Genomic DNA, 44611 nt, shown 5'->3' with positions numbered 1-44611 from the left:
TGGCACGCTGTTGAGTTCTCAAGGAACGGACGCTTCCTTCGAGCCGCCTTCCAGCGGGCCCTCCGGGCGCTTCGTTCTTTCGTGTTTCCAGCTTATCAGACGTTTTCCGCTCCGTTTCCGGCGCTTCCTTCGCCCAACTCCCTGGTGTCTTCTGCGGCTTGACGCCCCGTCCGACGTTCCAAACTCTAACCGATCCCCGCTCCGAAAAGCGAATCCGGCCGCAATCCAATAAAACGCGCACACCACATAAGCACCGGGCCGCAACGCGAGCATGCGAAAGCGACCCGGTCCGAACCGAGAAGTGTGTTTCAAAGGATTGGCCACCCCGGGACCGTCCGCGCCGATGCGTGTCCGGTACTCCCTGTCGAGCGACTGGGAGACTCTATCCCTACTTCCGCGTCTGATCCAAACGCCCCGGCAGGTCAGCCCTTGGCCGCGGCCCGCCGGGCACGGATCGCCGCCTGCCGTTCGTCGAACCGGGCCGCCTGGGCGGCCAGACCGTCGAGCATCAGTCCCAGCTCCGTCTGGGCCTTCAGCCCGTCCGGCCCCAGTCCGCCGGCCTCCATCACCTTGAGATTGCGCAGGACGGGCAGCAGCACGTCATCGAGGTGGACGCGGAGGTTGTACACACCGTCGACGGCGATCCGGGCGGCGGCGCGCTCGAAGCCGGGCATGCCGTGGCCGGGCATGCGGAAGTTCCTCACCACCTCGTTGACGGCCTGCATCGCCTGGTCGGGGGCGAGTTCGAACGCGGCTCGGAGCAGGTTCCGGTAGAAGATCATGTGCAGGTTCTCGTCGTTGGCGACCTGTGCCAGCATCCGGTCACAGACCGGGTCGCCCGAGGCGTGCCCGGTGTTGCGGTGCGAGATGCGGGTGGCCAGCTCCTGGAAGGCGACGTACGCGACCGTGTGGAGCGGCGAGTGCCGGTTGTCGGAGACGAAGCCGTTCTGCATGTGGGTCATACGGGCGCGCTCCAGCTCCACCGGATCGACGGCCCGGGAGGCGATGAGGTAGTCGCGCAGCACCATCGAGTGCCGGGCCTCCTCACTCGTCCACTGGTGCACCCAGGTCCCCCAGGCCCCGTCCCGGCCGAACAGGGTCGCGATCTCATGGTGGTAGCTCGGCAGGTTGTCCTCCGTCAGCAGGTTCACCACCAGCGAGACCCGGCCGACCTCGGTCAACGGCGACTGCTCGACCGCCCACGCCTCACCACCGAGCGGCCCGTCGAAGTCCCGCCCCCGGCTCCAGGGCACGTACTCGTGCGGCATCCACTCCTTGAAGACCCGCAGATGGCGGTTGAGCTCCCGCTCGACCACCTCCTCCAGGGCCTGCAGAAGTCGGGCGTCGGTCCACCGGGTGTGGGAGGCGGTGCTGCTCACGGTTCAACTCTCGATCGACGAACAAACCTACGGTTCCGTAGGTAACGCCACCGTAGGTTCGCCACCTGACCGCTGTCTGGGGCCCTTCGACCCCATTCGTCACAGCCAGGGCCCGTTCTTGCCGAGCCTGGACCCGACCGATCACACGCCGGCGAGAACCCCGCGTCGGCCGTACACCGATCACGGAGGAGGCGTCGCGTCCCCGGCGGCCATCCACTACGTGGCGTCGGCCTCGGGGTCGTCGTCCCGATCGGTCGTGAGTGCGGTCGGCAGCGGAAGCCCGTACTTGTCGCACAGGAACCGGGTCTGGCAGTACCGCTGGGCGTCGGTGGCCACGCGGCCGAGGACCGCGGCATTCACGCCGGCGCCGATGAGGACACCCACGATCGGCACGACCTTGGCGACGTCCTGCACCGACGCCTTGGAGCCGGCCGGCCCGAGTTGCTTCATCAACTTCTCGATCGCGGCGAGAAGTTGATGATCCTGACGCAGCTTGGCCGACCACCTCACCCGTCCCTTGACCGCGTTCGCCGCCCTGGCGGTGTCGCGGAGCGGCTCGACCTTGGTCGCCTGCGCCGCGAAGGACCGGCGTACCAGGCGTTGGATGAACATCTGCTCGGCGGGGTCCTTGGCGTCGTAACCGTAGGAGTACGCGATGCGCGTGGCTATCGACGCGCTCATGACCTGGACGACGAGGATGTCCGCCGTCATCGCGACGGGTATGCCGGCGACGGGGACCATCGCCAGCAGGCCCATGGCGCCACCCTCGAAGGCGCCGGCGGTCCGCCAGGTGAGGGTGTTGAAGGTCAGCAGCCGGTCGCAGACCTTGAGGTCCTGCTGCCGCAGGTCGGTGAAGCTCTCGATCTCGAAACCCCGCTTGCGGGCGAGCTTCTCGACGCTCCTCGGGTCGTTGAGCTCCAGGGCCCAGTCGTTGACCAGCTCGAGCATCGCTGTCGCGGCCCCGAGCGCCGGCCGCACGGCCCTTTCGGCGACCGCGCCGCCCGCACGACGTATCGGTTCCCTGACCGCCTCCGGCACAGCGCCCGCCACTCGATGCGCGGCGTTTCCCGCGACCTCACCGGTCCGACCGAGCGCCGCGCTCGCCCAGTTCGGCAGGCCGCGGCGGTTGTTGCGGCGCTGCCAGTGCTCGTTGAGTGCGTCCCACACCTGCCCCTCGTACGCGCTCATCGCGGTTGCACCGCCGACGAGCGGGTCAGCGTAAGTGCTCACTCAGGTTCTCCAGTTCGGCTGCCATCGATGGGTCACGATGTTCTACCAGCCGGCATGGGAACCCGAACAGGCCGTCCACGAACACCCGGGGAACCTCGGGCGGCGTGAACGGGCTGTCCTTGCCGCAAAGCCCCGATCGGCAGCCACGGGCCGATCAGGTCAACGATCCGGCCGAGGAGTCGACGTGCCCTGCCGCCGCGTCCGCTCCGCGAACGGCTCCGGCGCGGGCGCGCAGGCGGCGGAGCATCCGGGCGTCCTGGAAGCCGGCGGCGCGGGCGGCGGCCTCCGTGGTGGCGCCGTGCGCGATGAGGTGCTCGGCCCGCTCGACGCGCAGTTCCTGCTGGTAGCGCAGCGGGGTGAGCCCGGTGGCCTCGGTGAAGTGGCGGGTGAGGGTGCGTTCGCTGACGCCCGACGCGCCGGCGAGGTCGGCGAGGCTGAGCCGGTCGGTGAAGCGGGCGTCGATCAGGTCCTGCACCCGGTGGACGGCGTCGACCAGGTGGGCGCGGTGCCGGAGCATCGCGCTGACCTGCCGCTCGTCGCCGTTGCGCCGCGCGTAGACGACCATCTCCCGCGCGATCCGGGCGGCCGCCGCCGGCCCGTGCCGGACGGCGACCAGGTGCAGGCTCAGGTCGATGCCGCTCGCGATGCCGGCCGAGGTCACCACCCGGTCGTCCACCACGTACAGCACGTCGCGCACCACGACCGACCTCGGGTGGCGGCGGGCCAGTTCGTCCTGCAGGTCGTGGTGCGTGGTGCAGCGGCGCCCGTCCAGCAGCCCCGCCCGGCCGAGCGCGTCCGCACCCGCGCAGACGCTGGCGACCGTACCGCCGGCCGCGTGGTGGGCGGCCAGCCGCTCCAGCGTCGCCGGGGAGAGGTCCCCGTGCGCCCGCAGCGTCGACGCCCGCCAGCCGGGGACGACGACCAGGTCCTCCGGTGTGAGCCGCGGCCACTCGACGGAAGCCCGCAGCGTGAGCCCCTGCGCCGTGGGGACGTCCTCCTGCTCGGCCACGTAGCCGACCGCGTAGCCGAGCCCGTGGTCGGCCCCCGTCGAGAAGACCTGGGCGGGCCCGGCGAGGTCCAGCAGGTGCAACTGCGGGACCAGCAGGAAGACGACACGGGTCACGATCCGGTCAGCTCCTTCACGGTGGTGACGGTGGCGAAGCGGCCCGCCAGAGCGTACTCGGTGCGGGCGATGACCTCCTCCGTGGACAGCGTGCGGGGATCGGCGAGGATCTCGTCGAGGCTGCGCCCGGGCGGCGCGTCACGGTGCTCGATCGGATGGGTGGCGGTCGCGTCGACCACGAACGTGACCTCGTAGCCGAGGTCGGCCGCCACCCGGGTGGTGGTCTCGCAGCACTGCTCGGTGCGGATGCCGCTGACCACCAGTTCGCGGATCCCCTGCTGGGTGAGCAACTGCTGCAGGTTGGTGGTGGTGAACGCGTTGTGCGAGGTCTTGGTGACGACGGGCTCGCCCTCCACCGGCTCCAGCCCCTCCATCAGGCGGACGTGACCGAGAGCGGGGTCGAACACCGTCCCGGTGCCGGGCTCGGCGTGCAGGACCCAGACGACGAGGTCGCCCTTGGCCCGGGCGTGCTCGACGAGCCGGGCGACCTGCCCGACGATCCCGGGGTTGGAGACGGCCGCCCAGTTCTCGCGGCGGCGGAAGGATTCCTGGACGTCGATGACGAGGAGTGCGTTGGTCATGCCCCGATCCTCACCGCTCCGGGGTGCCCGGGCGTAGACCCCATCGGGCCCGGATGCGGAACGATCCGGTCACAGCGGTGTCGCCGCACTCGGCTGTACCGCCCGCCGCGCCCGGTGGGCGGCGGTCAGGTCGCGGTACCAGGTGCGGGAGGCTCGGGGGGTGCGGCGCCGGATGGCGAAGCCGACGTGGACGGGGCCGAAACGTGGTGGTAGCCCTCGGCCCTTCGGGGGGCTGCCCGGCTATTCGTGACAGTGGTCTGCCAGGTCGTCCAGGAGAAGGTCCGCAACCACCTCCTCGACCACTGCTGTCCGCAGTCCGGCCATCGCCTCGACGAGTGCCGCGTCCCACGGTGCGGGCGTGAGGCGCCCCGGCGCGGGGCCCGAAGGGAACGTTGTCGCAGCGGCCCTGTAGTCGTCGGCTCCCATCCGCCAGGGAACGGCTCCGGTCTTGGCGAGGACGTGGGCCGCTATGCGGATGCCCTCCCCGTCGAAGTCACCGTGGTAGTGCAGGGATGCTCCGTCGTCGGCGAGTCGGCGCAGCAGGTGGATCACGGCGGTGTTGGGCCACCCGGACGTGCAGACGAGTGGCGGGCAGCGGCGGCCGAATCGCCGCAGTGTCAGGGCGAGCACGCTGGGGTTCTCGGTGATGTGCACCGGCCCCGCGGGTCCGGTGAAGTCACCGGGCGTGCGGAGCTGGGCGAGCGTGAGGCTGACGGGGTGGCCGGCGTCGGCGCAGATCCGGGAGATCTCGGCCACTGGGCCCTCTCCCCCGGGGCGGAGGCCGACGGCGAGCACGCCGGCGGACAGCTCGTCGTCGGCCACGCCGGCTCGGCTCCAGAGCCCGCGTCGCCCCTCGGCGCTGTCCGGCATGTCGGTGCCGTACAGCACCGCCAGCGCCCGCAGGACCAGGGAGGACAGCCGCGTCCCGTCGTCGAGGGCGTGGGAGTCACCGTCGAGGTGGCGGGCCGCGAGAACCGGCAGCGGATCACCACCGGCCGGGAGCGCCGCGAGGACGGTCAGAGCGGCGCTCAGCAGGCCCCGGGTCCGCTCGGGCGAGCCGTCCACGAGACCGCCGGCCCGCAGGTGGCCGACCCAATCCAGCAGGACGGGCTGGGCGGTGACGACGCCGTGGCCGGCCAGCCACTCCCACACGGCGTCCCGTTCGCCGGCCTTGCGTCCGCGCTCGGCGGCCCGGTCGTGGAGCGGACCGAGGATCACGGCCACGACGTCCCGGACCGGCCGGCCGCAGGCGTCCAGCACGGCACCGTCGAGAGCGGCCAACGGGATCGTCGGTTCCGTACCGGGGAGCCGGTCGAGTCCGAGGAGGTCCGCCACTGCCTCCCGGCCCGCGTCGTCGAGCGGTCCGGACCGCACCCGGCTGACAGGACGGCCGGTCGAGAGGCGGTCGTGGACGGCCGACCAGAGGGGGCGCAGTTCGGGGCGGTCGAGCGGATGGCGGTCCGTCATACCGGTTCCTCCGTGTCGGCGTCATCGGGCAGGAGCTCGGTGCCCGTCCAGGTGAAGCGGGCACTGGTGACGGCGTCGTCGCCGTCGCCTCCGGTGATCAACTGGTGGACGGCGATGCCGGAGAGCTCCCGGTAGGTGCACCACTCGTGGTCGGAGGTGAGCACCAGGTCGAGGTCGAGTGCCGCGAGGAGACCGAAGACCTGCCCGCGGTTGACGGTGTCGACGCCGACGAAGACCTCGTCGAGCAGGATCAGCCGCGGAGCCTCCGGCACCGCCTCGTAGTGGGCGGCCACTGCGGCGAACAGCGGCAGGTGGAGGGCGATGGCCTTCTCACCGCCCGAGAGGGCTCCGTGGAGCTTCTTGGTGAGCAGTTGCCACCCGGAGCCGTTGGCACGGTCCAGCTTGACGACGAACTGGTGCCAGGCCGTGTAGTCGAGGACCTCGGCGAGCTGCTCCTCCCACGTCGCCGCCGTGTTGCGGGTCTTGGCCTCCTCGATGCGGCCCCGGAAGAAGGCGTGCAGGGCTTCGCGGTCGGCTTCGGTGATCCGCGCCGGGTCCTTGAGCAGCAGTTCACGGGCCGCCCGGGTGCCTGCGGGCAGGTCGGGGTGGATCTGCCACACCAGTTGGACGGCCACCCGTGAGGCGGTGCGGACCCGTTCGAGGTGGCCGTTCATCCGCTCGACGAGTTCGCCGGCCTGCCGGATCCGGGAGGCGAGGTGGCGACGGGTGTCGCCGGTGAGGGTCCGGTCGAAGAGGCTGCGTTCGGCGGCGGTGATGTCGTCCTGGCTGCGGTCACGGTCGCCGGTGAGGATGGCGAGGAGGCCGCTCGCGCCGACCCGGATGCCGTCGACGGTGGCGGTGAGGACGTGGATGTCCTCCTCGGCTTCGAGTTCGAGATCGGCACGGTTGCTGAGGCTCTGGCGGGCTCGGTGCACGGCCTCGGAGAGCCGGTTCAGCGAGTCGCCGAGGTTCCTGGTGCCGTGCGGCAGGTCGGGCCACGCGGCGGCGGTCGAGCGTGCCGCCTCAAGGGTGGCGCGGGTGCCGTCCACGGCGGTGAGGACGACCCCGAGGCCCGCGTCCTCGGGGAACCCCAGGACGCACAGGCGCCGGAAGCCGTGGGCGGCCTCGTTCCGGACCAGCACGGCCTCATCGCGCCGGCCCGCGTCCTGGGCCGTGGTGGCGCCCAGCGCGCCGATCCGGCCTTCGAGGGCGAGGAGCGACCGGTCACCGGTGGCGATCTCATGGCGGGTCCGGTCGAGCAGCTTTCGGACGTCGCTGATCCGGGCGGCCACTTGGCGGTAGTCCTCGCCGACGGTGCTCTCGACCGCCCGGAGCGCGGATCGGAGCCCGCGGGCGGCGGCCTCGGCGTCCTCGGCCTCGCCCAGACTCTCGGCTGCCGCACCCCGGGACGCCTCGGCGTGGCCGCGGGCGGTGTCCCAGGCCTGCTGGGCGGCCGTCCAGGCCAGGTGCACGTCGAGCCAGACGTCCGCCTGCTCGCGCAGCGCGTCGACCGCCGTGGCGGTCGCGTCCAGGGCGGCGCGTTCGGTCGGCAGGGCGTGCTCGGCCGAGGCGACGGCGAGTACGCGCAGCGCGTCCGCGACCGCCTCCTCCTGCTTCGCCAACCGTTCGACGGCCTCGCGCACGGCGTCCTCGCGGGCTCCCACCTCGGACTCGGAGCGTTCCCGGACCCGTTTGGCCTGCTCCACCTCCCGGTGGTGCGGCCGGGAGCGGAGGTCGGCACCGAGGCGCGTCCGGCGGTCGGCGAGGGCGCGCAGCCTCGTCTCGAAGCCGGTGACGCCGGCCTCGGCCCCGGCCAGTTCGGCGGTGAGTTCCGCGATCCGTCGCTGCCTGGCGCGCTCCCTGGCCGCGGCGCCGATGTGGCTGGACTCCTCCTTGGTCCAGGAGCCGACCACCGTCGCCAGCCGCCAGCTTCCGTCGGCCGCCACGGCGGCCGGGTGGTCCGCCGGGAGCGTGGGGCCGTAGGCGATGCCGGCCAGCAGCCTCTGCACCCGGCCGAACGGCACCGGGCCGTCGGGTTCCGGAGCGAGGACGTCGAGCAGCGAGGGGCCTGGTGCGGGAAGGGCCGCTGCCGGGTCGGCCAGGGTGTCGTGCCCGGCGACGACGAGGCCTCCGTCGGGGGTCATCCAGGCGTCGAGCAGGCCGGCCGCTTCCAGGGCCGCTTCGATCCCTGCCTGGTCGGCAGGCGGCACGTCCGGCCGGAACACGAGCAGTCGCCACAGTGGCGCACCGGGCAGGACCGACCGGTCGGCCGTGCGGGTGCGCGGCGGCACCGGCGGGAGGTCCGCCGCGGCAGCGGTGCGCTCCAGTTCCCCGACGACCAGGTCACGTTGGGCGCGGGCGCCGTCCCGGCCGGCCCGGGCGGTCGTCTCGTCCGCGGTGATGGAGCTCTCCACGGCCCGGGCGGCGGCTTCGACCAGCGCGAGGACGTCGGTCTCGACGGCGGCGCGGGAGGCGACTTCCTCGACGTCGTCGATCAGGAGCTCGGTGCAGGCGGCCGTTGCCCATCGGCGCAGCCGGTCGGCGTGGGCGTCGACGGCCGTCTCGTAGGCGTGCGCGTTCGCCTCTCGCTTCGCAGTCGCGTCGGCCAGCCGTTCGCGCGCCGTGTCGAGGTGCTGCTCCGCCGCCGTCCGGTCGGCGAGGGAACGCTCATGACGCTCGACCGCGGTGCGGACCTCCGCGATCTGGCCGTGCCGCGAGACGACCGCGCCGCGCAGCAGGCGGCGTGCCGTGCGCCCTTGCTCCTGCGCGTCCCCGGACGGCCCCGGTGCGGCGCCGAGCAGCTCCTGCACCTCGGTGTAGACGGATTCCATGGCTGCTCGCCGCGCCGCGCCGCGCGTCTCCTCCCGGGCCGCGCGGGTGTGTTCGGCCCGTTGCTCCGAGCGCAGCCGTGCGTCGTCGGCACGCCCGGCGTCCTCGTCGGCCGCCTGAACCTTCCGGTCGGCGGCGGCGCGGGCACGGGCGGCGGTCCCGACGGCCTGGTCGGTCCTGCGACGGAGCTGGTCGAGCTCCTGCCCCTGCCGGTAGGCCTCGGAGTCGAGCAGTCCCTCGATGGTGCCCTCGATCTCCTGTCGCCGGTGGTCGAGCTCCTCCCGCGCCCCTCTGTCCTCATCGCGCCGGCGCAGGGCTTCGGCGTGCTCCTTCTCGCTCTCCCTGGCGATGCGGGTGAGGTTGTCCATCTCGGTTGTCGCGGAGATGAGCGCCGCCGCCCCGGCGCGCAGGATGCGCCGGGCGTAGCCGCGTTGCTGGACCGCGACGGCGGTGGCTGCGGCCACCTCGTCGTCCAGGGACTTCAGGTGTTCGCGCTGCCGGTCGAGGCGTTCGAAGCCCTCGGCCAGTTCGGTGATCTCGCCCTGGCCGAGCGGGGGCAGGGCCCGGGAGAGCAGGGAGGACAGCAGCGACGGGTCCAGTCGCTCGGAGAGTTTGGGAGTGCGGAGCTGGAGCAGGGCGGTGATCAGGGCGTCGTAGCGTTGCTCGCTCAGCCCTGGGAAAAGCGTGCTCCGGACGGTGTTGCGGTAGTCGGTCGGTGATCCGTGCAGCTCACCCCGGCCTTGCAGGGCTTCGGCCAGGGCGGCGCGGGTGAGCGGCTGGCCCGCGTCGTTGACCAGGGAGGGACCGCCGGGGCGGTCGATCCGCGCGTCGGTGGTGAAGTAGTCGACGGTGACACCCGTGGTGTGCACGCTGGCCTGGAGCCTGGCGCCGCAGGTGAACCGGGCGGGATCGCCGTCGCCGCGGACGAACTCCAGCCACACGTACCCGACGCGGGTCTTGCCCGAGGTGCCCTCGCCCATCAGGTTCCAGTGCATGGTGCGCTCGGAGCCGCCGAAGGTGGACAGCCGGTTGGGGCGCAGGCTGGCGTCGAACAGGAACGGCAGGAGCACCTCCAGTGCCTTGGACTTGCCGGTGCCGTTCTGTCCCCGCAGGAGGAGCCGGCCCTCGTGGAAGGTGAAGGTCTCGTCGTAGTAGCGCCAGACGTTGAGGATTCCCGCCCGGGAGGGCCGCCACCGTGTTGCCCCGGCCGGCGTTCGGAACGTGGCGGGCTGCGGAAGTCGTGTCGCCGTCATCGGAGGTCTTTCCTGGTCAGGTCGCGCGGCCGGCGGCCACGCTGCTGCGGTACCGGAACGCGGCCGGCCGGGGTACCGTGCGGTCGCCGGTCCGGCGGGCGAGGCCGAAGTCGCCGAGGACGCGGACGGCATCGGCCGTGAGGCGCTGGGCGCCGTCCTCCGACTGGTAGCTCTTCGCCCACTGCGGGAAGCGCCGCAGGAGTTCGGCCGCCTCGACGGCGAGCTGCTCCGGTGTGAGCCCGCCCGGAGCGGCGGTCAGCGGTTCCAGCAGGAGCAGGGCGGCGACCCGGGCCGTCGCGGAGTCGTCGGGGAAGCGGCTGTCGGTGGCGATCCCGTCCGGGTCGACGAGCAGCAGGCCGTCGGCCCGTTCCTCCAGCACGAAACCTCCCTGCTCGGCGGCGCGCCGGACGATCTGGCGGCCGGTCGGCGAGGTGAGGTAGGCCAGTTCGTCGGCGCCGAGCTCGTCGTGGTGGAGGACGGGATCGTCGAGGAGCCGCCGAAGCACCGAGTGCCGCAGCCGGAGGTTGCGCTGCGCGTCGGAGGCGTCCGCGCCGCCGTACCGGCTCTCGCGCACGGCGCCCCGCAGGAGTTCCTCGAAGCGCAGCGGCACGTCCTCCGCCGGGACGGCCAGCCGGGACGGTCCGACGGGCGCCGCGAGGAGGCGCATCAGCACCGTGGCGTCCACCCGGTAGAGCACCTTGGCCTTCGCGGAGTCGACGAAGCTCTCCGTGGCGCCGTCCACGGTGAGGAGCGCGCCGTAGGCCTCCAGCAGTTTGAGGACGTCGACGAAGGCCATCCGCTCGGGCCTGCTCGCCGTGTCGAAGGGCGGCAGTGCCTCGTCGGTGGCAGAGGCCCGGACGACGCGGTCGGCGAGCAGGCCGACCGTCGTCACCGGGACCGGAAGCAGTTCGGCCGCGACGACGCACAGCAGGGTGTAGCGGCGGCGGTCGAACGGAGCCCTGCCGGACCGCAGCCGGCGGGCCGGGCGCGAGGCGTCGGGGACGGTCCGGACCTTGAGCAGGCGCGCGTAGCCCAGGCGGGGCTCCACCACCAGCTGCCAGCCGCAGTGGTAGTCGAACCACTTCGTCAGCGGGCCCTGCCGGCGGCGGATCAGCTCGAAGGCCGGCGGGTCGGCGCGCTCGGTGATCAGCGGTCGGCCGAGGAGCAGTCTGATGCCCCGGGCGACGTCCTGCCGCTCGGCCAGGACCAACTGGTTGGCGAGGGTGCTCACGGTGCCTCCTGCCCGGCGGATTCCCGTGCACGGCCCGGGCTCCGGATGTCCACCAGGTAGTCCGGCCCTTCCAGCCGGCCCCGGGGCGTCCGGAGGACGGCCCGTCCGGCACCGGGATCGGGCAGGGGCCGGAGGACGACCTCGACCCGGCCGTCCGAGGTGACCGCCCTCCGTGCTCCGCTGCCGTCCGGTCGCACCGCCAGCGCCCTGCCGAGGAGGTCGAGCAGACGCTCGAAGACGGTGTGGTCCAGCGCGCCGAAGTCGGAGAGCCGCACGGGACCGTCGGTACCCAGGACGTCCCAGGCCGCTTCGAGTTCGGCGCGTTCCTTGCGGGCCCGCTCGGCCCGGGCGGCCTTGATGCCGCCGACATCGCGCACCCTGCCGGTGCGGGTGAACCGCTCGGTGCGGCCGCTGGTGCGCAGCAGGGCCGACACCTCCACCGGCGGGGCCTCGGCCCAGCTGCCCGATGAGGGAACCAACTCCGGGTCGGGGTGGGCGAGATGGGCGTGACGGGCCGATCCCAGGCCGAAGGCGGCCGACCAGAGCCGGTGCAGGTCGTCCTCCGCCGGTGCGGCGGCGAACCAGCGGGCCAGCTCCCGGAAGTCCTGAACGGCGCTGGAGGAGCGGCGCCGCGACTCGGTGATCCGGTCGAGGACCTGCAGGAGCGTCACGATCGCGCGGCGCGCCACATCGTGCAGTTGCTCCACCCGGGGTCGGGCCCCGTCCACCGGCCGGAACCAGGCCTGCAGCCCCTCCCAGCGCGCCCGGCGCCGCTCCAGCCAGGCCGGCGCGGGATCGCCGCCGGCGAGCGGCGGCAGCTCGGCACCCCGCAGCGCCCGCTCGTGCAGCAGGTTCAACCCTTGCCCCTCGACCCGCTCCACGGCGGAGGCGACCGTCTGTCCCCGCTGGTCGAGGTTGACGAGGAACTCCTGGAGGTAGGCCACCGTCGCGGCCTTCACCTCCCGGAACGTCGCCAGGTCCGCGCCCTCGGCGCGCAGCAGGCGCTGCAGCTCGCCGTTGAACGCCTTGGTGTTCGCCAGCAGCGCCTCCAGGTGCCCCTCCAGCTCCTGCAGCGTGCTGAAGACCCGCCGGTCCGAGGACGCGGGGTCCCCCAGCAGGACGTAGAGCTCGTCGAGCCGGTCCGTGATCGCCTCCAGCACGGCCGTCTGGAGCGCCCCGGTCGACGCCAGCACGGCGAGGGCGTGCTCGACCCCGGCCAACGCCGCCTCACCACGGCGGGTCAGCGAGTACTGGAGGTTGCGGCGCTCGTACTCCTCGGCGGTGCGGTAGTTCTCCGCGTGGTTCTGGACCACGTCCAGCAGCTGCCACTCCCGGAGCTTGCGCAGCGCCTCCTGCAGGTCGTCGTCGTGGATCGCGTCGAGCCACCCGACCGTCCTCAGCCGGGCGCGGACCTCGTCCAGCCCGAGAGCGGTCTCCAGCCGCTCGTTGGCCGCACCGAAGGCCTGCAGGATCGCACCGTAGAGTTCGGCCTTCTCCCCCGTCGTGAACCGGAACATCTCCGGTGGCACCCTGCGCAACGACTCCCCTCCGTCCGTCGGGCACCACACTACGCGGCCGGACCGGCAGAGCCGACCGGACCGCCCCTGGTCACCGTGCCCGGCAGACAGTCGACCACCACCGGGCGGAACGCCCCGAGGCCTTGACGGGCAGGGTGTGCACGGCTGGTGCGCGCCGCACCGGCGGAACGCCCCGGCATCAACCGTGGACACCTGCCGGCTTCGTGCCCCACCCCCGGCCGGGGGTGGGGCACGAACAACCAACGGGGTGCGGTCGCGGCTATCCGAGGCCGCGGGCATCCTGCTTCAGTGCGGTGTCCACGGTCAGCGCGGTCGCCACGACGAGGCTGAGCAGCGGGTCGGCGAGCGGGCGGTGGATCTGGAGCACGTAGTTGTCGGCCGTGGTGAACATCGTCTTCGCCAGGCCTTCCCAGGTCTTGGTGATCCGGGCGATCTCGGCGTCCGTCTCGTCGACGATGGAGAAGTTCCAGGCCCGCCAGTTCTCGGCCTTGACGGCGCCGACCTTCCGCCCGCCGACCTCCATCGCAAAGTTGATCTTCCCAATGGCGTTCTGCTGAACGATCTGGCCGACTTCCTGGCCGTTCGGAAGCTGCACGACCACCCGCGACTTGATGAACTTCGCCGGGCGGGTCAGCAGCAGCACCGGGCTGCCGTGCGCGTCACGGATCTCCAGCTTGTGGGTCAGATACTGGTCGAGGGAGGTGAGCAGTCGTACCGCCTTGCGCAGACCGCTCTGGCCGACCTGGACCACCGAGCCCAGCGTGGCGCCCTGCTGGTCGAAGACGGCGTACTCGTTGGTCAGCTCGATCAGCTTGGCCTTCTGGTTCACCACAAGGACCGGCTCGGAGAACAGGGTGCCGCCGCCACCGGAGACCGGGCCGACACCCGCCTGCTGCTGTACCTGGCGCTGCACCTTGGCGTCGCCGACCGGAGCGACCGGCTGCCCGGGGAAGCCGGGAGTGTTCGTGTTCTGGGACATGGCGGGCAGGCTAGGCTCATTCCTCCCCGGATAGCCAGATCGTTCGACCGCCGCGGTTTCGTCCGCGGACCACCGGCTCTTCCCGTGACCTGCAGGTTCTGCGACTGCGAGCGCCGGTTGTCCGCCACCCGACGGCATCGGTATGACCGACGTCACACCCGGGACGCCGACTCCGGGCCCGATCGGGACACCTCAACCACCGTGCGCGTCAAGCCCGGTGAGTGGTGATCAGGTCGCGGTACCAGGCACTGGAGGCCCTGGGGGGTGCGGCGCTGGGTGGCGAAGTCGACGTGGACGAGGCCGAAGCGCCGGCGGCAGCCTCGACCCGTCGAACGCCTGCCATCCTGCGCAGGCCGGCACATCGTCAGCCCAGGGAGAATATCCGGACAGGGGTGACCGACAGTCAGGTGCGCCTGCTCACACGGGTTGTGTCCATCCGACGGACTTCGTCGACGAGGCGGCCGCTGACCACGGGCCCGGGGTGCCCGCCTCGTCTATTGCAGGATGTTGATCGCGCGGGCGATCACCAGGGCAGCAAGGATGAGGGAGGCCGCTGCCTCCACCATCATCAGCAGCTTCGCCCATCGTCTGACGGCGGAGACATCGGCCGGGCTGAACGCCGTGGCGGTCCAGAAGGCCAATGACAGGTAGTCAGCGAACGTCGGCACCCAGTCGGCCGTCGTGTAGGCCGAGTGCTGCATCTCGGGGAACACGAAGCTCGGGCTCGGCTGGAGCGGGTGGGCGCGGGCAGCCGCACCGCCTCGGTCGAGGTCCCAGTACCACAGCGCGAAGGCGATCACGTTCGTGGCCCAGGTCACTCCCCCGGTCGCCAGTAGACCGGTGGCGTTGTCGGCGAACAGCTTGTTGTCGGTCAGGATGTCCACCACCAGGTGGACACCCGCATAGAGGTTGGCCGCGGTGATGAAGCCGATCACGACATCGGTGACCGCTCTGAGCCACCGCTTCTGCCGATCGATCCGCCCCGGGTCACCAAGGATCAGTGCCCCCAGCAGGGTGAGCATGACCACGGGAACCATCCACGCGGGGTCCAGCCGGTACGGGGCGGGCAGCGCCACGTGGAGCATCGCGGCCGTGGCGATCGCCAGTGCCACCGGCCACCAGCGCTCGCCCCGCGCGGCGGCCTGATCGAGTGTCGCCGACGGTGAACCGGCCGGCCCAGGGCTTGATCCCATGCCTCATTGTGCCGACGCCCGCCGCGTGGACCTCGGACGGCACACCAACCCGGACGGGTGGACCAGGTGATCTTCATGGTCCTGCGGCCCTCCGCAGGCCGCTGAGCCATCTGCCGGACAAGCCGCTCGATCACCCGTCAAGACCCTGGCCACCAGTGCCCCGCCTCCCGGGGCTGGACCGTCGCGTTCCACCACGGACCCCGAAGGCCAACTACTTTACGCGGCAATTCCGGTGCGCCGCGATCAGGTCGCGGTACCAGACGTACGAGGCCCTGGGGGTGCGCTGCTGCGTCTCGAAGTCGACGTGGACGAGGCCGAAGCGCTGGTGGTAGCCCTCGGCCCATTCGAAGTTGTCGAGGAGGGTCCAGGTGTAGTAGCCGCGGATGTCGATGCCTTCGGCGGCGGCTTGGGCGAGGGCGTCCAGGTGGGTGGCGAGGTAGGTGATGCGGGGGTGGTCGGGGGCGGTTTCCTCGGTGACGGAGCAGCCGTTCTCGGTGATGGTGATGGGTGGGAGCGAGGTGCCGTACAACTGGCGGAGATCGAGGAGGAGTTGGCGGAGGCCGTCGGGGACGACGGGCCAGCCGAAGGCGGTGTGGGCCGGGGCTTCGGGGATGTCGAGGAGGGTGAAGGGGAGGGTGGGGTCGGTGGGGGCGCCGATGCGGGTGGGGTTGTAGTAGTTGACGCCGAGGCCTGCGAGGGGGGTGGCGGTGATGAGGTCGAGGTCGCCGGGGTGGACGGCGCCGAAGATGTCGTCGGGGACGCCGAGGGCGGAGAGGTCGGGGTAGCGGCCGAGGAGGAGGGGGTCGGTGAAGAGGCGGTTGTGGAGGGCGTCGTAGGCCTGGGCGCCGGCTGCGTCGGCGGGTGAGGACGAGGCCGGCTCGACCGGGGTGAGGTTGTTGGAGATCAGGACGTCGAGGCCGCGCTCGTGGAGGAGGGTGGCGGCCAGGCCGTGAGCGAGGAGCTGGTGGTGGGCCGCCGGGAGGGCCTCGAACATCAGGGTGCGGCCGGGGGCGTGGATGCCGAGGGCGTAACCGAAGACGGTGTGGACGAAGGGCTCGTTGAGGGTGATCCAGGCGGGGACGCGGTCGCCGAGGCGGTCGGCGACGACCGCGGCGTAGTCGGCGAAGCGGTACGCGGTGTCGCGGTCGAGCCAGCCGCTGTTGTCTTCGAGGGCCTGCGGGAGGTCCCAGTGGAAGAGGGTGGGGAGGGGGGTGATGCCGGCGTCGAGGAGGGCGTCGACGAGGCGGTCGTAGAAGGCGAGTCCGGCGGGGTTCACCGGGCCTGCGCCGGTCGGCTGGATCCGGGGCCAGGCGATGGAGAAGCGGTAGCCGTCCACGCCGAGGCCCTGGAGCAGCGCGATGTCCTCGGGCCAGCGGTGGTAGTGGTCGCAGGCGTCCGCTCCGGTGTGCCCGTCGCGGACGGTTCCGGGGCGGGCGGTGAAGGTGTCCCAGATCGAGGGGCCACGGCCGTCTTCGTTCACCGCGCCCTCGATCTGGTACGCGGCGGTGGCGACACCCCAGCGGAATCCCGGCGGTAGGTCGTAGCGGTCCGGCATGGCAGCCTCCCCGGGCAGGAACATGAGGACTGCTCATGTTACTGGCGTCGTGCTGAAAGACCAGAGGTGCCGGGCCACCGACCCCTCGATGGGGCGGATCCGCCGGCCGTCGGGTCAGCCTCCGACACCGACCCCGGCGAAGGGCGCGGAACTCAGGCCGAGCAGGCCACCGAAGGGGGAGTTCAGGGCGTAGATGAAGACGACCATGAAGGCGATGAGGCTGGTGAAGCCCACGGCCAGGACCAGGTGGGTGCGGGTGCGCTGAATGCCGAAGAGGAACATCAGGCCCAGGGTGAGCGCACCGCCGGCGAGCAGGCCGAACCACATCACGCCCGACATTCCCCCGGTGCCGGCCGACTCACGCCCGTGGCGCGCCTGGTAGGCGACGGAGATCTGCCCGAACGCCACCTGGTCCACCTGCTGTTGCACGTTGGTGGAGGGTTCGAAGGACGTCCACGCGTTCTGCACGTCGTGCAGCAGCGTCCAGCCGCGCGGGCCCAGCGCCTTGCGCTCCTCCATCAGGGGCCACTCCTCGGTCCGGACGTAGGTGGCATACGCGACCGCCGCCGAGCGGGCCTGCTGAGCGGCGTCGGGGGGCAGCGCGTCGGCGAGCAGATACGTCTGGTGCAACGCCCCTGCCTCGGCGCTGATGTTGGCGCCGGCGTCGCCCTTGGCCTCCCACACCGCGACCAGCGCCACGCCCAGCACCAGGGCGTACAACACGCCGACCATCATCGTCAGGTACTCGGCGGTGTCGTCACGGGCCTCGTCCTCCGGCTCCGATCGCCTGACCCTACGGCTGTTGAGCAGGGCGGCGCCCCCGGCGACGGCGGCGAATCCAACGACGATTCCGATCACTCCGATTACGTGTTCCATGGCGCCCCTGAGCTTGGGTCGGGCCGGCGGCGCGGCCTACGGCGACGTCGCGCGATGGCTACGGCGGCAATCGCGGGAATGAGGAGGACCAGAAGGAACATGAGGAGGAAGCTCTGCTGCAGAGCGGTGGTCGTCGTGCGGGTGGCGGACCGGCCGGAGTGGAGGAGGGGTGACGTCACGTGGCCTCCCCCCGCGCCAGGGCCGGGGGAACGCGAGGCGGACGCTGAGGAGGAGGCTGAGGCGGAGGCTGAAGGGGATGGTGAGGGCCTCGCGGACCCGGCACCGGAACCGCCGCTCGGTGAGGTCTGCACCGGTCTGCGCCCGTTGCCGGGGGCAGGGGCGGCGGGGGCACCCGGGACGGCGGCACCGGGGGCAGGGGCCGCGGGGGCCGGTGCGCCGGGGGCGGCTGGCGCGGCTGGCGCGGCCGGGGCCGGGGCCGGGGCCGGTGGAACGGCAGCGGCTGGTACGGCGGCGGGGGCCGGTGCGGCGGCAGCTGGTACGCCGGCGGGGGGAGCTCCGGGTGCAGGAGCCCCGGCTGCGGGCACCCCAGGTGCGGCAGCGCCCGCTGCGGGGGCTCCGGCTGCCCCAGCCCCCGCTGCGGGTACCGCGACAGCGGCGGCCCCGGCTGCCGGCACCCCAGGTACCGGAGCCCCCGGAGCCCCCGGTGCAAGCGCTGCGGGCGCAGCAGCCCCAGCCGCAGGCGCCCCAGCCGCCGGAGCCCCGGCTGCAGGTGCCCCGACGACGGCGGTCCCGCCCGCCGCCGCCCCAGGTGCTGCGGCGCCAGGTGCCGGAGCCCCCGGTGGAGGAGCCCCAGGTGCGGCAGCCCCGACCGCAGGCGCCGCAGGCGCGGGGGCCCCGCCCACCGCAGCCGCGGCTGCGGGCGCCCCGGCGGCGGCGACCTCACCTGCGCGCACGCCCGCCACCGCTACCGGTGCAGGTGTTCCGGGTCCCGGGGCAACGGCCGCGGGAACCCCGCCCGCCGGTGCTCCGGGTGCCGGAACCCCGGGCGTAGGAGCAGCAGTTGTGGCGGCACCGACTTCGCAACCGGGCGGTGCGGCAGGTGTTGCCGGAGCGGACACCGGTGCTCCCGTCGCCCCGGCCGCCGGCGTGGGCGTCCCCGCGCTGGGCGTCCCTGCACTGGGCGCCCCCGCACTGGGCGCCCCTGCGCCAGGTGTCCCCGCACCCGGTGCTGCCGTGCCGGAGGGAGCGGCCGGGCCGGCGCCCACGGCGGTGTAGCCCGAGCGCGCCGTGCGGGTGAGAATGTGGTGGCCGTAGGCGATCACACCGCGGGCGGTGACCAGGCCCTCGTGTTCACCGAGGAGGGCACGCACGGTCGCCGTGCAGACGAGGGTGGAGACCGGGGGGAGTCGGAGGTTGCCGTCGGCGTCGCGGCCCGGGCAATGCGGCTCGGTCCCGGGAGCGAGGGTGTCGGTGATCTGCAGGTCGATGACCGGGGCTTCGCCGTCGTTGCGCAGGTGGTAGCTGATCCGCACCTCGTCGCCGGTCCTCACCACGGGGGTGCCCGGATGGCCGTCGACGGTCACCGTCAGCGTCAACGCACCGGCGCCCGGGCCGCCGTAGGGGAGGTTGGCGACCGAGTTGGCCAGCGGCGGACCAGTGGCCGATCCGGCCACCACCAGGACGGCGGCGGCCGCACAGAAGGACAGTTTCCAGCCGGGCATATGATCTAGTAATTACCCGGAACACCGCCCGTGCCCTTCCGACACGCCCTCCGAGGGGGATCGGCCCGCGCCGATCACACCACGGGGGTAACGGCAGCGGGGCGTGGGGCCTGCGGGCCGAGGAGGCGCTCCGCCACCGCGCACCCCGCGATCCGCCTGCTGCTGGACCTCTCCCCGTTGGACGCGGTGGGCTACGACCCGGGGCGGCGGGCCTTCGAGGTGCAGCCGGGTGCCACGCTCGGCCGGGTGTACCGGACGCTGTTCCAGGGCTGGGGCGTCACCGTGCCCGCCGGCGGCTGCCCGGAGGTGGGCGCCGGAGGGCACCTGGTCGGCGGCGGGTACGGGACGCTGTCGCGGCGCTACGGCTCGGTGGTGGACCACCTGTACGGCGTGGAGGTGGTGGTCGTCGACCGCGACGGAACCGGCCGTGCCGTGGTCGCCACCCGCGAGCCGGACGACCCCGACCGTGAGTTGTGGTGGGCGCACACCGGCGGTGGCGGGGACAAAAGGACTTCGTCGACCAGGTGAACGCCGGCACCGGTCTGGACGCCGACGGCGGCAGCGCGACGGTCCCGTGGCCCTACCCGATGACCTGGCCGGGCAACGGCGAGGCCGGCGACATCATCACCCGCCGGCACAAGGGCAAGGCCAGCTACCTCAGACGCTCCTTCACCGAGGCCCAACTCGCCACGATCCACCGCCACTTGACCAACGAAACCGGAAACGCCGCCTGCGGCATGCTGCTGGTCGGCTACGGCGGCCGGGTCAAGGCCCGCTGGGACCCGCGCGACGCGTTCCGGCACGCCCTCTCGGTCACGCTCCCGGAGTAGGCGAAGCGGCCGGGCCGCCCGCCGGATCCGCCGGGTCAGCGCGCGAGCGCGGCGGGCGCGCAGGCGGGTGCGCGGGGCGGGAGCGCACTCTCGACGAGGGCTGCCGGCTCGACGTCCTCGGGCTCGTAGAGCGACGCGATCACGGCCCCGAGCACGAGTGCGACGATCCACTGCGCGGCAGCCTCCGCCTCGGCGTCGGACGCTCCCCCGGTCGCCCTCAGGACCTCCTCGACGCCGGAGAGGCCTTCCTCCAGCAGCTCGGCCATGGAGCGGTGCGCGGGGTGGGAGGGCGCGATGGCCTCACACATGAGCACGATCTCGGCGGCGGCCTGCCAGCGGGGGCGGTCGAGGGCGGCGCGCAGTCGGCCGCCGGGGCCGTTCCAGTCCAGCGCCGGGGTGGCCAGGTACGCCAGCACCAGGTCCAGGAGTGCGGCCTTGGTGGGTGCGAGGTGGACGAGAGCGGCCTTGGTCAAGCCCGCGTCGTCGGCGACGGCCTGCATGGAGGTCCCGGAGTAGCCGTGGCGCGCGTACAGCACGCACGCGCTGTACAGGGCCCGCTCGCGCGGTGTGCGTTCCGGCGCAGGGTCGGCCGCCGGGGCGTGTGCCGCCGTCGACGCGCCCGGCCTCGCGGGGGGTGCGGGCGCGATCCCGTTGATCCGCACGTCGTCCTCGTGCGCGGCGATCCGGGCCGGGATGTCGATCCGGCCGGGGAAGTACAGGGAGAGGATCTGCAGGCCCTCCCAGGCGGCCACCAGCCGCTGGACGGCCAGCTTCGCGGAGCGCTCGTCGGCGCCCAGGGCGCCGTAGGTCCGCACACCGATCGCGATGGCCTCGCGCCGGCGGTCCCGCATGAGGGCGCGGCCGGGATGCTCGGGGCTGGTCGCCTCGCCCAGCAGGGTGGTGAACAGGGGGATCCAGCCGGGCGTCGCCTCGTTGCGCCGGGCCGTCTCGGCCGCGGGGCGGGGCCGGAACCCGCCGTCCGGACCGTCCGTGACGCTCTCCAGGTACTGGCGGTCGAGGCGCTCGACGAGTGCGGTGAGGATCTCCGCCTTCGAGGAGAAGTGGCGCAGCAGTGCCGGGTGGGAGATCCCCGAGGCGCTCGCGATGGCGCGCAGCGAGGTGGCTCGGTAGCCGGGGTCGACGAACAGTTCGTGGGCGGCGTCGAGGATGCGTTCGACGCGCTCTCGTCCGGTCCGGTAGGTGCCGCGCTTCATCCCCATCGCTCCAGTATCGCCGCCCTCTGAACTCTTCCCAAACGTTACCACCATGGTGGTAACTTATGGCTGGCGCGAACGTGAACGACCACGAGCGGTGCTCGCCGGGCGCGCCCTGCCACACCGGGCCGACCCTCCTCCCCCGCCCGGCCCGGCCTGCCCCCACCCACTCCCGCCCCGCTCCCCCGCATCGGAGGCAAGGATGTCCGTGCACGCTGATCCCCGATCGGCCCACGACCCGTCACCACCGGTCGACGGTCCGGCGGAACAGCCGTCCCGCGCCGTGCCGGCGGACCTGCGGCGCCTGTTCCGGACCGCCCCGTTCGCCGCGGCCGCGGCCCCGGTCGCCTACGGCGTCGCGATGTACTACGCCGCGCTCCAGGTCGAGCACATGGACCCGGACGCGAAGACCGGCAACCTCGCGATGATCAACGCCCTCGGCGCGGTGGCCGCGATGCTCGCCCAGCCGATCGCCGGCGTCCTGTCCGACCGGACCCGCAGCCGCTTCGGCTCCCGAAGACCATGGATGCTCGCCGGCGCACTGGTGGGCGCCAGCGCCCTGCTCACCGCGGGCCTCGCACCGAACCTGGCCGTGCTGGCGGTGTGCTACATGCTGGTGCAGTTCGGGTTCAACGCCTTCCAGGGGCCGTTCTCCGCGCTCCTGCCCGACCGGGTCCCCGAGCGGCTGCGCGGACGGTTCTCGATGGGCGTCGGGCTCGGGATCGTGCTCGGCTCGGCCCTCGGCCCGATCCTCGGGTCGCTGTTCGCCGACGCCATCCCGCTCGGCTACGCCGTGATGGCGGGGGTCGTCCTGCTCGGCATCGTCCTGTTCGTCGCCCTCGTCCCCGACCGGGACAACCGGGCCGAACCGCGCCGCCCCTTCTCGACGCGCGCCTTCCTCGCCGCGTTCTGGGTGAACCCGGTGCGCCACCGCGACTTCTTCTGGGGCTTCACCGGACGGATCCTGCTGTTCGGCGGATACACGATGCTGAGCACCTACCAGCTCTACCTGGCGCAGGACTACGTCGGGATGTCGCTCGACGACGCGGCGCGGACGGTGCCCCTGATCGGACTGGTCTCCCTGCCCGGCATCATCATCTCCACCGCCGTCGCGGGCCCGCTCTCCGACCGGATCGGCCGGCGCAAGCCCGTCGTCCTCGGCGCGGGGCTGGTCATCGCCTCCGGCGCGCTGATCCCGCTGGCCCTTCCGTCGGTCCTGGGACTGGCCCTGTCCACCTTCGTGGCCGCCTCCGGCTTCGGTGCCTTCATCTCGGTCGACCAGGCGCTGATGAGCACCCTGCTGCCCGACCCCGACGACTTCGGCAAGGACCTCGGCGTCCTCAACCTCGCCGCGACCCTGCCCACCACCGTCGCACCGGTCGTGGCCGCGGCCATCGTGCACACCTTCGGCGGTTACGGCGCGCTCTACCCGGCGGTCTTCGTGATCTCCGGCCTCGGCGCCCTCGCCGTCCTGCGCATCCGTGGCGCGCGCTGACCACCGCCCCGCCCCACCCCCTCGACCCCCCGCCACGAAAGGACCTGACGATGCACGCCTCCCCGCACCTCACCGCTCTCGTCGAGCGCCTCACCCTGGAACAGAAGGTCCGCCTGCTGACCGGCGGCTCCGTCTGGTCCCTGCAGGACGAGCCGGCCGTCGGCCTGCGCCCGATCGTCGTCTCCGACGGCCCGACCGGTGTGCGCGGCGCCGCCGTGGACGACCGCGACCCCTCGGCGAGCCTGCCGTCGGCCAGCTCCGCGTCCGCCACCTGGGACCTGGAGCAGGTGCGCCGGCTCGGCGCCCTGATCGCCGCCGAGGCGCGCGCCAAGAACGTCGACGTGGTGCTCGGCCCCACCGTCAACCTCCACCGCTCGCCCCGCGGCGGGCGCCACTTCGAGGCCTTCAGCGAGGACCCGTACCTCACCGGCGAGTTCGGCGCCGCCTACGTCGGCGCCGTGCAGGCGCACGGCGTGGCGACCACCGCGAAGCACTACGTCGCCAACGACTCCGAGACCGACCGCTTCACCGTCGACGTGCACGCCGACGAGCGCACCCTGCGGGAGCTCTACCTGGCGCCGTTCGAGCGGATGGTCGGGGCCGGGGCGTGGCTGGTCATGTCGGCCTACAACGGCGTCAACGGCGCGCCCATGTCCGCCAACCCGCTGCTGCGCGACCCGCTGAAGGACGAGTGGGGCTTCGACGGCGTCGTCGTCTCCGACTGGGGCGCGGTGCACGACACCGACGCGTCGGCCGCCTCCGGGCAGGACCTCGTGATGCCCGGCCCGCAGGGCCCCTGGGGCGAGGCACTGGTCGAGGCCGTCAAGGAGGGCCGCGTCCCCGAGGCCGCGATCGACGAGAAGGTCGCCCGGCTGCTGCTGCTCGCCTCCCGCGTCGGCGCCCTCGAAGGCGCTCCCGAGGCGATCGCCGTCCAGCCGTGGGAGGACGCCGCGATCGCGGAGCTGCTGCGCGAGACCGCCGCCGACGGCATGGTGCTGGCCCGCAACGACGGCACCCTCCCGGTCGAGCCCCGGGACGGGCTGACGGTCGCCGTGCTCGGACAGCACGCCCGGCGCGCCCGCGCCCAGGGCGGCGGCTCGGCGGCGGTGTTCCCGCGCGGCGTCGTCACCCCGCTGGACGGCCTGCGCCGCGCCTTCGGCGACGCCAACGTCACCTTCGCCCCCGGCCTGCCCCCGGCCGACGAGCTGCACCCCTTCACCCGCGGCCAGGTCACCGACCCGATCACCGGCACCCCCGGCGTCCACGTCCGCTACCTCGACCAGGACGGCACCGTCTTCGCCGAGGACACCACCCCCTCCGGACGCCTCGCCTGGCTCGGCGACCCGCGGCTGGCCCGGGCCGCGCGCATCGAGCTGACCACCCGCGTCACCGCCGAGCGCGACGGCCGCCACGACCTCGGCTTCGCCGGCGTGGGCGGGTTCACGCTCGACATCGACGGCGAGACGGCAGCCGCCGAGCAACTCTCGCCCACCGGCGAGGACCCCCTCACCGCCGTCATGAACCCGCCCTCCGTCACCGTCTCCCGCGAGCTGACCCGCGGCCGGACGGTCGAGCTGCGCCTGACGTACCGCCCGTCGCTCATGGGGGGCTACCCCTTCGGCCTCGTCCTGCTCGGCACCGAGGACGTGTTCGGCGACCCCGCCGAGGAGCTGCGCCGGGCGGTCGAGGCGGCGGCTGCCGCCGACGTCGCCGTGGTCGTCGTCGGCACCACCGAGGCCATCGAGTCCGAGGGCTTCGACCGGCCGCGCCTCACCCTCCCCGAGGGCCAGGACGAGCTCGTCCGCCGCGTCCGCGAGGCCAACCCGCGCACCGTCGTGGTCGTCAACTCCGGCGCCCCGGTGATCATGCCGTGGCTCGACGAGGTGGCCGCGGTCGTCCTGTCCTGGTTCCCCGGCCAGGAGTTCGGCGACGCGCTCGCCGACGTCCTCACCGGCGCCCGCGAGCCCGGCGGGCGCCTGCCCACCACCTGGCCCGCCCGCGAGGAGGACGTCCCGGTGTGGACCGTCGAGCCCCAGGACGGCCGGCTCGCCTACCCCGAGGGCCTGCACATCGGCTACCGCGCCTGGCTCAAGCGCGAACAGGACGGCGGCCCCGCGCCCGCGCTGCCGTTCGGCTCCGGCCTCGGGTACACCACCTGGGAGATCGGCGAGCCCGCCGTCACCGCCGCCGGGGACGGCCTCGTCGTGGAGGCGGACGTCGTCAACACCGGCTCCCGGCCCGGCAAGCAGGTCCTCCAGGCCTACCTCTCGCGCCCGGGCTCGGCCGTCGAGCGGCCGGTGGCCTGGCTCGCCGGGTTCACCGCGGTGCGCGCGGACGCGGGCGGACGGGTGCGCGCGCGCCTGGAGATCGCCCCGCGCGCCTTCCAGCACTGGGACGTCGACGCGCACGCCTGGGTCACCGAGAGCGGGGCGTTCACGCTCCGCGTCGCGACCTCCGTCGCCGACCCCGGCCACACCGTCACGGTCACGCCCGGCGCCTGAGCGCCGCAGGCCGCACCCCCGTCACGTCGGCGCGTCATCGTGCGACGTGACGGGGGCATCCCGCCGCGGGACCGGACCGGCATCCGGTCCCGCGGCCGCTCCGTCGGAGCGGACCGACCCGAAGAAGGAGACCGCCATGCCCGCACCGGCCGACGCCGCGCTGCGCCACATCCTCCCCGTCCCCCGCTCGGCCGTCCGGGGCGCGGGGACGTTCGCCCTGCGCCCCGGCACGCCCGTGGTCGTCGCGACCGAGGACCTGCTCGGTCCCGCCGGGCTCTTCGTCGAGCGCATCGCCGCCGAGACCGGCCTGGAACTCGGCCGGCCCCGCACCGGCATGGCCGGGCCGGAGGCGGTCCTGCTGGCCGTCGACGCCGCCGACCCGGGTGTCACCGCGGTCCCCGCCGCCCGCGGGATCTGCGCCACCGGCGACGACCCCGGCGCCGAGCGCCACACCCTCACCGTCGGCCCCGAGGGGGTCCGCGTGACGGGCGCCTCCCCGGCGGGCGTGCACCGCGGTCTCACCACGCTGGTCGCCCTCGCCGAGCAGCTCCCCGCCACGGCCGAGGGCATCGAACTGCCCGCGATCGAGGCCGCCGACGGCCCGGCCCTCGCCTGGCGCGGCCTGTCGCTCGACGTCGCGCGCACGGCGTTCCCGGCCGCCGACGTGCGGCGGGTGATCGACCTGCTCGACCGCTACAAGCTCAACGTGCTGCACCTCCACCTGACGGACGACCAGGCCTGGCGGCTGGAGATCACGGCCCGGCCCGAGCTCACCCGCGGCCTGGACCCGGCGGACTACTTCACCCAGGCGCAGTACCGCGAGCTCGTCGCGTACGCGGCGGCCCGGTTCGTCACCGTCGTACCCGAGATCGACATGCCCGGCCACAGCACCGCCGCGATCACCGCCTGCCCCGAGCTGAGCTCGCAGGACACCGGCTCGCTGCCGCGCTCGGCCGAGGAGCGGCTCGCGCGCTTCCTCGCCGGGGAGTTCCGGCCGCTGTGGCTGGAGCCCGCCCGCCCCGAGGTGTGGCGGTTCGTCGACGAGGTGCTTGCCGAGGTCGCCGCGCTGACGCCCGGGCGGTTCGTCCACATCGGCGGCGACGAGGCCTTCGGCATGCCGGACCGGGACCACCACGACTTCGTGGTCCGCGTCCGCGAGCGCGTCCGCGCGCACGGCAAGGAACCGATCGGCTGGCAGGAGACCGTCCGCGCGCCCGGCGGCCCCGCCGAGGCGGTGCAGCTGTGGATCGACCCGGAACTCGCACCGGACCCCGCGCACCCGTTCCTCGCCATGCTCCCGCCACAGGTCGTCGACCTGATCGTCGCGTCCGAACGGGAGTCCGCCACGGACACCGCCCGGATGGGCGAGCAGCGCGCCGCGGTCGTCGTGTCCGCGCGGGGCCGCGCCTACCTCGACCGGCGCTACGCCGAGGCCGTCGGCGGCGAGGCCGAGGAGCGCCGGGCGCGGCTCGGCCACCCGATCTACCCGCCGCACACCGTCCGCGACGCCTGCACCACTGCGATCCCGGGCATCGACGACGACCCCGGCTACGACGTCGCCGGGTTCGAGGCCGCGGTCTGGTGCGAGACCGTCGAGGACGCCGACGACCTGTCCTTCCTCCTGCTGCCCCGGCTCCCCGGCCTGGCCGAGCGGGCCTGGACGGCGGGCCCGGCCCGTGCCTGGGAGGACCTGCGTGCCCGGCTCGCCGCGCAGGCGCCCGCCTGGCGCCGCCACGGCCACACCTGGTTCCCCGCCCCGTCGGTCGATTGGCCGCAGGAGCAGGCGCGGTAGCGCGGCGGAACCGACTCCGGTCGCGGCGGCGGGGCGGGCCCGGCCGGGCCGCCGCCGCGACCGGTGCGGGCGTCAGCCCAGCGTGGCGCCGCGCTCGCGGGCCAGGTCCTCCAGGCCGTAGCGGGTGACGTGCTCGGCGTTGGCCAGGTCGACGGTGCGGACACCCTCGGCGGCCAGCCGCTCGTTGATCTCGTCCAGGTGCTGCCGGACGAGCTGCTTCTCGGCATCGGTGGTGCGGCCCTTGTGGGGGCGCCCGGCGTGCTCCAGGCTCGCGTAGTTGACCCGCTCGCGGGCGGTGGCGGCGACGGCCGGCGCACCCGGGCCGGGAACGGCGAGGGCGGCCCGCTCGGCGCCGCGCAGCACCTCGGCCATCGGCGCGACCGTGGCCAGCCGGTCGAACGCCTCGACGGTCATCACGACGGTCTCCGGCTCGTCCCCGTCCGGGTGGTGCAGCTCGACCGTCACCAGGTCGAGCGCCAGGTCCGCGATCCCGGCCAGCTCCCCGGGCAGCGCCTCGATCGCGACCGGACCGTCGAACAGCTCGGGGTGCTCCCGCACGACGATCCGCACCAGGCCGTCGTCCTCCTCCGCGTGCCGGCCGGTCAGGTCCGAGAACCGGATGATCTTCTGCCCCATGTCTCCCTCTCCCTGCCCCTGGTGATCAGCGCAGAGCCTATGGCCTGCGCCGGACCTGCGGGGACCGTCCCGAGGACGGCCCCGCGCAATTGGCCCGGCGAACGGCCGATGCGGCACAGTGGCCCCATGAGCGCGGACACGAGGAGTCACCCGGCCCCCGGGCGGACCGGCGCCGGGCGGCGGCGGCCGGTGCAGCAGCGCAGCCAGGAGCGCTACGAGCGGATCCTGGACGCCTGCGCCGCGCTGCTCGACGAGGCCGGGGCGGCGGCGCTCACCACCAAGGAGGTGGCCCAGCGCGCGCAGGTGCCGATCGGCACGCTCTACCAGTTCTTCGCGGGCAAGGAGGACCTGCTGGCCGCGCTCGCCGGCCGCAACCTCGACCACTACCTGGACCGGCTCGACGACCGGCTGCGGGCCGATCCGCCCACCGGCCCCGCCGGGTTCACCGACCTCGCGGTGGAGGAGTTCGTCGCGATGAAGCGCACGGTCCCCGGCTTCGGGCAGGTGGACTTCGGGTTCGCCGGCCCGGCCGCGCCGAGCGGCGTCCGGGACGACCGGCATCTGCTGGACACCGAGGTGGACAACAACACGGCGGTCGCGCTGCGGCTCCAGGCGCTCGGCGGCGAACTCTTCGCGGCGGCCGACCCGGTGGCCCTCACCCTCGGCCTGCGGGTCGCCCTGGAGGCGGCGGACGCGGTGCTCAAGCTCGCCTTCCGCAGCGATCCGCAGGGCGACCCGGCGATGATCGCCGAATGCAAGCGGCTGGTCCGCGGCTACCTCGTCGAGCAGCTCGGCCCGCACTGAGCCCGCGCCGCGCGGAGCAGGCCCCGGCGCGTCCCGACGGGTCGCCGCGGTTCAGGGCGGGCCGCGGCGGAGCCGGGCGAGCCGTTGCGGCCGGGGCGGGCCGGAAGCACAGTGGAGACAGAGGAACGGGGCAACGGCCGCCCCGCCGGTCCCGGCGTCCGCACACACCGCGAGGAGCACGACCATGCACGCAGCAGTAGGCGACCAGCTCCACATCCACAGCCGGGCGGTGGGCATGACCGACCAGAAGGGCGAGATCGTCGAGGTGCGCGGCCAGGACGGCCAGCCGCCGTACGTGGTCCGCTTCGAGGACGGCCACACGGGCCTGATCTACCCCGGTCCGGACTGCAACATCGAACCCCGCGAGGCGATCCACTGACGCCACCGGCCACCGCCCCGCGCCCCCGCGGCCCGCGGCGGTGAGCCGTGCCGCTCCCGGCCGCCCCGGCTGCCCTGGGCGCCCTGGCCGCCCCGGCCGACGGCGCGCCGGCGCTGCCGGGGCCGTTGGCCGCGCTCGCGCCGCTGCTGGAGCACTACGGCTACCCGGCGCTGGCCCTGTTCGTCCTGCTCGACAACTGCGCGGTCCCCGCGCCCGGGCAGACCGTCCTGGTGCTGGCCGCCGTCTTCGCCGGCACCGGCCACCTGGACCTCGCCGCCGTGGTGGCGATCGCCTTCGCGGCGGCGGTGCTCGGCAACACCCTCGGCCATCTGATCGGCAGCACCGGCGGGCGCGCCTTCGTGCACCGCTGGGGCCGGTACGTGTGGCTCACGCCGGAGCGCACGGCCCGCGCCGAGGTGTTCTTCGAGCGGCACGGCGGCAAGGTGGTGACGGTCGCCCGGTTCTTCGACGGGCTGCGGCAGACCAACGGCATCATCGCCGGGACGAGCGGCATGCCGTGGCCCCGGTTCCAGGTGTTCAACGTGCTCGGCGCGGCGCTGTGGGTGGGCGTGTGGGCCACCGTCGGGTACCTGGCCGGCGCCCATGTCGGCACCGTCTGGCGGACGGCGGTGCGCTACCAGCTGTGGCTGCTGCTCGCGCTCGGCCTGCTCGTCGTCCTGCTCGCCGCCCACCGGCTGCTGCGCGGCCACCAGGGGCGTGCGCGGTTGCGACGCACGCCCCGACCGGTGAGCCTGGGAACGATCACCTGGGAGGCGAGGATGGCCGAGCACGGGACACGCGGGGGTCCCGGGAGCGCCGGGGCGCTGCGCACGCCCGCCAACCGGACCGTCGTCCTCGCCGTCCTGCTGGCCACCGTGCTCGTGCTGGCCGCGCAGGCGGCGGGCGGCACCAGCGCCCGGCTGGTCCTGCTGCTGGTGTTCGTCCCCGCGCTGCTGGCCGGTCTGGGCACGCTCGCCCAGACCGTCGCCGCCGCCGTCTGGGTCACCGGCGTCATCATCATCAGCTCGGTGTTCTTCCCCCCGGAGTCGGTCAACGGCCGGGCACTGACGGTGGCCACCGTCGTCGGCTCGTCGGGCGTCGCCGTGGCGCTGTGCGCGCGCCGCATCCAGCGTGAGCGCGACCTGCACCGGATGCGGCAGAGCGCCGTCGCCCTCCAGCGCCAGCTGCTGCGCCCGCTGCCCGCCCTGACCTCCGACGTGCTGCTGCACGGCTGCTACCGGCCGATCGAGGAGGACGCCATGGTCGGCGGCGACCTCTACGACATCGCCGAGACGCCGTACGGCACCCGGGTGGTCATCGGCGACGTCCAGGGCAAGGGCCTGCCCGCGATCGGCACCGGCTTCGCCGTGCTCGGCGCCTTCCGCGAGGCGGCCTTCCGCGAGCCGGCGCTCACCGACGTCGTCCTCGCCCTGGAGGACGCGGTCACCCGGCACAACACGTACGCGGCGCAGAGCGGCGAGGCCGAGCGCTTCGTCACCGCCACCGTGTTCTGCCTGGACCGCACCGCCGCCGTCCAGGCGGTCAACTGCGGCCACCTCGCCCCGTACCTGCTGATCGGCGACCGCGCGACGGCCGTCCCGCTGGCGCCCGGCGTCCCGCTCGGGCTCGCCGACCTCGCCGGAGAGGTGCGCACCGTCCAGTGGTTCGACCTGCCCGCCGACGGGACGCTGCTGCTGTTCACCGACGGGGTCACCGAGGCCGCGGACGGCAGCGGCGTCTTCTACCCGGTCGAGCAGCGGCTGCCCGCCCTGGCCGGGCACACCCCGGACACCCTCCCCGAGGCCGTCGACGAGGACGTCCGCCGCCACAGCCGCGGCCGCCGCCGGGACGACCTCACGATCCTCGCCCTGCGCCGCAACCCGGCCCGCTCGGCGGCCCGCTCCCCGGGCGACTCGACGCTCTAGCGGAGCGGGAAGACCTCGAAGGCGACGGCGAAGCGCGTCCCGAGGCGGGTGCCCGCGCCGCGGCCGACGCCCTCCAGGAAGCCCCGGGCGTCCGCCATCGCGCCACCGAGGCCGGCCAGGTAGGCCTTGTGGGCCTCCAGCGAGGCGACGCCGCGGTCGAAGTGCTCGGTGGTGTCCGCCGCGTGCCCGGACTCGGGCGAGCCGGCCGCCCAGATCTGCTTGACCCCGTCCCAGGGCTCGTACCCTTCGTCGACCAGCTCGCGGAAGACCCAGCGGTTGCCCGCGTCCCGCACGGCGTCCAGGGTGGCCCGGCCGACGGCGATGTGGTCGGCCTGGTTGAGGAAGACCCCGCCCCAGGTCTCGCGGAAGTTGCTGGTGATGACGATGTCGGGACGGTGGCGGCGCACCGCGCGGGCGATGTCGCGGCGCAGCGGCAGGCCGTACTCGACGACGCCGTCCGGGTGGCCGAGGAACTCGACGGTGTCGACGCCGACGAGGGCGGCGGAGGCGATCTGCTCGGCCTCGCGCAGCGGGGCGCAGTGCTCGGGGTCCATGCCGTCGATGCCGGCCTCGCCGCTGGTGGCCATCACGTAGACGACCTTCTTGCCCTGGTCGGTCCAGCGGGCGACGGCGGCGGCCCCGCCGTACTCCATGTCGTCGGGGTGGGCGACGACGACCAGGGCGGTCCGCCAGTCCTCGTCGACGGGCTGGAGGGGCGTGGGTGCCTGCTGCTCGGTCATGGTGGTGCTGCCTTTCCGTGGTGCCGGTGCGTGCGGTCGTGCGGCCGTGCGGCTTTGCGGTCGTGCGGCTTTGCGGTCGTGCGGCTTTGCGGTCGTGCAGGTGTGCGGGCGTGCAGGTGTGCGGCGGTGCGGTCGTACGGTCACACCGGACGTGACTCTAGAAGATCATCGGACGGCCTGCCGGGCGATCGCAGGCGCGGTGACGGACTTGCCCCTGACGCGCGGGGCAGGGGTTAGCGTCCCCGCACCGCGCGGCCGAACGGCCGCCGTGCCACCGCCCCGACGCACGCCCTGGAGTCCACTGATGCCGTCCTTCCCCGCCACCGTCCGCGAGGTCCGGCTCGTCGCCGAGTCCGCCGGTCTGCCCACCCCCGCGAGCTTCGCCCTGGTCGAGGGCCCGCTCGCCGCGCCGGGCCCGGACGAGGTGCTCGTCCGCAACCGGGCCTTCCTGGTCTTCCCCGGTCTGCGCACCCTGATCGGCGGCGACGTCGCCGACGCGCCCTTCACCATCCGCCCCGGCGACGTGCTGGCCGGGCCCGCCCTCGGCGAGGTGCTGGCCGCACCGGCCGGCGGACCGCTGCGGCCCGGCGACCTGGTCACCCACCTGCTCGGCTGGCGCGACCACGCGGTGGCCGAGGCCGCCGCGTTCACCCGGGTGGCCGACGGCTTCCCCGACCCGCTCGCCCTGCTCTCCCCCGGCCTCGCGGGCTACGGCGCGCTGACCCGGGCGGCGCGGGTCCGGGAGGGGGACGTCGTGCTGGTCACCGGCGCGGCGGGGGCGGTCGGCACGGTGTCCGGGCAGATGGCCCGGCTGCTCGGGGCGGCCCGGGTGATCGGCACCGCCGGCTCGGCCGCCAAGGCGCGGCGGCTGACCGAGGAGTTCGGCTACGACACCGTGCTGGTGCGCGGGGCGGGGCCGATCGCCGGGCAGCTCGCCGAGGCCGCCCCGGACGGCGTCGACGTGCTGCTGGACATGGTCGGCGGCGAGCAGCTGACGGCGGCCGTCGACGCCGCCCGTCCTGGCGCGCGGTTCGCGCTGATCGGGGCGCTGGCCGGGCAGATGGACCCGGCCCGGCGCGGCGCCGACGCGCCGGCCGTGGTGGACACCTTCCGGCTGCTCACCCGCAGCGTCACCGTGCACGGCGTCAGCGGGCAGCGGTACGCGGAGCTGGAGCCGGAGTGGCTCGAGCGGCTCGGCGGCTGGCTGCGCGCCGGCGAGCTGGCCGTCCCCCGGACGGTCCTGCCGGGCATCGGGCAGGCGCCCGGGGCGTTGTCCCGGCTGATCGACGGTGACGTCTTCGGCGCCATGGTCGTGGAGCTGTAGGCAGGGACGCTCGGGGAGGGGCGGATGACGGGACGGATGAGGATCGGGGACGCGGCGGCGGCGGCCGGCACCACACCGCGGGCGCTGCGCTTCTACGAGGAGCGCGGCCTGCTGCCGCCGCCCGTGCGCACCGCCGCCGGGCAGCGCGAGTACGGGCCGGACACGGTGACCAGGGTGCGGGTGATCCGGGCGCTGCTGGCCCTCGGCCTGACCGTCGAGGACCTCGCCAGCCGGGCGCACCGGCTGGACCTGCTCGCCGCGGACCCGCCGCGCAGCTGCGCGTCCGAGGGGGACTTCGGTCCGGACACCTTCGCCCCGGTGATCGAGCAGCGCCTCGCCGCCCTGGACACGGAGATCGCACGGCTGACCCGGCTGCGCGAGGCCCTGGCCCGGCACACGGGAACCGTCGAGCGGTAGCCGCCCACCACTTCCAGAGAGTTCTCTGCAGAGACCCCTATGCAGAGAACTCTCTGCATCTTACGATTCCGTCATGCCCACCGAGGAGAACCCCACGACGCCCGGCACGCCCGACCGGCCGATGCGCCGCCTGGACGCGCGCAGCCTGCGCGGGCTCGCGCACCCGCTGCGGATGAAGATCTTCGAACTGCTGAACCTCGACGGCCCGGCCACCGCCACCCGGCTCGCCGAGCGGCTCGGCGAGAACACCGGCACCGTCAGCTGGCACCTGCGCCACCTCGCCGAGCACGGGTTCATCGAGGAGGAGACCGGCCGCGGCACCAAGCGCGAGCGCTGGTGGCGGCGCGCTCCCGTCACCAACCAGCTCAACACCACCGACTTCCGGGACGACCCGGACTCCCGCGGCGCGGTCTCGCTCTACCTGCACGAACTCGTCGGCCAGTACTTCAACCGGATCAACACCTACATCACCGAGGACTGGCCTGACGAGTGGCGCAGCGCCGGCACCATCTCGGACTGGAGCCGGCTGCGGCTGACGCCGGCCCAGCTCCGGGCGCTCAACGACGAGCTGTTCGCCGTCGTCCAGCGCCATCGTCCGGACCCGGACGCCGAGCCGGACCCGACGGCGCTGCCGGTCGTCGTCCAGCTCCAGTCCTTCCCGCGCCGCCCGCAGCCCCCGGGCCCCGGCGAACCCGGAGGCACCGCGAGCGTCGTGAGCCGCGAGGACACCGCGAGCGCCGAGGACACCCGGGACGCCGAGGGCCGGGAAGGGGCCGCCGAATGAAGCGCGACGCCACCGCCCCCCGCAGCCTGCTGCGCCGCCACCGCGACTTCCGGCTGCTCTGGTGCGGCGAGACGGCCGGCAAGTTCGGCGCCTCCGTCACCGGCGTCGCCATGCCGCTGATCGCCGTCTCCGAACTGCACGCCTCCACCTTCGAGATCGGCCTGCTCAGCGCCGCCTCCTGGGCGCCCTGGCTGGTCATGGGCCTGCCCGCCGGCGTTTGGGTGGACCGCTTACGGCGCCGCCCGGTCATGCTGGCCGCCGCGGCCGTCTCGCTCGTCCTGTTCGCCGCCGTGCCCGTCGCCGGGTGGGCGGGCCGGCTCAGCGTCGGACTGCTGCTGGCCGTCGCGCTGCTCACCGGCACCGCGGCCGTCTTCTTCCAGACCGCCTACACCGCCTACCTGCCCGACCTGCTGTCCCCCGCCGACCAGCCCGAGGGCAACGCCAAGCTGCACGGCAGCGCCTCCGCCGCGCAGATCGCCGGCCTCGGCTCCGGCGGCCTGATCGCCCAACTCGCCGGCGCCGCCAACGGCATGTTCGCCAACGCCGCCACCTTCCTGGTCTCGCTGCTCTGCCTGGGCCGGATCCGACACCGTGAGACACCGCACGAGCCCGCCGCCGACCGCTCGCTGCGCCGCGAGGTCGGCGAGGGCCTGCGGCTGCTCACCGGGGACCCCTGGCTGCGCACCTTCGCCCTGTTCGCCGGCGCGTCCAACCTGGCGCTGATGGGCTACCAGTCGATCCAGGTCGCCTTCCTGGTCCGCGAGGTCGGCCTCGCACCGGGCACCGTCGGCGCCCTGATCGCGACGGTCAGCAGCGGCGGCGTGCTCGGTGCCTTCGTGGCCCGCCGGGTCTCCGCGCGGATCGGCACGGCGCGCGCGATGATCCTCTTCGAACTGGGCCTGTGCTCGTCCGCCCTGCTGATCCCGCTCACCGGTCCCGGCGCGGGCGTGCTCTGCTACGCCGTCGGCGGGTTCGGCATCTCGGTCGGCGTGGTGGCCGGGAACGTCATCAAGTCGGGCTTCCAGCAGCGCTACTGCCCGCCCGAGCTGCTCGGCCGGATCAGCGCCGGCGGGGCCGTGCTCAGCTACGGCACCATCCCGCTCGGCGCGCTGCTGGCCGGTGTCCTCGGCACCGTGCTCGGACTGCGCCCCGCGCTGTGGATCACCACCGCCGGAGTGCCGCTGGCGGCGCTCGTCCTGCTCCTCTCCCCCGTCGGCCGCACCCGTGACCTGCCCTCCACGCCCCGCCCGGCCGACGCCCCGTTCCCGGCCCCCGCAGCGGCCTCCGCCTGACGCGGCCCGGCAGCGTGTCGGCTCCCGGAACGCCCGCGCGTGCCGTGGCCGGGGCGGGGTGCGCGGGCGCCGTAGGTTGACGCCATGGCACAGGACACGCCGGCCGGCCGGCTCTCACCCCCGAAGTGGCTGACCGCCGGGATGCGGCCACAGCCGGCGCCCGTCCCGTGGGCGGCGGTGGCCCGGGCCGCCGTCGCCCTGGCGGCGCCGCTGGCCGTCGGGCTGGCGGCGGGCAGGCCCGCGTACGGGGCGCTGGCGTCGATGGGCGCGCTGTCCGCCGTCATCGGCGACACCGCCGACGCCTACCGGATGCGGGTGTTCAACATCGCCGTGCCGCAGCTGTTCGGCGCCGCCGGCATCGCCCTCGGCGCCCTGGTGTTCGGGCGCGACTGGACGGCCGTCGCCGTCCTCACGCTGGTCGCGCTGGTCTCCGGGATGATCTCCTCGATCGGCTCGGTCGCCTCCGTCTGCGGCCTGCTGCTCCTGCTCAACGCCGTCGTCGGCGCCGGCCTGCCGATGCCGCACCCGTGGTGGACGGCGCCGCTGCTGCTGCTCGCCGGCGGGGCCGTGGTGCTGCTGCTCACCCTGTTCGCCTGGCCGCTGCGCGGCGGCCTGCCGGAGCGGACGGCGGTGGCCGGCAGCTACCGGGCGGTCGCCGCCTTCGTCCGCGCCGCCGGCACCCCGGAGCACGACGAACGGCGCCTCGCCGTCACCCAGTCGCTGAACGCCTCGTACGACCTGCTGCTCGCCCACCGCACCCGCCGGCACGGCCGCTCGCCCGGACTGGCCCGGCTGATCGCCCGGCTCAACGCGCTGATACCGGTCGTCGAGGCGGCCTCCGCCGCCAAACTGCGCCCGGTCGCCCGGCTCGGCCCGCTGCCGGAGGCCTACCCGGCCGCCGTCCTGGCGCTCGCCGACGCCGTCGAACGCGGCCGGGCCGCCCCCGCACCGGGCGAGGACCCCGCCGCCTTCCTCACCCTGCCACCGCCCACCGGCCCCTCCGAACGGGCCCTGGACCAGGCCCTGCGGTACGCGGCGGCCGTCGACGCCGAGCCCGGGCGCGCCGACGCCGACCCCGACCGGCTCGGGCGCCCCGCCGCCCCCGGCGAGCGGGCCCGGCGCGCGACGCGGGCGGCGCTGCTGTCCGGCGCGTCCTGGCGCTACGGCCTGCGGCTGGCGCTGTGCATCGGGCTGGCCCAGGTGCTGGTCTCGGTGCTGCCGGTGCCCCGCTCGTACTGGGTCGCGCTGACCGTCACCTTCGTCCTGAAGCCGGACTTCGGCTCGGTGTTCTCGCGCGCCGTGCTGCGCGCCTTCGGCACCGCCCTCGGGCTGCTGATCGCCGTCCCGGTGCTCGCCGAGGTGCCGCGCGGCTGGTGGGACGTGCCGACCGTGGCGCTGCTGGCCACGCTGATCCCGGCGTTCTCCGCGAAGGGGTACGCGTTCCAGACGGCGGCCATCACCCCCGTCATCCTGCTGCTCTCCGACCTGCTCAACCACCAGGGCTTCGGGCTGGTACTGCCCCGGCTGTACGACTCACTGATCGGCTGCGCGATCGCCCTGGTGGCCGGCTACCTGTGCTGGCCGGAGTCCTGGCACACCCGGATCGGCGACCGGCTGGCCGACGCCGTCGCGGACGCCTCCGGGTACGTGGCGCTGGCCTTCGCCGCCGCCCCCGGCCGCGACCAGCCGTCCCGGCCGCGCCGGCGCCGGCGGCTCTACCGCGACCTCTCCGCGGTCCGCTCCGAGTTCCAGCGCGCGCTCACCGAGCCGCCGCCGACCGGCACCCGGGCGGCGGCGTGGTGGCCGCTGGTGATCGCGGTGGAGCGGGTGGTGGAGGCGACCACCGCCACCCGGGTGCGGGTCGAGCACGGGGTGCCGGCGCCGCCCCCGCAGGAGGTCGCCGCCATCGCCGCCAACCTCGCCGCGCTGGCCGAGGCGCTGCGGACCGGCACCCCGCTGCCGGCCCCGCCCGACGACGCGCCCGGCGCGCCCGGGGCACCCGCCGATGACGTTTCCGCCCCGCCCGCCGACGACGTGCTCGGCCCGCTGCGCCGCGAGGTCCGCGCGGCCTGCGCCATCGCCTCCCCGGTCCTCGGCTGACCGCCCGCCGGCGCGGTCAGTCCTGGATCCGCCGCCAGGGCCGGTCCGCCTCCAGCTCGAACGCGAGCTCCAGGAGCAGCCGTTCCTCGCCGTGGGCCGCCGACAGGTGGACGCCGATCGGCAGGCCGTCCGGGCTCGCGCCGGCCGGCAGGGCGATGGCGGGGCCGCCGGTGACGTTGTTGACCGGGGTGAACGCCACGTAGCGGGTGAGCCGCTCGATCAGTTCCTCGAACGGGACGTTCGGGCTCAGATGGCCGATCGGTGGCGCGACGTGCGCCAGCACCGGCGACAGGATCGCGTCCTGGCCGCGGAACAGCTCCGCGTACGTCCGCTCGGCCGCGCGCAGCCGCCGTACCACGCCCGGGACCCGGGCGAACTCGCGGTGGAAGAGCCGCCGCAGGCCGGTGGTCAGCCCGTCCAGCCGGGACGCCCGGAAACCGGGGTCGACGACCAGCCGGCCGGTGGCGGCGATCAGGAAGGCGATGTAGCCCCAGTAGAGGACGAAGTCGCGGGAGAACTCCTCCCCGAACGGCAGCCGCACCTCCGTCACCCGGTGGCCCAGCGCGGCGAGCCGGGCGGCCGTCTCCTCGACCACCGCCCGGGTCGGCGCGTCGGTGGCCGCCGTCGGGGAGTCCACCACCAGGCCGATCCGCAGCCGGCGCGTGCCGGGGCCCCGGACCAGGCCGAGCGGGGGCAGCGCGAGGTTGCGGTGGTGGCGTTCGGCGGCGGCGAAGAACGCGGCGGTGTCGCGCACGGAACGGGTCAGCACGCCGTCGGTGACCAGGTCGACGGGCAGCCGGCGGCCCTGGGCGTTGGGCACCATCCGGCCGCGGGTGGGCTTGAGGCCGACCAGTCCGCAGCAGGCGGCCGGGATCCGTATCGAGCCGCCGCCGTCGTTGGCGTGCGCGATCGGGACCACGCCGGCGGCGACCAGCGCCGCCGCGCCGCCCGAGGAGGCGCCCGGCGAGTGCGAGGTCCGCCAGGGGTTGCGGACGGGGCGGGCCGCGGCGAACTCGGTGGAGGCGTTGAGGCCGAACTCCGGCAGCCGGGTCTTGCCCAGGACGGACAGTCCGGTGCCGAGGAACTGCTCGGCGAAGCCGGCGGTGCGGCGGGCGGGCTTGGCGCGGAAGGCCGAACTGCCCTGGCCGGTGGGCATGCCGCGCAGGTCGGTGTTGTCCTTGAGGTAGCTGGGCACGCCGTACAGCGGCGCGTCCGCCCCCGCGCCGTGCACGCCGAACGGCCCGCCGCGCGCGGCGAAGGCGACCGGGGCGAGCACCGCGTCGACCCGTTCGGCCCGGGCCGCGGCCGCCGCCGCCAGCTCGGCGGGGCTCACCTCGCCGGCCCGCACCAGGGCGGCCAGGGCCACGGCGTCGTGCTCCCCCAGCGCGTCGTCCCCGTAGGCGTGCACCCGCTCGTCGGCCATCCGGACTCCCATCCCTGCCTGCTGCCGGTCGGTGACGGCACCCGCGGATACCTACCTACCCGTCGGTAATGCCGTGCGAGCTGAGCAGTCTAGGACGGGGCGGCCACCTGGAACACCCCGTGTGCCGGCTCGTTATACGCTGGCTGGACGAGGGTCGGCACGGTGGGCCGATGCCCCGGGGGCCGGCTTCCGACGCAGCAGAACCCGACCGAAGCCCGCGTCACCCCCGAAAGCTGGTCCGCATGATCGAGCTCGACTTCGACGCCGGCGGCTTCCGCCGCAACGGCGCGCCGCACCGCATCGTCTCCGGCTCCCTGCACTACTTCCGGGTCCACCCGGACCTGTGGGACGACCGGCTGGCCCGGCTGCGCGCTCTCGGCGTCAACACGGTGGACACCTACATCCCCTGGAACTTCCACGAACTGCCGGACGGTGAGGTGGACTTCACCGGCTGGCGGGACGTCGCCCGGTTCGTCCGGCTCGCCGAGCGGCACGGGCTGGACGTCATCCTGCGCCCCGGCCCGTACATCTGCGCCGAGTGGGAGTTCGGCGGCCTGCCGGCCCGGCTGCTGGCCGTGGACGGGATCCGGCTGCGCTGCTCCGACCCTGCCTTCCTCGCCGCGGTGGACGGCTGGTTCGACGCGCTGGTGCCGCAGCTGCTGCCGCTGCTGGGCAGCCGGGGCGGACCGGTGGTGGCCGTCCAGGTGGAGAACGAGTACGGGAGCTACGGCACCGACGCCGCCTACCTGGCGCACCTGCGCGACGGCCTGCTGGCGCGCGGGGTGGACTGCCTGCTGTTCACCGCCGACGGCTCCGAGGACTTCATGCAGCAGGGCGGCGCGATCCCCGGCCTGCTCGCGACCGCCACCTTCGGCTCCCGGGCCCCCGAGCGCTTCGAGGTGCTGCGCCGCCAACAGCCCGAAGGACCGCTGGCGGCCATGGAGTTCTGGATCGGCTGGTTCGACCGGACCGGCGATCCGCACCACGTCCGGGACGCCAAGGAGACCGCCGAGTCGCTGGACGAGCTGCTCGCCACCGGCGCCTCGGTGAACCTCTACATGGCGCACGGCGGTACCAACTTCGGCTTCTGGGCGGGTGCCAACCACTCCGGCACCGGCCCCGACACCGCCGGCTACGAGCCGACCGTCACCAGCTACGACTACGACGCGCCGATCGGCGAGGCGGGCGAGCTGACCGAGAAGTTCCACGCCCTGCGCGCCGTCATCGGCAGGTACGTCCCGCTGCCGGAGGGTGAACTTCCTCCCCGGCCACCCCGATTGGCGCCCCGCCGGCTCGACGGCGCGAGCGGCCGGGCCCGGCTGCTCGACTCCCTCGACGCCCTGTCCGCTCCGGTCCACCGCCCCACTCCCGAGCCGATGGAGCGCCTCGGCCAGTCCTTCGGCCTGATCCACTACCGCACCCGCGTCCCCGGTCCGCGCCCCGCACTCCCGCTGCGCGTCGACGGCATCGGCGACCGGGCGCAGGTGTTCGCCGACGGCCGCCCACTCGGCGTGCTGGACCGCAACGACCCGGGTGCGGCCCTCCCGCTGGCCACCGGTCCGGCCGGAGTCGCCCTGGACATCCTGGTCGAGGCCCTCGGCCGTACCAACTACGGCCCCCAGATAGACGACCGCAAGGGCATCCGGCGCGGTGTCTCGCACGAGCGCCAGCGCCTGCACGGCTGGGAGATCCGCCCGCTGCCGCTCACCGACCTCGGCCCGCTCGCCTTCCACGACGACGGCCCGGAGCCCGTCGACGGCGATCCGGTCTTCCACCGCTTCGAGACCGACCTCGACGCGGCCGACGACACCGGCGGCGCCACCGGCAACACCCCCGCCGACGCCTTCGTCGCCCTCCCGGGCTGGGGCCGCGGCCTGCTCTGGCTGAACGGCTTCCTGCTCGGCCGCTACACCGACGAGGGCCCGCAGCGCACCCTCTACGCCCCGGCGCCGCTCTGGCGGCCGGGCCGGAACACCCTCATCGTCCTCGAACTCGCCCACCACGGCGGCTCGTTGGAACTCCGCGACGAGCCCGACCTCGGCCCCACCACCCGCGCCCCCAGCGCCGACTACTGAGCCGAACACACCGGCGTCGCCCACCCGTCCGGGGCCGGAATAGTTCGGCCCCGGACGCAGTTGACGGTCCGGCAGACGGTGATCACGTTCACCGGGGAGCAGCGGACGAGGGGGAAGCATGGCAGCCGGAAGCACCGTGGGCGGAAGCGTCGCACCGGGGTTCGAGCGGGTGCGGGAGGAGTTCGCCGCGGTGGTGGCCGAGGAGCCGGCGGGCGGCGGCGCCCAGCTGGCGGTGCACCTGGACGGCCGCCGGGTGGTCGACCTCTGGGCCGGCGAGGGAGTGTCGGGCGATTCGCTGTTCGCGCTCTACTCCTCCGCGAAGGGGGCGGCGCACCTGGTGGTGGCGCTGCTGGTGCAGGAGGGCGTGCTCGCGCTGGACGAGGAGGTGTCCCGCCACTGGCCGGAGTTCGCGGCCGAGGGCAAGGGCGGGCTGACCCTGCGCCAGCTGCTGGAGCACCGCTCGGGGCTGATCGGCGTCGAGGGCGGTTTCACCCCGGAGGAGCTGGCGGACGACCGGCGGCTGGCCGAGCGGCTGGCCGCGCAGAAGCCCTACTGGGAGCCCGGCACGGCCTACGGCTACCACGCCTTCGTGATCGGCGCGCTGACCGGCGAGGTGGTCCGCCGGCGGACCGGTCGCACGATCCAGGAGCTGTTCGAGGAGCGGATCCGGGCGCCGTTCGGGCTCGACTTCTTCCTCGGTCTGCCGCAGCAGCTGGAGGCGCGCTACCTGCCGATCCTTCCGGCGGTCCCGGTGCCGGGGCGGCCGGCCGCGCCGCCGGCGCCGGACAGCCTGATGGCGGTCGCCTTCAACCTGAACGCCACCCCGCCCACCGACCTGGTGGAGTTCGCCAACCGCCGGTCGGTGCGGGCACAGGGCCCGGCCTCGACCGGCAGCGTGGGCAACGCCCGGGGCCTGGCGGCGATGTACGCGGCGGCGGCGCAGGAGTCGGACGGGCGGGCGCCGCTGCTGACCCCGGCCACGATCGCCGAGTTCGGGCGGGTCAGCACCCGGGGCACCGACGTGGTGACCGCCGAGGAGGACCACTTCGGCCTCGGCTTCGAGGCGCAGAGCGCGCGCTTCCCGTTCCTCGGGCCGGAGGCCTTCGGGCACAGCGGCGCGTCGGGTGCGCAGTCCTTCGCCGATCCGCGCAGTGGCGTCGCCTACGGCTACACCCGGCGCCGGTTCACCTCGCTGCCGCTGGGTCCGGAGAACCACCGGCTGGCCGAGGCCGCCGTCCGCGCCGCCGAGGCGGTGCGCAGGGCGGCCGGCTGACCGTCCGGCGGGCCTGACCCTCCCGCGAAATCGGGCCCGGGGAGCGGCGCGTGCGACGCGGCCGGTCCCCGGGCTCCACCGTGCCCGCGGCTACTCGACGGTGACGCTCTTGGCGAGGTTGCGGGGCTTGTCGACGTCGCGCTTCAGCGCGACCGCGGCGTGGTACGCGAGCAGCTGGAGCGGGATGTTGAGGAGCAGCGGGTCCAGTTCGGGCTCGCTCCTGGGGACCAGGATGCAGTGGTCGGCGAGCCTGGCCTCGGGGCGGCGGTGGGCGACGGCCAGGACGCGGCCCGAGCGGGCCTTGATCTCGCCGAGGGTGGTGAGGTTCTTGTCGAGCAGTTCGTCGTCCGGGACGAGGGCGACGGTGGGCAGCTCGGGGCTGATCAGGGCCAGCGGGCCGTGCTTCAGCTCGCTCGCCGGGTAGGCCTCGGCGTGCACGTAGGAGATCTCCTTGAGCTTCTGCGCGCCCTCGCGGGCGACGGGGTAGCCGCGCACCCGGCCGATGAACATCATCCCGGTGGAGTCGGCGTACTCGGCGGCGAGGCGGGCGATCTCGTCGCTCTGGGCGAGGACCTCGCGGATCTGGCCGGGCAGCGCCTTGAGGGCGGAGACGATCCGGCGGCCGTCGGCGGGCGAGAGGTCGTGGATCCGGCCGAAGTGCAGGGCGAGCAGCGCGAAGGCGACGACGGTGGAGGTGAAGGCCTTGGTGGAGGCGACCGAGATCTCCGGGCCGGCGTGCAGGTAGATGCCACCGTCGCACTCGCGGGCGATGGCGCTGCCGACCGTGTTGACGACGCCGAGCACCCGGCCGCCCTTGCGCTTGACCTCCTGCACGGCGGCGAGGGTGTCATAGGTCTCGCCGGACTGGCTGACCGCGATGTAGAGGGTGTCGGCCTCGATGACCGGGTTGCGGTAGCGGAACTCGGAGGCGGGTTCGCTGTGCGCGGGGATGCGGGCCAGCTCCTCTATCAGCTGGGCGCCCATCTCGCCGGCGTAGTAGGCGGAGCCGCAGCCGAGGATCTTGACCCGGCGGATCTCGCGCAGCTCGCGGGCGTCCAGGTTGAGGCCGCCGAGGTGGGCGGTGGCGAACCGCTCGTCGAGCCGGCCGCTGAGGGTGCGCTCGACCGAGCCGGGCTGCTCGTGGATCTCCTTGAGCAGGAAGTGCTCGTAGCCGCCGGTGTCGTAGGAGTCGATCTCCCAGTCGACGGTGGACGGCTGACGGTGGGTGGTGCGGGCGTCCTCGGTGAAGGTGCGGAAGCCGTCGGCGCGCACGGTGGCCAGCTCGCCGTCCTCCAGGTGGACGACCTGGCGGGTGTAGCGGACGAGCGCGGAGACGTCGGAGGCGACGAACATCTCCTTCTCGCCGATGCCGAGCACGATCGGGCTGCCGTTGCGGGCGACCACGATGCGGTCGGGCCGCTCGGCGTCGAGGACGGCGATGCCGTAGGTGCCGACGACCTTGGCGAGGGCGGCGCGCACGGCCTCCTCCAGCTCGACGCCCTCGGTGGCGTGGGCGGCGACGAGGTGGGCGAGCACCTCGGTGTCGGTCTCGGAGCGGAACACGGCGCCGTCGGCGGCGAGCCGCACCCGCAGCTCGTCGGCGTTCTCGACGATGCCGTTGTGGACGACGGCGATGCGCTCGGAGTTGTCCAGGTGCGGGTGGGCGTTGGCGTCGCTGGGGACGCCGTGGGTGGCCCAGCGGGTGTGGCCGATGCCGGTGGCGCCCTTGAAGCGGGCGGGGATGTCGGCGGCGAGGTCGGCGACCCGGCCCTTGACCTTGCGGACCTTGATGCCGCCGGTGCGTCCGGCGACGGCCACGCCGGCGGAGTCGTAGCCGCGGTACTCCAGCCGGGCGAGGCCCTCCAGCAGGAAGGGCGTCGCGTCCTTGGGGCCGATGTAGGCCACGATTCCGCACATGGTGGACTCCTGGGTCGGTGAGGTCGGTGAGGTCGGCGGGGTCGGCGGGGTCGGGGGCGGCCGGTCAGCCGTAGACGATGCGGCGCAGCTGCCGGGCCGAGAGGCCGGGCGCCGCGACCCGGCGGGCCGGCAGCTCCTCGGCGAGCCGGGCGAAGATCCGTTCGTTGGTCAGGCCGCGTGCCTGGAGTTCGCCGTGGCGGCGCCGGACGTACTCCTCGGTGGTCTCGGAGAAGTACGCCAGCACCTCGGCCACCACCCGCGCCGCCTCCCGGGGCCCGAGCGGGCTGGTCCGGGTGAGGTGGGCGAGCAGGTCTTCATGAGGGTGCGAGGGACCTGGCGAGCTGGACACGAGTGGGGAGCCTAGGCGTTCCCCCGTCGAAAGATCAAAGATCCTGCCCGAAATCGGGCAGGATCTGGCCGTGTTCGATTTGTGAACGGGGGTCTTGTAGCCGACACGAGTGACCACGTAGCGTGATGACTTGCTCACACACCGGGGGGCCGGGGGAGGAAAGGGAGCGTCGGAAGAGTGTCGGAAGAACGGGAGGCCTGCTGATGTGCGGGATCACCGGATGGGTCGCCTACGACCGTGACCTGACCCTGGAACATGCGGTGCTCGACGCCATGACGGGCACCCAGCTCTGCCGCGGCCCGGACGCCGGCGGCGTCCACCTGGAACGGCACGCCGCGCTGGGCCACCGGCGCCTCGCCGTGCTCGACCTGGCGGGCGGAGTCCAGCCGATGACGGCCGAGCACGACGGCCGGCTGCTGGCCGCC

33 protein-coding genes and 1 pseudogene (1 of these 34 running past the window's edge) are annotated in these 44611 nt (G+C 74.1%); 16 read left to right on the top strand and 18 right to left on the bottom strand.

The window, feature by feature from the left end:
• Nucleotides 1-422: 422 nt before the first annotated feature.
• The 12 genes from ACFU9E_RS25720 to ACFU9E_RS25665 all read right to left on the bottom strand — a co-directional run bounded on the left by ACFU9E_RS25720 (nucleotide 423) and on the right by ACFU9E_RS25665 (nucleotide 17234).
• A complete protein-coding gene (locus tag ACFU9E_RS25720) occupies nucleotides 423-1379 on the bottom strand; it encodes an acyl-ACP desaturase (protein WP_380683266.1) in 957 nt (318 codons plus the stop codon).
• Nucleotides 1380-1595: 216 nt separating this feature from the next.
• Nucleotides 1596-2567 (bottom strand): EcsC family protein, encoded by a 972-nt coding sequence (locus tag ACFU9E_RS25715; protein ID WP_380683268.1) that lies wholly within the window; start codon nucleotides 2565-2567, stop codon nucleotides 1596-1598.
• Nucleotides 2568-2763: 196 nt separating this feature from the next.
• Nucleotides 2764-3732, bottom strand: coding sequence for a GlxA family transcriptional regulator (locus tag ACFU9E_RS25710; RefSeq protein WP_380683269.1), 969 nt, complete (start codon nucleotides 3730-3732; stop codon nucleotides 2764-2766).
• Nucleotides 3729-4313 carry a cysteine hydrolase family protein gene (locus ACFU9E_RS25705; RefSeq protein WP_380683270.1) on the bottom strand — a complete coding sequence of 195 codons (585 nt, stop codon included), beginning with the start codon at nucleotides 4311-4313 and terminating at the stop codon, nucleotides 3729-3731. The genes ACFU9E_RS25710 and ACFU9E_RS25705 overlap by 4 nt, the downstream gene beginning before the upstream one ends.
• A gap of 240 nt (nucleotides 4314-4553) precedes the next feature.
• Nucleotides 4554-5780 (bottom strand): TIGR02679 family protein, encoded by a 1227-nt coding sequence (locus ACFU9E_RS25700; protein ID WP_380683271.1) that lies wholly within the window; start codon nucleotides 5778-5780, stop codon nucleotides 4554-4556.
• Nucleotides 5777-9862, bottom strand: coding sequence for a TIGR02680 family protein (locus ACFU9E_RS25695; protein ID WP_380683272.1), 4086 nt, complete (start codon nucleotides 9860-9862; stop codon nucleotides 5777-5779). Before ACFU9E_RS25695 ends, ACFU9E_RS25700 begins: the two co-directional genes overlap by 4 nt.
• 16 nt (nucleotides 9863-9878) lie before the next feature.
• Nucleotides 9879-11093 (bottom strand): TIGR02678 family protein, encoded by a 1215-nt coding sequence (locus ACFU9E_RS25690; protein WP_380683273.1) that lies wholly within the window; start codon nucleotides 11091-11093, stop codon nucleotides 9879-9881.
• A complete protein-coding gene (locus ACFU9E_RS25685; RefSeq protein ID WP_380683274.1) occupies nucleotides 11090-12610 on the bottom strand; it encodes a TIGR02677 family protein in 1521 nt (506 codons plus the stop codon). The genes ACFU9E_RS25690 and ACFU9E_RS25685 overlap by 4 nt, the downstream gene beginning before the upstream one ends.
• 280 nt (nucleotides 12611-12890) lie before the next feature.
• The gene (locus ACFU9E_RS25680; RefSeq protein WP_380683275.1) at nucleotides 12891-13748 is read right to left on the bottom strand and encodes a phospholipid scramblase-related protein; all 858 of its coding nucleotides are present in this window, start codon (nucleotides 13746-13748) and stop codon (nucleotides 12891-12893) included.
• A 356-nt stretch (nucleotides 13749-14104) separates the two neighbouring features.
• On the bottom strand, nucleotides 14105-14722 hold the full coding sequence (locus ACFU9E_RS25675; protein WP_380683276.1) for a hypothetical protein: 618 nt from the start codon (nucleotides 14720-14722) through the stop codon (nucleotides 14105-14107).
• A gap of 292 nt (nucleotides 14723-15014) precedes the next feature.
• A complete protein-coding gene (locus ACFU9E_RS25670; RefSeq protein WP_380683277.1) occupies nucleotides 15015-16358 on the bottom strand; it encodes a GH1 family beta-glucosidase in 1344 nt (447 codons plus the stop codon).
• Between the two features lie 114 nt (nucleotides 16359-16472).
• On the bottom strand, nucleotides 16473-17234 hold the full coding sequence (locus tag ACFU9E_RS25665; RefSeq protein ID WP_380683278.1) for a hypothetical protein: 762 nt from the start codon (nucleotides 17232-17234) through the stop codon (nucleotides 16473-16475).
• Between the two features lie 1826 nt (nucleotides 17235-19060).
• Between ACFU9E_RS25665 and ACFU9E_RS25660 the strand changes: the two are divergent.
• Nucleotides 19061-19417: pseudogene (locus ACFU9E_RS25660) on the top strand (FAD-binding protein); the annotation flags it as partial.
• Between the two features lie 23 nt (nucleotides 19418-19440).
• Complete coding sequence (locus ACFU9E_RS25655; RefSeq protein ID WP_380687368.1) at nucleotides 19441-19746, top strand: hypothetical protein; 306 nt, start codon at nucleotides 19441-19443, stop codon at nucleotides 19744-19746.
• Nucleotides 19747-19781: 35 nt separating this feature from the next.
• On the opposite strand, the gene ACFU9E_RS25650 is transcribed toward ACFU9E_RS25655, so the two are convergent.
• On the bottom strand, nucleotides 19782-20966 hold the full coding sequence (locus ACFU9E_RS25650; RefSeq protein ID WP_380687371.1) for a TetR/AcrR family transcriptional regulator: 1185 nt from the start codon (nucleotides 20964-20966) through the stop codon (nucleotides 19782-19784).
• Between the two features lie 202 nt (nucleotides 20967-21168).
• On the opposite strand from ACFU9E_RS25650, the gene ACFU9E_RS25645 reads away from it, so the two are divergent.
• The 3 genes from ACFU9E_RS25645 to ACFU9E_RS25635 all read left to right on the top strand — a co-directional run bounded on the left by ACFU9E_RS25645 (nucleotide 21169) and on the right by ACFU9E_RS25635 (nucleotide 26748).
• A complete protein-coding gene (locus ACFU9E_RS25645; RefSeq protein WP_380687373.1) occupies nucleotides 21169-22455 on the top strand; it encodes an MFS transporter in 1287 nt (428 codons plus the stop codon).
• A gap of 50 nt (nucleotides 22456-22505) precedes the next feature.
• Nucleotides 22506-24956, top strand: a complete 2451-nt coding sequence (locus tag ACFU9E_RS25640) for a glycoside hydrolase family 3 C-terminal domain-containing protein (RefSeq protein ID WP_380687376.1) — start codon at nucleotides 22506-22508, stop codon at nucleotides 24954-24956.
• 136 nt (nucleotides 24957-25092) lie between these two features.
• On the top strand, nucleotides 25093-26748 hold the full coding sequence (locus ACFU9E_RS25635; RefSeq protein WP_380715366.1) for a family 20 glycosylhydrolase: 1656 nt from the start codon (nucleotides 25093-25095) through the stop codon (nucleotides 26746-26748).
• A 72-nt stretch (nucleotides 26749-26820) separates the two neighbouring features.
• On the opposite strand, the gene ACFU9E_RS25630 is transcribed toward ACFU9E_RS25635, so the two are convergent.
• Nucleotides 26821-27384 (bottom strand): hypothetical protein, encoded by a 564-nt coding sequence (locus ACFU9E_RS25630; protein ID WP_380682937.1) that lies wholly within the window; start codon nucleotides 27382-27384, stop codon nucleotides 26821-26823.
• A 126-nt stretch (nucleotides 27385-27510) separates the two neighbouring features.
• Between ACFU9E_RS25630 and ACFU9E_RS25625 the strand changes: the two genes are divergently transcribed.
• The 3 genes from ACFU9E_RS25625 (at nucleotide 27511) to ACFU9E_RS25615 (ending at nucleotide 30492) form a co-directional block, all read left to right on the top strand.
• Entirely contained in the window at nucleotides 27511-28188 is a 678-nt protein-coding gene (locus tag ACFU9E_RS25625; RefSeq protein WP_380682936.1) for a TetR family transcriptional regulator, read from the top strand.
• Nucleotides 28189-28372: 184 nt separating this feature from the next.
• A complete protein-coding gene (locus tag ACFU9E_RS25620; protein ID WP_355372015.1) occupies nucleotides 28373-28567 on the top strand; it encodes a DUF1918 domain-containing protein in 195 nt (64 codons plus the stop codon).
• Between the two features lie 47 nt (nucleotides 28568-28614).
• Nucleotides 28615-30492: a SpoIIE family protein phosphatase gene (locus tag ACFU9E_RS25615; protein ID WP_380682935.1), complete on the top strand. Its 1878-nt coding sequence runs from the start codon at nucleotides 28615-28617 to the stop codon at nucleotides 30490-30492.
• On the opposite strand, the gene ACFU9E_RS25610 is transcribed toward ACFU9E_RS25615, so the two are convergent.
• Nucleotides 30489-31232, bottom strand: coding sequence for a PIG-L deacetylase family protein (locus ACFU9E_RS25610; protein WP_380682934.1), 744 nt, complete (start codon nucleotides 31230-31232; stop codon nucleotides 30489-30491). The genes ACFU9E_RS25615 and ACFU9E_RS25610 overlap by 4 nt on opposite strands.
• A 304-nt stretch (nucleotides 31233-31536) precedes the next feature.
• Here ACFU9E_RS25610 and ACFU9E_RS25605 point away from each other — a divergent pair, with 304 nt between their 5' ends.
• The 5 genes from ACFU9E_RS25605 to ACFU9E_RS25585 all read left to right on the top strand — a co-directional run bounded on the left by ACFU9E_RS25605 (nucleotide 31537) and on the right by ACFU9E_RS25585 (nucleotide 37149).
• Nucleotides 31537-32556 (top strand): MDR family NADP-dependent oxidoreductase, encoded by a 1020-nt coding sequence (locus ACFU9E_RS25605; protein ID WP_380682933.1) that lies wholly within the window; start codon nucleotides 31537-31539, stop codon nucleotides 32554-32556.
• A gap of 36 nt (nucleotides 32557-32592) precedes the next feature.
• Nucleotides 32593-32973, top strand: coding sequence for a MerR family transcriptional regulator (locus tag ACFU9E_RS25600; RefSeq protein WP_380682938.1), 381 nt, complete (start codon nucleotides 32593-32595; stop codon nucleotides 32971-32973).
• A gap of 73 nt (nucleotides 32974-33046) precedes the next feature.
• Nucleotides 33047-33757: an ArsR/SmtB family transcription factor gene (locus ACFU9E_RS25595; RefSeq protein ID WP_380682932.1), complete on the top strand. Its 711-nt coding sequence runs from the start codon at nucleotides 33047-33049 to the stop codon at nucleotides 33755-33757.
• Nucleotides 33754-35049: an MFS transporter gene (locus tag ACFU9E_RS25590; RefSeq protein ID WP_380682931.1), complete on the top strand. Its 1296-nt coding sequence runs from the start codon at nucleotides 33754-33756 to the stop codon at nucleotides 35047-35049. Before ACFU9E_RS25595 ends, ACFU9E_RS25590 begins: the two co-directional genes overlap by 4 nt.
• A gap of 84 nt (nucleotides 35050-35133) precedes the next feature.
• Complete coding sequence (locus tag ACFU9E_RS25585; protein ID WP_380682930.1) at nucleotides 35134-37149, top strand: FUSC family protein; 2016 nt, start codon at nucleotides 35134-35136, stop codon at nucleotides 37147-37149.
• Nucleotides 37150-37165: 16 nt separating this feature from the next.
• Here ACFU9E_RS25585 and ACFU9E_RS25580 read toward each other — a convergent pair whose 3' ends face one another.
• Nucleotides 37166-38572, bottom strand: coding sequence for an amidase (locus ACFU9E_RS25580; protein ID WP_380682929.1), 1407 nt, complete (start codon nucleotides 38570-38572; stop codon nucleotides 37166-37168).
• A gap of 242 nt (nucleotides 38573-38814) precedes the next feature.
• On the opposite strand from ACFU9E_RS25580, the gene ACFU9E_RS25575 reads away from it, so the two are divergent.
• Together ACFU9E_RS25575 and ACFU9E_RS25570 are read left to right on the top strand one after the other, a co-directional pair.
• On the top strand, nucleotides 38815-40647 hold the full coding sequence (locus ACFU9E_RS25575; RefSeq protein ID WP_380682928.1) for a beta-galactosidase family protein: 1833 nt from the start codon (nucleotides 38815-38817) through the stop codon (nucleotides 40645-40647).
• A 118-nt stretch (nucleotides 40648-40765) separates the two neighbouring features.
• Nucleotides 40766-41920, top strand: coding sequence for a serine hydrolase domain-containing protein (locus ACFU9E_RS25570; protein ID WP_380682927.1), 1155 nt, complete (start codon nucleotides 40766-40768; stop codon nucleotides 41918-41920).
• Nucleotides 41921-42010: 90 nt separating this feature from the next.
• On the opposite strand, the gene glmS is transcribed toward ACFU9E_RS25570, so the two are convergent.
• Nucleotides 42011-43837, bottom strand: a complete 1827-nt coding sequence (gene glmS / locus ACFU9E_RS25565) for a glutamine--fructose-6-phosphate transaminase (isomerizing) (protein WP_380682926.1) — start codon at nucleotides 43835-43837, stop codon at nucleotides 42011-42013.
• A 64-nt stretch (nucleotides 43838-43901) separates the two neighbouring features.
• A complete protein-coding gene (locus ACFU9E_RS25560) occupies nucleotides 43902-44186 on the bottom strand; it encodes a hypothetical protein (protein WP_327683601.1) in 285 nt (94 codons plus the stop codon).
• 203 nt (nucleotides 44187-44389) lie between these two features.
• Between ACFU9E_RS25560 and asnB the strand changes: the two genes are divergently transcribed.
• Nucleotides 44390-44611, top strand: partial view of an asparagine synthase (glutamine-hydrolyzing) gene (gene asnB / locus ACFU9E_RS25555; RefSeq protein ID WP_380682925.1) — the beginning only. Its footprint extends 1629 nt past the window's final position; only the first 222 of its 1851 coding nucleotides appear in the window; it begins with the start codon at nucleotides 44390-44392; the stop codon falls past the right edge of the window.

This window comes from Kitasatospora sp. NPDC057595 (assembly GCF_042800875.1).
Taxonomy (GTDB): Bacteria; Actinomycetota; Actinomycetes; order Streptomycetales; family Streptomycetaceae; genus Kitasatospora.
This window is presented reverse-complemented; position numbering and strand designations above follow the sequence as displayed.

What these genes read in the sequence shown, in the direction of transcription:
- ACFU9E_RS25715 (WP_380683268.1), bottom strand. Translation starts at nt 2,567, where the DNA reads ATGAGCGCGTACGAGGGGCAGGTGTGGGACGCACTCAACGAGCACTGG.
- ACFU9E_RS25705 (WP_380683270.1), bottom strand. Translation starts at nt 4,313, where the DNA reads ATGACCAACGCACTCCTCGTCATCGACGTCCAGGAATCCTTCCGCCGC.
- ACFU9E_RS25700 (WP_380683271.1), bottom strand. Translation starts at nt 5,780, where the DNA reads ATGACGGACCGCCATCCGCTCGACCGCCCCGAACTGCGCCCCCTCTGG.
- ACFU9E_RS25695 (WP_380683272.1), bottom strand. Translation starts at nt 9,862, where the DNA reads ATGACGGCGACACGACTTCCGCAGCCCGCCACGTTCCGAACGCCGGCC.
- ACFU9E_RS25685 (WP_380683274.1), bottom strand. Translation starts at nt 12,610, where the DNA reads ATGTTCCGGTTCACGACGGGGGAGAAGGCCGAACTCTACGGTGCGATC.
- ACFU9E_RS25680 (WP_380683275.1), bottom strand. Translation starts at nt 13,748, where the DNA reads ATGCCGTCGGGTGGCGGACAACCGGCGCTCGCAGTCGCAGAACCTGCA.
- ACFU9E_RS25670 (WP_380683277.1), bottom strand. Translation starts at nt 16,358, where the DNA reads ATGCCGGACCGCTACGACCTACCGCCGGGATTCCGCTGGGGTGTCGCC.
- ACFU9E_RS25665 (WP_380683278.1), bottom strand. Translation starts at nt 17,234, where the DNA reads ATGGAACACGTAATCGGAGTGATCGGAATCGTCGTTGGATTCGCCGCC.
- ACFU9E_RS25650 (WP_380687371.1), bottom strand. Translation starts at nt 20,966, where the DNA reads ATGGGGATGAAGCGCGGCACCTACCGGACCGGACGAGAGCGCGTCGAA.
- ACFU9E_RS25640 (WP_380687376.1), top strand. Translation starts at nt 22,506, where the DNA reads ATGCACGCCTCCCCGCACCTCACCGCTCTCGTCGAGCGCCTCACCCTG.
- ACFU9E_RS25635 (WP_380715366.1), top strand. Translation starts at nt 25,093, where the DNA reads ATGCCCGCACCGGCCGACGCCGCGCTGCGCCACATCCTCCCCGTCCCC.
- ACFU9E_RS25630 (WP_380682937.1), bottom strand. Translation starts at nt 27,384, where the DNA reads ATGGGGCAGAAGATCATCCGGTTCTCGGACCTGACCGGCCGGCACGCG.
- ACFU9E_RS25625 (WP_380682936.1), top strand. Translation starts at nt 27,511, where the DNA reads ATGAGCGCGGACACGAGGAGTCACCCGGCCCCCGGGCGGACCGGCGCC.
- ACFU9E_RS25620 (WP_355372015.1), top strand. Translation starts at nt 28,373, where the DNA reads ATGCACGCAGCAGTAGGCGACCAGCTCCACATCCACAGCCGGGCGGTG.
- ACFU9E_RS25610 (WP_380682934.1), bottom strand. Translation starts at nt 31,232, where the DNA reads ATGACCGAGCAGCAGGCACCCACGCCCCTCCAGCCCGTCGACGAGGAC.
- ACFU9E_RS25605 (WP_380682933.1), top strand. Translation starts at nt 31,537, where the DNA reads ATGCCGTCCTTCCCCGCCACCGTCCGCGAGGTCCGGCTCGTCGCCGAG.
- ACFU9E_RS25600 (WP_380682938.1), top strand. Translation starts at nt 32,593, where the DNA reads ATGAGGATCGGGGACGCGGCGGCGGCGGCCGGCACCACACCGCGGGCG.
- ACFU9E_RS25595 (WP_380682932.1), top strand. Translation starts at nt 33,047, where the DNA reads ATGCCCACCGAGGAGAACCCCACGACGCCCGGCACGCCCGACCGGCCG.
- ACFU9E_RS25590 (WP_380682931.1), top strand. Translation starts at nt 33,754, where the DNA reads ATGAAGCGCGACGCCACCGCCCCCCGCAGCCTGCTGCGCCGCCACCGC.
- ACFU9E_RS25585 (WP_380682930.1), top strand. Translation starts at nt 35,134, where the DNA reads ATGGCACAGGACACGCCGGCCGGCCGGCTCTCACCCCCGAAGTGGCTG.
- ACFU9E_RS25580 (WP_380682929.1), bottom strand. Translation starts at nt 38,572, where the DNA reads ATGGCCGACGAGCGGGTGCACGCCTACGGGGACGACGCGCTGGGGGAG.
- ACFU9E_RS25575 (WP_380682928.1), top strand. Translation starts at nt 38,815, where the DNA reads ATGATCGAGCTCGACTTCGACGCCGGCGGCTTCCGCCGCAACGGCGCG.
- ACFU9E_RS25570 (WP_380682927.1), top strand. Translation starts at nt 40,766, where the DNA reads ATGGCAGCCGGAAGCACCGTGGGCGGAAGCGTCGCACCGGGGTTCGAG.
- glmS (WP_380682926.1), bottom strand. Translation starts at nt 43,837, where the DNA reads ATGTGCGGAATCGTGGCCTACATCGGCCCCAAGGACGCGACGCCCTTC.